Consider the following 55,393-nt stretch of genomic DNA (forward strand, 5'->3'; position numbering starts at 1 on the left):
ACCGTGAACGACCGCGTCTTCGCCCAGGCGGTGGGCGCGAGCCCGGCGAACTGAGGCGGCGCGCCGTGAACGCCCCTTCCGATTTCGACCTCTTCGCCCGGCGCTACCTCAAGGGTGAAGCGCAGGTGGTTTCCACCACCCTGGTGGCCGACCTGGAAACGCCGGTCTCGGCCTTCCTGAAGCTCGCGGGCGACACGCCCAACGCCTTCCTCCTCGAATCGGTGGAGGGAGGCCAGGCCCGCGGGCGCTATTCCATGATCGGGCTTGCGCCCGACCTCATCTTCCGCGCCTCCGGCGACGTGGCGGAGATCAACCGCACCCCCGCCGCCGATCGGTCCGCCTTCGTCCGCTGCCCCGAGCCGCCGCTTCAGGCGCTGCGGGCGCTGCTGGCCGAATCGGCCATCGACCTGCCGGAGGGCGCCCCGCCCATGGCGGCGGGCGTGTTCGGCTATCTGGGCTACGACATGGTGCGACAGATGGAAGAGCTGGCCCCGGCCAAGCCCGACCCCATCGGCGTGCCCGAGGCGCTGCTCATCCGCCCCACGGTGATGGTGGTGTTCGATGCGGTGAAGGACGAGCTGACCGCCGTCACCCCGGTGCGCCCGAAGGAGGGCCTCGCCCCGGCCGCAGCCTGGGAGGCCGCGCTGGAACGGCTCGACCAGGTGGTGGCGGGACTGGAGCGCTCCATCGCCCATCCCGCGCCGGACCCGTTCCACGGCGAGGTGGCCGCCGTCTCCAACACCAGCGCCGCGGAATTCTGCGCCATGGTGGAGAAGGCGAAGGACTATATCCGCGCCGGCGACATCTTCCAGGTGGTGCTGTCCCAGCGCTTCGAGAGCCCCTTCACCCTGCCGCCCTTCGCCCTCTACCGGGCGCTGCGGCGGGTGAACCCCGCGCCGTTCCTGGTCTATCTGAATTTCGAGGGCTTCTCGGTGGTGTGCTCCTCGCCGGAAATCCTGGTACGGCTGCGCGACGGCAAGGTCACGGTGCGGCCCATCGCCGGCACCCGCCGCCGCGGCGCCACCCATGCCGAGGACGAGGCGCTGGCCGCCGAGCTGCTCGCCGATCCCAAGGAGCGCGCCGAGCATTTGATGCTCCTGGACCTCGGCCGCAACGATGCCGGCCGGGTGTCGCAGATGGGCACGGTGAAGGTGACGGATTCCTTCTTCATCGAGCGTTACAGCCAGGTGATGCACATTGTGTCCAATGTGGAAGGCGCGATGGACACCCGCTTCGACGCCATCGACGCGCTGGCCGCCGGCTTCCCCGCCGGCACCGTCTCCGGCGCGCCGAAGGTGCGGGCCATGCAGATCATCGACGAGCTGGAGAAGGACAAGCGCGGCATCTATGCCGGCGCCATCGGCTATTTCGGCGCCAATGGCGAGATGGACACCTGCATCGTGCTGCGCACCGCCATCGTCAAGGACGGGCGCATGTATGTGCAGGCCGGCGCCGGCATCGTCTACGACAGCGTGCCCGAGAGCGAGCAGCAGGAATGCGTGAACAAGGCCAAGGCCCTGTTCCGCGCCGGCGAAGAAGCCGTGCGCTTCGCCGCCCGCGCCGGCAAGGGGCAGTGAGGGGATGAGCGTGGCGGTGCCGCTCCCGCCCGCTTTGCGGGAGTTGACGCGGGACGGCACGCTCGCCGCCGGCCTCCTGGCCTACGCCTTGCCCTCACTCGCGTTCTACTGGCTTGCGGAGCGGCTGGACCGGCCGCCAAGGGAGACGGCCGGGATCGCGTTCGGCGCGATCATGACGGTGCTCGTCGTCCCTCTTTGGCGCTGGCTTGCCGTACGTCACGGGCGCTTTTCTGCTGGCGGCGGCTGCCGCGCTGCCGTAGCGGCCTGGATCGGAACCTTCGGCATCGCCTGGCTGCTTTCGATCGCGGCCGCGGCGCTCTATCTTAACCGTTTGATGCCCTCGGCAACACTCGGCGAGCGCGTGCTGCATGGCATGGTTGATGGGCTGATTATTGCTGGCTTTACCAGCGTCGCAACCTTTCCGGCAGCGCTTGCGCTCATTCTGCTCGCGGTGTGGTGTCGATGGCGAAGGGGCGCGGAATTTGAAACGCGGACGTCGGAGGGGTAAGCCTTCCGCAAACCGCCCGCTCCCACGCTTCTCACGCCCGCTTGGACACGCCATGACCACCGTCACGCTGATCGACAATTACGACAGCTTCACCTACAACCTCGTGCACTATCTGGGCGAACTGGGCGCCACCGTCACCGTCCACCGCAACGACAAGGTGTCGGTGGAGGAGGTGCTGGCCGAGAAGCCCGACGCCATCGTGCTCTCCCCCGGCCCCTGCACCCCCAACGAGGCGGGCATCTGCTGCGATTTGATCGCCGGGGCCGGCGACAAGGTGCCCATCTTCGGCGTCTGCCTCGGCCACCAGGCCATCGGCCAGGTGTTCGGCGGCGACGTGGTGCGCGCGCCCTCCCCCATGCACGGCAAGATGAGCGAGATCCTGCACGAGGGCAAAAGCGTGTTCCGGGGCATCAACCACCCGTTCCAGGCGACGCGCTACCATTCCCTCATCGTCAAGCGCGAGACCCTGCCGGACGCGCTGGAGGTGACGGCGCATACGGCGGACGGGCTCATCATGGGCCTTGCCCACAAGACGCTGCCCATCCACGGCGTGCAGTTCCACCCCGAGAGCATCGCCTCGGAGAACGGCCACGCCCTGCTGAAGAACTTCCTGGACATCGCCGAAGCCTTCAAGGCGCAGCAGGCGAAGGGCTGAGGACACCACATGGACCAGTTCAAACCCCTCCTCGGCAAGGTGGCGACGGGCGCGAGCCTGAGCCGCGACGAGGCCGCCTATGTGTTCGACGCCATGATGTCGGGCGCGGCCACCCCCTCCCAGATGGGCGCGCTGCTGATGGGGCTGCGCGTGCGCGGGGAGACGGTGGACGAGATCGCCGGGGCGGTGTCGGTCATGCGTGCCAAGATGCTGCCGGTGGAAGCCCCGCCCGAGGCGGTGGACGTGGTGGGCACGGGGGGCGACGCCTCCGGCTCCTACAACATCTCCACCTGCGCCTCCTTCATCGTGGCCGGCGCCGGCGTGCCGGTGGCCAAGCACGGCAACCGGGCCCTCTCCTCGAAGAGCGGCGCGGCGGACGTGCTCGTGGCGCTGGGCGTGCGCATCGACCTCGACCCGGCCGGCATCTCCCGCTGCATCGCCGAGGCCGGCATCGGCTTCATGTTCGCCCCCTCCCACCACCCGGCCATGAAGCATGTGGGGCCGACCCGGGTGGAACTGGGCACCCGCACCATCTTCAACCTCATCGGCCCGCTTTCGAACCCGGCCGGCGTGACGCGGCAGATGGTGGGCGTGTTCGCCAAATCCTGGATCGTGCCGCTGGCCGAGGTGCTGAAGACGCTGGGGTCGGAAAAGGCGTTCGTGGTGCACGGCTCGGACGGGCTGGACGAGATCACCATTTCCGGTGGAACCGACATCGCCATGCTGGACGAGGGCCGCATCCACACCTTCACCATCACCCCGGAGGACGTGGGCCTCACCCGCGCCCCGCCGGAGGCGCTGAAGGGGGGCGACGCGCAGCACAATGCGAAGGCCCTGCGCGCGGTGCTCGACGGCGCCCCGGGCGCCTATCGCGACGTCTCCATCGTCAACGCCGCCGCGGCCCTGGTGGTGGCTGGCCGGGCGCACGACCTGAAGGACGGGGTGGAGCAGGCGCGGGTGAGCCTCGACACTGGCTCCGCCCGTGCCCGGCTGGAGCATTTGGTGGCCATATCCGAGAAAGTGGCGCCGGAGGCGGCCCAATGAGCGACATCCTGACCCGCATCGAAGCCTACAAGCGCGAGGAGATCGCGGCGGCCAAGCGCGCCCATCCCCTGGCCGAGATCGAGGCTGCCGCCCGCTGCGCCCCGCGGGTGCGCCCGTTTGCCGGCGCCATCGCGCAGAGCCTGGCGGAGGGGCGCACCGCGCTCATCGCCGAAATCAAGAAGGCGAGCCCCTCCAAAGGCCTGATCCGCGAGGATTTCGACCCCCCGGCCCTGGCGCGCGCCTATGAACGCGGCGGCGCCACCTGCCTCTCCGTGCTCACCGACACGCCCTCCTTCCAGGGCGCGCCGGACTATCTGAAATCGGCCCGCGCGGTGGTGGGCCTGCCGGTGCTGCGCAAGGACTTCATGTACGACACCTATCAGGTGGCGGAAGCGCGGGCCTGGGGGGCGGACTGCATCCTCATCATCATGGCCGGGGTGGACGACGCCCTCGCCCGCGACCTGGCGGACGCCGCCGCCGCCTTCGGCATGGATGCCATCGTGGAGGTGCACGACGGCGCCGAGCTGGACCGCGCGCTGGCCTTGCCGTGCCGCCTCATCGGCATCAACAACCGCAATCTGCGCACCTTCGAGACCGCGCTGGAAACCTGCGAACAGCTCGCCGGCCGGGTGCCGGCGGACCGCATCGCCATCGGCGAGAGCGGCATCTTCACCCCGGCCGACGTGGCGCGGCTTGCCCGCGTGGGCATCGGCACCATCCTGGTGGGCGAGAGCCTGATGCGCCAGAAGGATGTCGCATCCGCTACCTCGCAGCTCATTGCGGGTTAGGCTTGCCGTATACGTGAAGTTCCGCCTTAATGGAGAGGATGGCCCGCCACGAGGCCATGCCGCGCGCCGGTGGAAACTGCCCGGTTCGCTCTCCAGGGAGGAGTTTCATGCACATGCGTCTTCTTGTTGCCTTCGTTGCGCTCGGATTGGCCGGGGTGGGGCCGGCATGTGCCGCCGATCCCACCGGCCTGTGGCTGACTCCCAGCCGCAACGGGCAGGTGGAGATCTCCAAGTGCGGCGCCAGCCTCTGCGGCCGCCTCGTCTCCTCGGACGGGCTCAAGGCCGATCCGGGCCTGAAGGACGTGAACAACGCCAATGCCAAGCTGCGCGACCGCCCGCTGAAGAATGTCACCATCCTCACCGGTTTCTCCGGCGGGCCGAAGGAGTGGACCGGCGGCAGCATCTACAATGCCGAGGACGGCAAGACCTACTCCGGCTCGATCACCCTTGATGGCGACAATGCGCTGAAGCTGCGCGGATGCGTGGTGGCCCCGCTCTGCAAGACGCAGACCTGGACCCGCCTGCGCTGACGCGCGCTCCCCTCTGACGCGGCGGGGGCGGGCCTCCGGCCCCGCCGCCGGAAAAAGCGGCGCCCCAAGGTGGACAGGGCCGGCGGCTGGCGCCATCTTCCCGACATCTGAATGCGATTCCGGGGCGCACCGCACGGCCATGGCCAGCCTGACCCATCTGGACGACACGGGCGCCGCCCGCATGGTGGACGTGTCGGACAAGGCCGCCACCACCCGCGAGGCCCTCGCCGAGGGGCGCGTCGTCATGGCGCCGGCCACGCTGGAGCTCATTGTTTCCGGCAATGCCAAGAAGGGCGACGTGCTCGGCGTCGCGCGCATCGCCGGCATCATGGCCGCCAAGCGCACCCATGAGCTCATTCCCCTGTGCCACCCCCTGATGCTGGCCAAGGTGGAGGTGGAGATCGCCGCCGCCCCCGCCCTGCCCGGCCTCACGGTGACCGCGCGGGTGAAGACCACCGGCCAGACCGGCGTGGAGATGGAGGCGCTCACCGCCGTCTCCGTCGCCTGCCTCACCATCTACGACATGGCCAAGGCCGCCGATCGTGGCATGCGGCTTGAAGGCATCCGGCTGGTGGAGAAATCCGGCGGGCGCAGCGGCCATTTCCGCGCCGATCCGCCGGCCGCGTGAGGCGGCGCGCCAGCCATGGAAGGATGCACGAGCGTGAACACCCCGAAGATGGACGCAGCGCCATGGCGCTGATGACGGTGGAGGAGGCCACCGGCCTCGTCATCGCCGGCGCCGCCGCCCTGGGGGTGGAGGAGGTGCCGGTTTCGGCCGCCACCGGGCGGGTGCTGGCGCGCGACCTCATCGCGCGGCGCACCCAGCCCCCCGCCGACATGTCGGCCATGGACGGCTATGCGGTGCGCGGCGCCGACATCGCCCAGATCCCGGCGCGGCTTTCCGTGATCGGCGAATCGGCCGCGGGCCGGCCGTTTGCCGGGCGCGTGGGGCCGGGCGAGGCGGTGCGCATCTTCACCGGCGCCGTGGTGCCGGAGGGGGCCGACACGGTGGTGATCCAGGAGAACACCAGCCGCGACGGCGACGTGGTGACCACGCTCCAGCCCACCGCCGCTTTGCGCAATGTGCGCCTGAAGGGCTGCGACTTCGCCGCCGGCACCGCCGGCCTGCGCGCCGGCCGCCGCCTCACCGGGCGCGACATCATGCTCGCCGCCGCCATGGACCATGCCCGGCTTCCCGTGGCCCGCCGCCCGCGGGTGGCGCTGATCCAGACCGGTGACGAACTGGTGCTGCCGGGTGAGGGCACCGGGGCGGACAGCGAGATCGTGGTGTCCAACGCCTTCGGCCTTGCGGCCCTGGCCCGGCGTGCCGGCGCGGAGGTGACCGACCTTGGCCTGGTGAAGGACGACCTGGCCGCCATCCGCGCCGTCGTGGCGCGGGCGTTGTCCGGCGAATTCGATCTCATGGTGTCCTCCGGCGGCGCCTCGGTGGGCGACCACGACCTCATGGCCCCCGCCTTGCGCGCGGAAGGCGTGGATCTCTCGGTGCACAAGATCGCGCTGCGGCCCGGCAAGCCGCTGATGTTCGGCGACCGCGCCGGCGTGCGGGTGCTGGGGCTGCCGGGCAATCCGGTGTCCTCGCACGTGTGCGCCCTCACCTTCCTGGCGCCCCTGCTGCGGGCCATGCAGGGAGACCTTTCGCCCGGGCCGCAGACCGCGCCGGCGCGGCTGGCGGTGGATGTGCCGGCCAATGACGTGCGCCGCGACTTCATGCGCGCCCGCATGGCCCGCGCCGCCGACGGCGCGGTGCATGTGACGCCCTTCCCCTCCCAGGACAGCGCCATGCTGAGCGTGCTGGCGGCGGCCGACTGCCTGCTGATCCGCCCGCCCTTCGCCCCGGCCGGCCGCGCCGGCGACCCCTGCGAGATCATCCCGCTGGACGACTGAAGTGTGCCGGCGGCGGCCTTTACGCCATCTTCACCCCTTGCGGAACACAAAAGGAACGGATATTACGTGTTCATGATTTGTTTCGGTTTTCCGCAGGTGGGTTGCGGGGCCGGGACAGGCGCTGAGACGGGGGCGGACAATGTTGACGCGCAAGCAATACGACCTTCTGCGCTTCATTCACGAGCGGCTGAAGGAAACCGGCGTTCCCCCTTCCTTCGACGAGATGAAGGAGGCGCTGGACCTGCGCTCCAAGTCCGGCATCCACCGCCTCATCACCGCACTGGAAGAGCGCGGCTTCATCCGCCGCCTGCCCAACCGCGCACGGGCGCTTGAGGTGGTGCGCCTGCCGGACAGCGTGGCGCCCGGCCTCGCCTCCGCCCGCGCCGCCGGCCGCGGCTTCTCCCCCTCCGTCATCGAGGGCAGCCTTGGGCGGGTCCGCCCCGCAACCGAGGACGAGGAGGGCAGCCAGACGGTCACGGTGCCGGTGATGGGCCGCATCGCCGCCGGTACCCCCATCTCCGCCATCCAGAGCCGCAGCCACAATTTGAACATCCCGCCGGAAATGCTGGGGTCGGGCGAGCATTTCGCCCTTGAGGTGCGCGGCGACAGCATGATCGAGGCCGGCATCCTGGACGGCGACACGGTGCTCATCCGCAAATGCGATTCCGCCGACACCGGGGACATCGTGGTGGCCCTCGTGGACGACGAGGAGGCCACCCTGAAGCGCCTGCGCAAGAAGGGCGCCTCCATCGCGCTGGAGGCGGCGAACCCCTCCTATGAAACCCGCATCTTCGGCCCCGACCGCGTGCGCATCCAGGGCCGCCTCGTGGGGCTGATGCGCCGCTACTGAGGCGCCCGCCGCTCCCGGCTCATTCCATCCACGCGTCCGCCTGCATCGCGTTTTCCGCGGGTCTCCCGTCCGGTGGCCCGAGTTCCGCCGGTTCGTCTGGCGCTGCCGTGGCCTCCGGCTCCGGCGGCAGGGGCGGCATCCAGGGGCGCTGCACCCGGCGCGTGCGCGTGGGCTCCATGTGCCAGCCATTGTCGCGGAAGTAGAAGGCCTGGGTGCCGGTGCGGGCCAGCAGCGCCGGCGTCAGCACCTGCGCCGGGCAGTCGCCCGGCGGCGTCTCGCGGGTGACCACCAGGCGCGCGTTCAGGCAGTCCGCCTCCAGCCCTTCCGCCCGCTGCGACACGGCCAGCGTGCCGCCCCCCGGCAGCGGCGCGGTGCAGCCCTCCCCATCGCAGGTGAATCCCGCGGCAAGCTCCCCCGCCCGGGCGGTGCGGCGGTCGCCCTCCCGGGTCAGCCACTGCTCGGCCACCAGGCGGTTGGTGCGGGCCCCGAGGATGGAGAGCCGCCCGTCCGCGCCGCGCACCGCCACCGTCTGCGCATCGCTGGCCACCAACAGGTCCGGCCGCGGGGCGGGACCGGCGGTGGCGAGGGCGAAGCCGAGGGGCAGGAGCGCCACCAGCGCCGCCGCCCCGCGCAGGAGGCACAGGCCGAGCAGCGCCAGGCTGAGGCCGGCGAGGGTCGCGCCCCCCACCCATGCCGCCCGCATGTCCGCCCCCGGCAAACCGGCGATATGATCGGAAACCGCCACCATGATCTCGATTCCCAGCCCCATCACCGGCCAGGCGAGATGGTCGAACCCGAACGGCATCAAGAGCACGCCGACGAGGCCGAACGGCATCACCAGGAACGACACGGCCGGCATGGCGGCAAGGTTGGCCAGGAGGCCGTAGGGCGCCACGCGCTGGAAATGGAACATGCCGTAGGGCGCCGTCGCCAGCCCCGCCACCACGGCGGTGAGCGCCGTGCCGCCCACCAGCACCGCCACCCACACCGCCGCCTGCCCCGCCAATCCATCCGGCCGCGGCAGCGCCCGCAGCGGCCGCAGCCGCTCATAGGCCGCCACCAGGGCGAGGGTGGCGGCGAACGACATCTGCGTGCCCGGCTCCAGCACCGCCTCAGGGGTGAGGGCCAGCACCACCACCGCCGCCACGCCCACCGTGCGCAGGGTGAGGGCCGGCCGCCCCGCCATCACCCCCGCCAGAACCAGGGCGGTCATCACGAACGAGCGCTGGGCCGGCACGTCATTGCCCGAGAGCACCAGATAGGCCGCGCTTCCGGCCAGCGCGGCCGCCGCCGCAAGGGACTTGATGGGAAAGCCCAGGGCGAGCCCCGGCCCCAGTGCCAGGGCGCCGCGCACCAGCGCGAACAGGGTTCCCGCCACCAGCGCCATGTGCAGCCCGGAAATGGACAGGATGTGCGTGAGCCCCGACACGCGCATGCTCTCTTCCACCTCCGGTGCGATGGCCGATCGGTCCCCCGCCACCAGGGCCACGGCGATTTCCGCCGGCGTGCCCGTCAGGGAGGCGCGAATGCGGCGGGCGAGGCCGTCGCGGGCGGCATCCACCAGCATGGCCAGCTTGACGGACACGGGCGCTGCGCCGCCCGGGTCCGGCCTCGGCCGGCCCAGGCCGTATCCCACGGCGTCGATGCCGCGAAACCAGGGGCCGCGGCCGAAATCGTGGGCGCCGGGCATGGCTGGACCGAGGGGCGGCAGCAGGCGGGCGAGCTGGCTCACCCGCGCGCCCACCGGCGGCGCCCAGCCCCGGCGCAAAGTGAGGCGGACCAGAGCGGGGGCGGGATGAAGCCCGCGCACGGCGCCGCCGTCGAGCCGCAGCAGAATGCGGTCGCCGGTGGTGCGATGCTCCACCTTCTCCACGAAGCCCACGAGCCGCACCGGACCCGCCGGCGCCGCGATGGCCTCCCGCGCCACCAAGGCGGTGCGCACGCCCCCGGTGGCGAATCCGCCGGCCACCGATGCCAGCGCCACCAGCGCGCCGAACGCCACCGGCCGCGCCCGCGCCGCCACCGCAAGGGCGCTAAGGGCCAAAGTGAGGAGCAGCACCGCCGGCAGGAAAGGCTCCCGCGCCGCGGCGAAATAGAAAAGGATTCCCAACGCATAGGCTGCCGGCAGCCAGAGGATGAGCCGGCCCGACGTCGCCTCGGCCGAGAAATCGGCGCCGATCCGCCGGGCGAGGCCGGCCAGGGCCGGCCGCAGGCTCGGGAGGCCGGGCCGCCAGCCCGCACCGAACCCCGCCACGCCCGCCACGTCCAGGATGGTGCCCGAAGCCGGTGCGCCCACAGAGACGGCGGCAGAGCCGGCGGCGCGCGCGCCGTCCGGCCTCCTGCCGCCCTGCCCTTCGCCGCCCTGCTGCCCCGCGCCCATGGCCGCCCGGGTCTCCCGTGCCCATGTTCCTTGTGCCCGGCGCCTATGCTACACGGGCGCCTCCCGCGTGCCACGCCGCGTTCCGGTTCCGGCGCCTTCGGGCGGCAGCCGGTCCGCGTGCCACGGAGCCTGCGGGCGCGTGCCGTCGGGCACGCCCGCCCGTCGTGTCCGCCGCGATCGTCCTTCCCGCGTGCCCCCGCGCACCGAGCCCCGCCGAGTGCCCCATGTCGCAGATCGTCACCCGCTTCGCCCCTTCGCCCACCGGATTCCTGCACATCGGCGGCGCGCGCACGGCCCTGTTCAACTGGCTCTATGCCCGCCACACCGGCGGCAAGATGCTGCTGCGCATCGAGGATACGGACCGCCAGCGCTCCACCAAGGAGGCCATCGACGCCATCATCGAGGGGCTGGAGTGGCTCGGCATCACCTGGGATGGCGATCCCATCTACCAGTTCGCCCGCGCCGACCGGCACCGCGCCGCGGTGGAGGAGATGCTGGCGCAGGGCAATGCCTATCCCTGCTACGCCACCCCCCAGGAGCTGGACGAGATGCGCGAGCTGGCCCGCAAGGAGGGCCGCCCGCCGCGCTATGACGGACGCTGGCGCGACCGCGACCCTTCCGAGGCCCCCGCCGACCGCGCCCCCGTCATCCGCCTGAAGGCCCCGCAGCAGGGCGAGACCGTCATCGACGACATGGTGCAGGGCACCGTCACCTTCCCCAACAAGGATCTCGACGACCTGGTGCTGCTGCGCTCCGACGGCACGCCCACCTACATGCTGGCGGTGGTGGTGGACGACCACGACATGGGCGTCACCCACATCATCCGCGGCGACGACCACCTCACCAATGCGGCGCGCCAGACCCAGATCTACCGGGCGCTGGGCTGGGAGGTGCCGCGCATGGCCCACATCCCGCTCATCCACGGGCCGGACGGCGCCAAGCTGTCCAAGCGGCACGGGGCATTGGGGGTGGATGCCTATCGCGACATGGGCTACCTGCCCGCGGCGTTGCGCAACTATCTGGTGCGCCTCGGCTGGAGCCATGGCGACCAGGAGGTGTTCACCACGCAGGAGATGATCTCCTTCTTCGATCTCGACCGGGTGGGCCGCTCCGCCGCCCGCTTCGATTTCCAGAAGCTGGAGAATCTCAACGGCCAGTACATGCGCGCCGCCTCCGACGCCGATCTCATGGCCGCCGTGGATGCGCTGGTGCCCCACCTGCCGGATGCGGAAAACCGCCTCGCCCGCATGACGCCCGAGCGCCGCGCCCAGCTCATCGCCGCCATGCCCGGCCTGAAGGAGCGGGCGAAGACGGTGGTGGAGCTGCTGGACAATGCCGAGTTCATCTTCATGGAGCGCCCGCTCCAGCCGGACGACAAGGCCGCGGCGCTGCTCACCACCGACGCCCGCGCCCACCTCGCCCGCCTCCTGCCGCTGCTGGAGGCGGCGGAATGGAGCGCTGAGGCCACCGAAGGCGCCGTGCGCAAATATGCCGAGGCCGCCGGGGTCAAGCTCGGCGCCGTGGCCCAGCCGCTGCGCGCCGCGCTGACCGGAAAGGCCACCTCCCCGCCCATCTTCGACGTGCTGATGGTGCTGGGCCGCGCGGAAAGCCTCGCCCGCCTGCGGGACCAGGCCGCATGACGGCGCAGGCTCCGGGCCACGGCGGCCCGGATGCCGTGGGGCTGGAATTGGACCTGCGCGGGCTCAAGTGCCCGCTTCCCGCCCTGCGCACCCGCAAGGCGCTGGCTGCCGCCCCGCCCGGGACGCGGCTGGTGGTGCGCTGCACCGATCCGCTGGCGGTGATCGACATTCCCCACGCGGCTTATGGCGCGGGCGCCACGGTGGAGGCGCAGGAGACGCGGCAGGGCGTGCTCACCTTCGTGCTGCGCACGGGCGGCTGAAGCCGCCGCAGGCCTTAGAGCGCGATCCAATCAAATTGGCTCAATTTGATCGGTGAATCGCCCTCTCACTTAAGGATTGAGAACGCGTTATCCGATCCGCTTGCGATGCAAGCTGATCGGTGCGTGCCCTAAAGCGGCAGCGCGCGCTCCACCAGGCGCACCCAATAGGAGGCGCCGTAGGCGATGGCCCCGTCGGCGAAATCGTATTGCGGATGGTGCAGCCCGGCGGACGGGCCATTGCCGATGAAGATGTAGGCGCCGGGCTTGGCCTCCAGCATGAAGGCGAAATCCTCCGCCGCCATCAGCGGCGGCGCCACCGGGTCCACGGCCGCCCCGCCGGCGATCTCTCTGGCCACCTCGGCGGCAAAGGCCGTCTGGTCCGCATGGTTGCTGGTGACCGGATAGCCTTCGGAGAATTCCACGGTGGCAGTGGCGCCATAGGCGGCGGCGACGCCCTGGGCCACCTCGCGCACGCGCTCGCGCAGGTGCAGGCGCACCTGCGGATCGAGGGAACGGGCGGTGCCGCCGAGCTTCGCGACGGGCGGCAGCACGTTGTCAGCCTCCCCCGCATGGAACATGCAGATGGAGACGACGGCGGAGTGCAGCGGGTCCACGTTGCGCGACACCACCTGCTGGAGGGCGGTGACGATGGCCGCGCCGGCCAGCACCACGTCCACCCCCTGGTTGGGCCGGGCCGCATGGGCGCCGCGGCCCTCCACCGTGATGTCGATATGGTCGGCGGAAGCCATGATGGCGCCCGGCCGCATGGCGAAGCGGCCCACCTCCAGCCCCGGCAGATTGTGCATGCCGTAGACCTCGTCCACCGGAAAGCGGGAGAACAGGCCGTCGTCCATCATCGCCTTGGCGCCCGCCCCGCCCTCCTCCGCCGGCTGGAAGATGAGCACGGCGGTGCCGGCAAAGGCGCGGGTCTCCGCCAGGTGCCGGGCGGCGCCGAGCAGCATGGCGGTGTGCCCGTCATGGCCGCAGGCATGCATCCGGCCGGGGGTCTGGGAGGCATAGGCGGCGCCGGTGCGCTCCAGAATGGGCAGGGCGTCCATGTCTGCGCGAAGGCCGATCATCCGCCCCGGCTCCCGTCCGTGCACCACCGCCACCACGCCGGTGCCGCCGAGCCCGGTGGCCACCTCGTCGCAGCCGAAGGCGCGCAGCAGCTCGGCCACGGTGCCGCTGGTGCGCGGCAGGTCGTACATCAGCTCGGGATGGCGATGGAAATCCTGGCGCCACGCCGCAATCTCGTCTGCGCGGGCGGCGATGTGGTTGTTGACGGGCATGGCGGCTCGATCGCGGTTCCGGCTGCGGTGACGGCTGCATGGTGCGTAAGCACGGCTGACGGGTCAATGGCGCAGCCGGCAGAATGGGTGGGGTCACGATATGCACAGGGGCCGCGCCGGGGCCAGCATGAACCGCACCGGCCTTGACCCTGCCGCCTTCGCAGCCTAACCACAGCGGCGAGTGAGCCCGTAGCTCAGCCGGTAGAGCACGTGACTTTTAATCATGGGGTCTCGGGTTCGAATCCCGACGGGCTCACCAGTAATATCAATATCCTGCATCCGGGCTCGCGCGATCTGGAAATGCGCGGACGCATGGTCTCCGCCCGTCCACCGTCCGCGATGCCCGCTGATTCCGTCCATGCACCGCTCCTCCTGCCGGTGTGGAGGGGGCGGGCTCAGGCGCTGCCGGGGCGTGCGCCGGGCGCGACGGCCTGGGCGGCAAGGGGCGGCGCGGGCTTGTGTGGCGCGTCCGCCTCGCTGCCGGCAACGCGATTGCGACCCTGCCCCTTGGCCCGGTAGAGCGCCTCGTCCGCGTGGCGGACCAGGCTGGCCGCGACCTCCCCGTGACGGGCCGTCGCCACGCCGATGCTGGCGGTGACGCGCGCCACCTCGCCCCCGGTGGTCGGAAAGGCGGCCGCCGCGATGGTGCTGCGGATGCTCTCGGCGATGCGCAGCGCCCCGCCTGCATCCGTGGCCGGCAGCAGGACGACGAATTCCTCGCCGCCGTAGCGCGCCGCGAAATCCCCCGGCCGCCGGATCGACCGCTGGATGATCTGCGCCAACTGCCGCAGCACCGTATCGCCGGTTTCATGGCCGAAGGTGTCGTTGACACGCTTGAAATGGTCCACGTCGATCATGAGCAGGGAGAGCTGTTGCCGCTCGCGCGCCGCGCGGCGCAGCTCGGCATCCACCATGGCGTCGAAGGCGCGGCGGTTGGGCAGCGCCGTGAGCGGATCGGTGACGGCCAGGCCCTCCAGCTGGCGCCGCAGCTCATGGCTCTGACGCAGGGTGGAGCCGAGCACCCACACCGTGTAGCCAAGCAGCAGGCACACCGCGATGGTGAGGGTGCCGGTGATGATCGCGCGCGGCAGCCACGTCTCGAACAGGGCCGGCACGGAGATGCCGACGGCGAGCGCCACCGGAAAATCCCGGAACTTGTGGTAGACGAAGATCCGCGTGATCCCGTCCAGCTGCGAGCGGCCGACGAACGGCTGCGGCGCGCCGGCGGCGATCTTGCGGAAGATGGCGAAGGACGCGTAGTTCGCGATCCCCTCCCGGGGCGCCGGCGGATCGCGCACCAGCAATGTCCCGTCGGGGCGCAGCAGGATGAGCAGGCTGTCGCGCCCCAGCTGGACGTCCTTGAACAGGGACATGAAATACTGGAGCCGGATGGTCCCAACGACGATGCCGTCGAATGCTCCGTCGGGGCCCGAGAGGCGTCGGCTCAGGGCTATGCGCTCGTCCCCGGCACTCAGCCGGCTCTTGAACGGCTCGCTCACGAACGGCCCCCGGTCCGCGGCCTTCTGGGCCTGGAAATAGTCGCGGTCCGCAAGGTTGAGCTGGCGCGCCTCGATGAAGCTGGAATCGAAGGAGATGTCGCCATGGGCGTCCACCACCAGCACCGCCCCCAGGAAGCTGGCGCTCATGGCGCGATCGAACAGAATCCGGTGGCGCACCACGGGGCTGACCTGCTGCAGTTCCGGCATGTTCAGTCCCTCGGCCGCGCTGAGGAGAAACAGGTCCAGGATGCTCAGGTTGCGCTCGATATCGTGGGAGATGACATTCAGCGCGTTCTGGGCCGCGTGAATCCCGTCGGTGCGGGTCTCGCTCCAGGACCACAGCAGCATGAAGCCCTGCACCAGCAGGATCACGACGATCATGAAGGTGGTGACGATCCTTAGGGAAGGCTCGCGGACCAGGCGGGTGGCAATGTTGCTCATCTGCACGCGGGACGACCTGAGGGCGGAATGTGGCGTTTGAGCGGAATGCCGCCGGGAAAGGTCAGCAGACCTAACGTTAGTCTCCCACGGAAAGTGCCGCGGATAGTGGTAATCTGATCCGATTATTGCGTTGCGCTGAGGCTTTGCGGCAGCCTCCGCCTGCGCAGCATCGCCGCCATGGCAGGGCGATTGCATTGGCGCTGGTGGGCCGGCCCGGAGGCATTCCGCACCGACGGCCCGCGAACCAGAATAGTGCAGGCGAGGATCGCAGCATGTCGGACCACAAGGTCACGGTCGAGAAACTGCCGAACGGAAAATGGGCGTGCTTTCTGCACGTTACCGGGCACGAGGAGCCCATCAATCTGGGGCGCGAGTTCAAGAACGACGAACAGGCGGAGAACTGGCTGAACGTGTCGGAATCCGTCACCGCGATCGAGATGATGCTGCGCAAGTACAAGAAGTGACGCGCCCCTGTCGCGGTTCGAACAGGGCGTGCGAAGGCCGACATGGGCGTAGCCGTCCGTGGATGGGGCGTTGCGGGTGCAAGCGCGACGCCAAGGGCGGGCTCCCCGCGCGGTAGCCCGCCCGGCACCCGGCGGGCCGTTACCGCCGGGTGCCGGGCTCAGGGCGTGCAGCCCGCCGCCACGCCGCTTCCTTCCGGCTTGTGCCAGTCGTTCTGCGGGAGGCTGGCGAACGGGGGGCCGAATTCCTCCTTGATCATGGAAAAGCGGCTCGGCTTTCCGCTGGTCTGGTCGAAGTCGATGATCCAGAAATAATCATAGGTATTGCGCGGCCAGTTGCGGGGCACCTCTTGCAGGCGATCGAGGCCGAGCAGATCGTAGAGCGTCACCGCCTCCGGCCCCCTGGCTCCGGTTCCGCCCTTTTCCGCGGTGGCGGGCGTATCATACCGCGTCTTGGCGATGTGGTCGTGCTCCCAGTTCACCACCAGGGTCTGGCCCACCCATTCGGGCTTTTCCAGAATGTCCCGGGCCGCCTCCCGGGTGCGCTGGGCGAGCGTCGCGTCGCTCAGCACCAGCTTGCCGTCGCGCCGCACCGGAATGGCGCTGTAGAAGATGACCGGCATTCCCCAGGATTGCGCCACCGGAGAAATGGTCTCCAGCGTGTGCAGGGAGATGGCGAGGATGGCCCGCGGCGTTTCCCCGGGCCGGAACAGGCTGTTCTGCGCATTCTTGCCGAGATAGTAGGAAACCAGGGCCCGGGCGCGCTCGCGCCCCACCTCGCACAGCTCCCAGGGGCCGTTCTTTTCCCCGTGGCGCAGAAGGATGATGCGGGCGGGCGCCGCCGCCGCCGGCACCGCCGCCAGCAGTAGGCCCAGAGCCAGCAGCGCGGCCGTGGCCCGGCCCAAAGTGCCCCCCGATCGAATCATCCCTGCCCTCCCCCATCTGGCGAGGGTCAGGAAAACACGCGCCATTCGCGCCCGCCAGAGGCTGACGCAGGCCCTTCACACCCCGCCGCGAACATGCTTCAAGGCGCGAGCCGGAGCGCGTGCCTCCGGCGCTCCAATGCGGGACGGTGCCATGGCGATGGTGATGCGGGGCGTGGGCGGCTATGCGGGGACGCTGCTCATCGCCTTTATCGGGGCAGCGGGCCTGGCGGCGATGGCGCAGACCTCCGTCACCCTGTCCAAGCGGGTGATCAGCCTGCCGGTCATCCCCCAGGGCAATTATCTTGACCCCGGACCGGGCGCGCCCATTCGCCCCGACGTGAAGATCGGCAACGACCGCAACAACGACTACGTGTTCCCGCCGGACCTTTCGGGCGGCTACGGCTCCGGCCCGCCCGGCGACCCCACCAACAATGGCCAGTGGAGCCCGCTGGACGGCGATACGCCGAGCTTCTGACGGCGGCGCGCCAGACCTGCTGCAATCCGATGGCCGGGCCTGTCCCGGCCATTTTCGTTGGTCCGGCCCGGGTGCGTGCGCCCTTCCACCGGCGCACGAAAAAGGCGGCGGGAAGATCCCGCCGCCTTCTGATGGCTTCGCAGTGGTCCTGCGCGATCAGCGCTTGGAGAACTGGAACGAACGACGCGCCTTGGCCCGGCCGTACTTCTTGCGCTCGACCACGCGGCTGTCGCGGGTCAGGAAGCCGCCCTTCTTGAGGGGGGTGCGCAGCTCCGGCTCGTAATAGGTGAGCGCCTTGGAGATGCCGTGGCGCAGCGCGCCGGCCTGGCCGGAAAGGCCGCCGCCGGAAACGGTGCACACCACGTCATACTGGCCTTCACGGGTGGCGGCCTGGAACGGCTGGTTGATCATGAGGCGCAGCACCGGGCGGGCGAAATACACCTCGATGTCCCGGTCGTTGACCAGGACCTTGCCGGTGCCCGGGCGAATCCACACGCGGGCCACCGCGTTCTTGCGCTTGCCGGTGGCATAGGCGCGGCCGTACTTGTCCAGCTTCTGGACATGCACGGGGGCTTCGGGCTGGGCGGAGACGATAGCGGCGCCGCCGAGAGCGTCGAGGGACTGGAGAACCTCGGCCATGTCAGTTCCTCACGTTCTTGCGGTTGAGCGCCGCCACGTCGAGGGCGACCGGCTGCTGGGCCTCGTGCGGGTGGGTGGGGCCCTTGTAGACACGCAGGTTGCCCATGATCTTGCGGCCGAGCGGGCCGCGGGCGAGCATGCGCTCCACCGCCTTCTCGATGACGCGCTCCGGGAAGCGGCCTTCGAGCACGAACTTCGCGGTGCGTTCCTTGATGCCGCCCGGGAAGCCGGTGTGATGGTAATAGACCTTCTGGTCCTTCTTGCGGCCAGTGAACACCGCCTTCTCCGCGTTCACCACGACGATGTTGTCGCCGCAGTCCACGTGGGGGGTGTAGATGGGCAGGTGCTTGCCCTTGAGGCGCATGGCAATGATGGTGGCGAGGCGGCCGACGACCAGCCCGCTGGCATCAATCACCACCCACTTCTTTTCGATTTCGGCAGGCTTGGCCGAATACGTCTTCATGGGATTGGTTCCGAATGAGAAAGCCGGACCGCGCGCAGGCCGTGAGGCGTGGCGCAATCCGGCGATGGGCGGCTTCTAGAGGAGCCGCGCGCACACGTCAATGCGCACACCTCCCATAAACATATTTGAAAACAATAACTTATAAAAATGGTGCGATAACACCGTCAAAAACCGGCCTATTTTGCCGTGACTTCCGCCCCAAATGGCCCGCAGGCCGCCCGCCCGGCGGCTTGGGGGAGGGATGAGCCGGGACGGCCGGGCCTCAGCACGCCGAGCGGCCGAGGGCTTCCATCTGCGCCAGCCAGCGGAGCCGGCGCGCCGCCCCCACGGCCTCGACACCGCCGAGCACCGTCGCCCGCACCGGGGCAAGGCCGACGAAGCCGAGGATGTTGCGGGTGAGCGCGGCAAGGCCCGCGGACAGGAACCACAGCCGGAAGACGAGGCCCGGCATGCCCATGGTGACCACCACGCGGGCCGAGCGCCCCTCAAGCAGCGTGCGCGTGCCGCCCCCCGGCAGATATTCGAAGGCGAAGCCCGGACGCAGCAGTTGTTCCAGGAACCCCTTAAGCACCGCCGGCATGCCGCCGAGCCAGAGGGGAAAGAAGATCACCACATGCTCCGCTTCCACCAGCGCGGCCCGGGCGGCAGCGAGGGCGGGCGGTGGCGGGGCCGCCAGGAAATCGCGCTGGGTGCGCAGCAGGGGCAGGTCCAGCGCGCCCACCTCCACCCGCATCACCCGGTGCCCGGCGGCGCCGGCGCCGGCCGCATAGGAATCGGCCAGCGCATGGCACAGATGCCCGCCGCCGGCGTCGGGATGCCCCTGGAGAATGAGGATGGTGGCCATGGCCGCAGTTCCCGTGAGACGGCATCCTGCCCCGGGCGGCGCGGCGCGTCCTTGAGGCGGATCAGGAAGCGGGCCGGTCGGGGATGGAATAGGTGGCCACGCAATGGGCCACCAGATCCTCGCTGCCCGCCCCCCGCAGCCCCACGTCGCCCACCGCCAGCCGCTTGCCGAGCTTGATGATGCGCGCGTCGGCGAACAGCGGTCCCGGCGCCGGCTTGCGCAGGAAATTGATGGAAAGGTTTGTGGTCACCGCCAGCGCCACCGGCCCGATCTGGCCGAGGAGGGCCACATAGACCGCCACGTCCGCCAGCGCCATCATGGCCGGGCCGGAAATGGTGCCGCCGGGGCGCAGGTGGCTGTCGTCGGCATCGAGGCGGACGCAGGCGACACGGTGTCCCACGCGCATCACATGGTGGGGCTTGCCGGGGCCGAAGGCTTGCGGGAACTCCCGCGCCAGGAACGCTTCCAGCTCCGCCACCGACATCGCCACCTCGCGCACCGCGTCCATCCTTGCTTCCCTCCCCTGGCGCCTGTACCGGCTCGCGCCGCTTGCCGTGTGTGAATAGGATAGCGGCGGAAACGTCAAACCCGTGAGGGTGGAGAACCCATGTCGCACGCCGCCTCCGCCAGTTCCGTTGCATCGCCCCCCGCCGCGCCGGCCGATGCCCCCTTTGTTGCGGTGAGCCGGGACGGCGGGGTGGCCACCCTCACCCTTGCCCGCCCGGCGCAGCGCAACAGCCTGTCCGAGGGGATGATGGCGGCGCTCACGGCGGCCCTGGCCGGCCTGGCCGACGATCCCGCCGTGCGCGCCGTGGTGCTGGCGGCGGAAGGGCCGGTCTTCTCCGCCGGCCACGACCTCAAGGAGATCCAGGCCCATCGCGGCGATGCCGACCGCGGGCGCGCCTATTTCGAGGCGGTGCTCACCCGCTGCGCGGCGCTGATGACCGCCATCGTGCGCCTTCCGCAGCCGGTCATCGCCGCCGTGGAGGGCATGGCCACCGCCGCCGGCTGCCAGCTGGTGGCCAGCTGCGACCTCGCCGTGGCGGGCGAGAAGGCGCGCTTCTGCACCCCCGGGGTGAACATCGGCCTGTTCTGCCACACCCCCATGGTGGCCCTGTCGCGCAACGTGGCACGCAAGCACGCCATGGAAATGCTGCTGCTGGGCGAATGGACCGAGGCGCCGGACGCGCTGCGCATGGGCCTCGTGAACCGCATGGTGCCGCAGGGCGAGGCCCTCGCCGCCGCCCGCGCCATGGCGCAGCGCATCGCCGAGAAGTCGCAGGTGCCGGTGAAGCTGGGCAAGGCCGCCTTCTACGCCCAGGCGGAGATGGGCCTCGACGACGCCTACGCCTTCGCCTCGCAGGTGATGACCCGGAACATGCTGGCACGCGATGCCGACGAGGGCATTTCCGCGGTGCTCGCCAAGCGCCCGGCCCAGTGGGAGGACCGGTAGGGTCCTGCGCCTTTCCGGCCTTCCGCCAGCCCGCCCCGCGGGACAGGGACCAGCCGATTCGGCCGTTCCGTCCCGCGGCGGATGGCCTTGGCTCGGAAATGCTGCGCTGCAATATCCGGTGTTCGGCAAAAAGAACGGCGCTGAAGACGCCGCCTTGGCCGGGAGACCGGAATCCTCATCTCACCTGAGGATACAGTCTTAACATATTGAAATAATGTACATAATAGCCGGACCTCATGCTTCGGACGAGAGGCGCCGCCTTCATCCATCGGATGCGGCGGCGCTGCCCGGACGCAGGGCGTTTACCAAGTCTCAACCATAATCGCGCTTTCCTGCGGTGATGCTGGCGCGTCCTGCGCCGGACCGGCAGGAGGGCGGCTCATGGCGCATCTCGACGTATTGCAGGCGGACGCCGCCGGCTGCCGGTTCGTGCCTGCGCGGCCGGACGTGCCGCAGGCGACGGCCCGGCCCCTGGCCTGGTGGCGGGCGGCGTGGATCGTCCTTGCCCTGGCGCTCATGGCCAGCTTCTTCCCCTTGCGCTTTTCCGCCACCGCCAGCCTGCGCTTCGAAGTGGGCGCGCAGCCGGCCGCCTCGGCGGTGCGCGGCGTGGCGCAGGTGCTGGCCTCCCGCGAGATGGCCCACGACGCCGCCCGCACCCTCGCCCCGCAGGATGCCGCCCGCATCGCCGCCGGCACCTTTGCCGCCCTGGGCCTCGGCCCCGGCGGACGGGCGGAGGCGGACGGGCGCTCGCTCGCCATGCGCGCCGCCTGGCGCCTGATGGAAGACCTTGAAGTGGAGACGGAAGACGGCGGGCGCCAGCTGCGCCTGTCGCTCTCGGCCCCCACGCCGGCCCTGGCCGCCCGTGCCGCCGATGCTTATGTGGCCGCCCTCCTCGCCCTGGATGCGCAGACCCGCGCTGCGCCGCGGAGCGGCGAGGAGGCTGGGGATGCCCTGCGCCTTCCGCCCCTGCGCCGGGGCGCGCCGGCCGAGGCCTCCGTCCTGCCGGACCCGCCCCGCCCCCTCGCCCTCGGCCTGCTCGCCATGGCGGCGCTGGTGCTGGCCCTTGCCGGGCGCCGCCGGCATGGGGCACCGGCCGCCAATGGTCCGGTGGATGGCACCATGCTGCCGGTTCAGCTGGCCGGCGCCCATCGCATCGCCTGGCTCGGGGGCGGCCCCGACGGCGGCCTGGACCTTGATGCGGCGGTGGCGCGGCTCGGGGCGGAGATCGGCCCGGCGGATGGCTCCTGCCATCTGGTGCTGGTTACCACCGAGGACCTGCCGGAAGCCTCCGCCGCCTGTGCCATCGCCCTCGCCCGCCAGCTTTCCGAGGATGCGGGGGTTGCCCTGGTGGCCCTCGACGGCGCGGCGGAGAGCCTTTGCGCCCTCGTCTCCGACCCCTGGGCGCCGGGCATGAGCGAGCTTTTGTTCGGCGTCGCCGGCTTTGGCGAGACGATCCATCGCGACGCCCGCTCCCGCGCCCATGTCATTCCGCCGGGGCGCGATGCCCGCAGCGGATCGTCCGTGGTGGGGGCGGAGCGGCTGGCGCTGGTGCTGGAAGCCCTGCGGCGCACCTACGATTATGTGGTGGTGGCGGCGCCCAATCTCGGCGCCGCCCGGGGCGCGCAGCGCCTCGCCGGCCTCGACCCGCTGGTGGTGTGCCTGCATGCGGACACCGCCCCCTCCACCGCGGCGGTGGAGAGTTTCGATGCGCTGGCGGCGCAGCGCTTCGCCCGCGTGGTCATGCTGTGCGTGGCCACCGGCGCGGCGCAGGAGGCTGCGGACGCGGCGGAAGACGGCGCGCTGTTTCCGCCGCCCTCCCTTGCCGGCGATGCGCAGGGCGCCCGTCCGCCCCATGCGCCGGCGTGGCTGGCCGGGGCCGCGTGACGGACCGCCGGCACCGCGCGGCTCCTGAATGATCACTGCAAAGAATAGCTGCAAGCTGCTTTAAGAAAACGATTTTTGCATTCATGCACGCTTGTCGGGCCGCTCCATCCAGCGGATGAGGAACCCGGCGGGGATGACCCAGAGGATGCCGAGCAGCACGTAGCAGACGGTCTGCAGCGCCCAGCCCAGTTCCGTCACCCGGCCCTGGGCCAGGGCCATGGCCGCCAGCGCCCAGAACGCCACGAGGGCCAGCAGCAGCACGGCGCCGATGAGCTTGCGGATACGTTGGGGCATGACGGGGCCGGGCCTCCTGCTGTTCGAATGCGCGCGCCGGCTCCATCGGCCGTGCGGCACAAGCTCCCTTGCGCGCGGTTCCCGCCGTCTATAACGGATCGCCCGGGAGGGCCACGGAAGAATGCCGCGCAGGCGGGAGCAGCAAGCCATGTCGCACGCCGGATCACCTGCCGAGGCCGCGCCCCGCGCCCGCGCCGCCGCCCCTGCCCCGACGGCCGCGGTGCGCCTGTGGCTGCACCTGGTGGCGGCCCTCATCGTGGTGATGGTGATGGTGGGCGGCGCCACGCGCCTCACCGAATCCGGCCTCTCCATCACCGAATGGAAGCCGGTCACCGGCGCCCTGCCCCCGCTCACCCAGGCCCAGTGGCAGGCCGAGTTCGACAAGTACAAGGCCATCCCGCAATACGAGATCCTCAACAAGGGCATGGGGCTGGAGGCGTTCAAGCGGATCTACTGGTGGGAATGGGGCCACCGGCTGCTGGGGCGGCTCATCGGCTTCGCCTTCCTCCTGCCTTTCCTTTATTTCGTGTGGCGCGGCGCGGTGCGCGGTCGCCTGCTGGTCCGGTGCCTGGGCCTGTTCGTGCTCGGCGGGCTTCAGGGGGTCATCGGCTGGTGGATGGTGGCGTCCGGCCTTACCGAGCGGGTCTCGGTGAGCCAGTACCGGCTTGCCGTGCATCTCACCCTTGCCTGCATCATCCTTGCGGCCATCGTGGCGGTGGCCCGCTCCCTTGCGCCCGAGCCGCGGCTGGCGGCGGCGCCGCGGCTGCGGGGCACGGCATCGGCGGTGCTGGTGCTGGTGCTGGTGCAGATCTTCGCCGGCGGGCTGGTGGCGGGGCTGGACGCGGGCATGGCCTACAACAGCTGGCCGCTCATGGACGGCAGCTTCATTCCCGCCGCCGACCGCCTCGCCGCGGCGGAGCCCTTCTGGCGCAACCTGTTTGAAAATGCCCTCACCGTGCAGTTCGACCACCGCATGATCGCTTATGTCCTGTGGGGCCTCGTCCTCATCCATGTCGTGGATGCGGGCCGGGCCGGGGGGGTGGTGGCGCGGCGGGCGTGGGTGCTGTTCGCGCTGGTGAGCGCGCAGGCGCTGCTGGGCATCCTCACCCTGGTGCTGCAGGTGCCCATGGATCTCGCCCTCGCCCACCAGTTCGGCGCCACCGTGGTGCTGATCGCCGCAACCCTCCACCGGGCCGCAATGGCCGGGGCGGACACGGGACGCCTCGCACCTCAGCCCACCAGATAGGCCACCACCGGCGCCATCAGCACATTGAACAGGCCGGCCAGCACCATGACGAGGCCGGCGATGGAACCTTCCTCGCCGCCGATCTGGTGCGCCTTCGCCACCCCCGCCCCGTGCGCGCCCATGCCGAACAGGGCGCCGCGGGCCAGCGAGGAGCGCAGCGGCATCAGCTTCAGCAGCACCTCCCCCAGCATGGCGCCGCAGATGCCGGTGAGAATCACGAACACGGCCGTCAGGTCGGGCACGCCGCCGATGTCGCCGGAAACGGTCATGGCGAACGGTGTGGAGGTGGAACGCGGCATGAGGCTGAGCTGCAGCGTCTGCGACAGGCCCATGAGCCGCGCCAAAGCGAAGGCCGTGCCCATGGCCAAAGTGGAGCCCACCAGCACCCCCACCAGCAGCACCGGCCAGTGGCGGCGGATGAGCGCGCGCTGCTCATAGATGGGAAGCGCGAAGGCCACCGTGGCCGGGCCCAGCATGAGCATGAGCCAGTGGGTGCCGCGGATATAGTCCCCATAGCCCGCATGCAGGCTGAGGGCGACGGCACCCACCAGCACCGGCGTGAGCAGCAGCGGCATGGCCCACCAGAAGCGCCAGCGGCGGTAGATGGCCCGCGCCAGCGCATAGCCGCCGATGGTGACGGCGGACCAGAACAGGGTGGCCAGAAGCGGATCGAGAGTGGGGTCAAGCGTCGGCATGGTGCGCCCCCGCCTCATGCCGCAGGCGCCAGCGATAGCACAGGTCCACGGCCAGTGCCGTGCCGCCCATGACCATCACCGTGCCCACCAGGATCACCGCCGCGATCTTCAGCCCCAGCAGCCCCACGAATTCGCGATGGTCCAGCACCGCCATCACCGCCGGCACGAAGAACAGCAGCATTTCCGCCAGCAGCCACGCCGCGCCCCGGCGCATGGTGCGCGGGCGCAGCCAGCCGCCGGCCAGCAGCGCCAGCACCACGCCCATGCCCACGATGCCGCCGGGCAGCGGCAGGCCGGTGAGCCGCACCAAGCCTTCCCCCAGAATCCAGAACAGCGCGATCACCAGGATCTGCACCGGAATGCTGCGATGCAGCATGAATTGCAGGCGCATTTTTGTGCGCAACATATTGCGCAGCATTTCTGCGGGCAGGGGCATTTTCGATGGGGGCAAGGACAGCATGGCGGGCACCTCCAGTGCCGACCCGGGAAAGATAATACGCGGCGCAGCATGATGAAAATGAATTGACTGCATCATAACTATTCCATATCCGAATGAAGATGGAATTGCGCACGCTGCGGGCCTTTGTGGAGGTGGTGCGCCAGGGGGGCTTCTCCCCGGCGGCAAAGGTGCTGTTCTCCACCCAGCCCACCATTTCCAAGGCCGTGAAGCAGCTGGAGGACGAGCTGGGCGTCCCGCTTTTGGACCGCATCGGCCATCGCAGCCAGCTCACCGCGGCGGGGGACATCGTGTATCGCCGCGCGCTGGTCATGCTGGCCGAGCGCGAGGGCCTGGTGGCGGAGCTGGACGACCTGCGCGGCCTGCGCCGCGGCAGCCTGCGCCTCGGCCTGCCGCCTTTGGGGGCGAGCACCCTTTTCGCCCCGCTGTTCGCGGTCTATCGCGCCCGCTACCCGGGGGTGGAGATCCGCCTCACCGAGCACGGCTCGAAGCGGCTGGAGGAGATGCTGCTGGAAGGCGAGGTGGAGCTTGCCGCCTCCCTGCTGCCGGCCAAGGACGGCTTCGAGGCCCAGCCGGTGAAGCTGGAGCCGCTGATGGCGGTCCTGCCGCGCGACCATGCGCTGGCGGGGCGCGAGCGCCTTAGCCTTTCCGCCCTCGCCGCCTCCCCCTTCATCCTGTTCGAGGGCGGCTTCGCCCTCAATCAGGTGCTGGAGGATGCCTGCGCCCGCAATGGCTATGCGCCGCAGGTGGCGGCGCGCAGCGGGCAGATCGACTTCATCGTGGAACTGGTGGCGGCGGGGCTGGGCATCGCCTTCCTGCCGCGCACCATCGCCGAGCAGCGCGCGACGCCGGCCGTCGCCTTGGCGCTTCTGGACGAGCCGGGGACGCAATGGCACATGGCCCTGGTCTGGCGGCAGGGAAGCTATCTCTCCCACGCCGCCCGCGCCTGGCTGTCCCTGGCGCGGGAGGTCTATGGCGGCGGCGCCCCGCAGGCCTGAGCCCTGGGGCGCAGGCCGTTTTCTTGCGGGTCAGATCGTGCTCGTCAGATCTTGGCCAGCGCCTGGTCGAGATCGGCGATGATATCCGCCGCATCCTCGATGCCCACCGAGAGGCGCACCACTTCCGGCCCGGCGCCCGCCGCCACCTTGGCCTCGTCGGCAAGCTGGCGGTGGGTGGTGGAGGCGGGATGGATGATGAGCGAGCGGGTATCGCCGATATTGGCGAGGTGGGAGAACAGCTCCACCCCGGACACCAGCGCCACCCCCGCGTCGTAGCCGCCCTTCAGCCCGAAGGTGAAGACCGCCCCGGCGCCCTTGGGCAGGTATTTCTGCGCCAGCCCATGGTAGCGGTCGGCAGGAAGGCCGGGATAGCTCACCCAGGCCACCTTGGGATGGTCGGCCAGATACTTTGCCACCGCCAGCGCATTGTCGCTGTGGCGCTGCATGCGCAGCGGCAGCGTCTCGATTCCGGTGAGGAGGAGGAAGGCATTGAACGGCGAGAGCGCCGGGCCGAGATCGCGCAGCCCCAGCACCCGGGCGGCGATGGCGAAGGCGAAGTTGCCGAAGGTCTCGTGCAGCACCATGCCGGAATATTCCGGCCGGGGGCGGGAGAGGAAGGGGTAGCGGTCGGTGGCCGACCAGTTGAACGTGCCCGCGTCCACGATCACGCCGCCGATGGAGTTTCCATGCCCGCCCAGGAACTTGGTGGCGGAGTGCACGACGATGTCGGCACCGTCCTTGATGGGCTGCCACAGGTAGGGCGTGGCCAGCGTGTTGTCCACGATCAGCGGCACCCCGGCCTTGCGGGCAATGGCGGAGATGGCCGCCACATCGGTGACCACCCCGCCCGGATTGGCGATGGACTCGACGAAGATGGCCTTGGTGCGGGGCGACAGTGCGCGCTCGAACGAGCCGATGTCATCGGGGTCCGCCCACACCACATTCCAGCCGAAGCTCTTGAAGGCGTGCGAGAACTGGTTGATGGACCCGCCATAGAGCTTGCGCGAGGCGATAAATTCGTCCCCCGGCGTCAGCAGGGTGTGAAACACCAGGTGCTGCGCCGCATGGCCGGAGGCCACCGCCAGCGCCGCCGTGCCGCCCTCCAGCGCCGCCACCCGCTCCTCCAGCACCGCATTGGTGGGGTTGGTGATGCGGGTGTAGATGTTGCCGAAGCTCTGGAGGCCGAACAGGGACGCCGCATGGTCCACGTCGTCGAACACGAACGAGGTGGTCTGGTAGATGGGGGTCGCCCGCGCGCCGGTGGTGGGGTCCGGCTGCGCGCCCGCATGGATGGCGAGGGTGGAAAAGCCCGGCTCGCGCGCGGTGCTCTCGTCGGTCATGGCGCTGTCTCCCGTTGATTTCCGCCACCGGCAGTCATAACCCGGCGTGGAATTCCGTTAAATACATTTATTCTATGATTTTTGTGATGTATCGGGTCCCCGCGGGGCGATGGACAGGCGCTGCACCCCCTTGCCCAGGAGCTTCGGGCGGCGCGACGACAGGGTGCGCGAGTTCACGCCGGTCCAGCCGATCTCCCCGGAAAGGCGGCCATATTCGATCTTGGGGCAGCGATCCATCACCACCCGCAGGCCCGCCGCCTCCGCCCGCGCCGCGGCCGCGTCGTGGCGCACGCCGAGCTGAGTCCAGAGCACGCGCGGGCGCGGGTCCAGGGCCAGCACCTCGTCCACCACCGCCGGCACGTGCTCCGGGGCGCGGAACACGTCCACCATGTCGATGGGCTCGGGCACGTCCGCCAGCGTTGCCACGAAGGTGAGGCCAGCAACCGTCTTGCCCGCCTGCCCGGGATTGACCGGGAACACCCGGTAGCCGCGCTCGGACAGGTATTTCATGACGAAATAGGACGGGCGCGCCGCATTGGCGCTCGCCCCCACGATGGCGATGGTGCGCACATCGGAGAGGATGGAGCGGATATAAGCGTCGTCGTAGCGGTCGTGGTCCAAGGGCGTCTCCTCAGCGCCGCGGCCGGCTTTAGGCCCGGGCCTTCGAGAACAGGGTGAAGAAGTTGCGGGTGGTGGCGGCGGCGAAATCCTCGAACGCCTCCCCCCGCGCCTGAGCCAGAACCCGGGCGGTCTCGCGCACGAACGAGGGCTCGTTGCGCTTGCCGCGGTGGGGGGTGGGGGCGAGGAAGGGCGAATCGGTCTCCACCAGGATGCGTTCGGCAGGCACCGTGGCGGCGATGGCCCGCAGGTCCTCGCTCTTCTTGAAGGTGACCACGCCGGAAAAGGAGATGTAGCCCCCCAGCGCCAGCGCCCGCCGCGCCAGCTCGGGGCCGGCGGTGAAGCAGTGCAGCAGGAAGGGGAAGGCCCCCTTCGCGCTCTCCTCCTCCAGGATGGCGGCCACGTCCGCGTCCGCCTCGCGGGCGTGGATCACCAGCGGCAGGCCGGTTTCGCGCGCCGCCGCGATATGGATGCGGAAGCCCTGCTCCTGCGCTGCCCGGGGGCTGGTGTCGTAATGATAGTCCAGCCCCGCCTCGCCGATGGCCACCACCTTGGGATGGCGCGAGAGGGCGACCAGCTCGCTCACCGTCACGTCCGGCTCTTCCGCCGCCTGGTGGGGATGGGTGCCCACCGAGCAGCTCACCTGATCGAACCGCTCGGCGATGGCGGAAATCTCGCCGAAGCGCCGCACCCGGGTGGAGATGGTGACGAGGTGCGACACGCCGGCCGCCGCCGCCCGGGCCACCACTTCGGGCAGCTCGGCGGAGAAGTCGGGGAAATCGAGGTGGCAATGGCTATCGACGAGCATGGGCTTTCACGACAATGGCGGCCCTCACATAAGCGCATCCCTCCGCCGCGTCGAGCCAGCGCGCGCCATACGGGTCGGCCATGCGTTGACGAATGGTGTGCGCATGCGTTTCCTGCGCTCCCCTTTTCCTGCCGGGACCCTGCCCGGAGCGTCCTGCCCCTATGGAACCCCTCATGCGGTCGTCCCAGCCTCCCTTCCGCCCGGCCCTGGCGCGCCTTGCCGATGTCTCGCCGCTGTGGGCCGGTGCCGTCCTCGTGGTGGGCGTCGCCCTCCTGGCCTGGAGCGCGCAGCTCTCCATTCCCGTCGAGCCCGTGCCCATCACGCTGCAGAGCTATGTGCTCATCAGCCTGGCCGCGCTCCTGGGCTGGCAATTGGGGGGACTTGCCGTGGTGGCCTATGTCGCCATCGGCCTCATGGGCCTGCCGGTCTTCTCCGGCGGGCGCAGCGGGGTCGCAATGCTCACCGGCACGTCCGGTGGCTTCATCGCCGGCTTCATCGTGACGGCGCTGCTGGTGGGATGGCTGGAGGAAAACCGGGCGCGGGCGCGCACCTTGCCCCTGCTCGGCACGCTGGCCCTGGGCCATCTGGTGCTGCTGATGATGGGCGCGGGGTGGCTCGCAACCCTGCGCGGCGCCTCGTTCGCGCTGGAGCAGGGCTTCCTGCCGTTCCTGCCCGGCGCGGTGCTGAAGACCATTTTCGCCCTCGCCACCATCATTGCGGTGGAGCGTCTCGCCGGCACGCCGCGGGGGCGCTGACGCACCGCCGGCAGTGCCCGGGCGGCGTCAGCCGGACGCGGAAATCTCTTCCTTCAGGGCGTCGGCATCGCCCGACGGCATGGTGATGGCCCGCACCTGCTCGCCCGGCCGCCCGGGATTGGTGACGATGGAGGCCTCCAGCGACACCGTGACGGCGCCACCCGAAGTGTTGAAGATGTAGTCGAGCCGGAAGGCGGCATCCTGGCTCTGGCCGTTGGTGCGCTTCAGCGCCTCGTCCGGGGAGAGCATCTTCTCCGCCACCAGGCGGGCGGGCTGGTCCACCGTGATGTTGTACTGGCGGGCGCGGCGGGCGGTGGCGATGCGCGCGCGCACCAGCGTGGCGTCGGCCGCCGGCAGCTTCACCTCGATGCGCGGCACGGCGGGGCCTTCCGGCACCGGCGGCGGCTCCAGCGGCATGGCCGGGGGCAAGGGGTCCATCATGGGCGAGGCGCGCTCGCTGCGCTCCATGCCGGTACAACCGGAAAGAACCAGTGCGACGGCGACCGCCGAAACCACCCTTGCGCCCGTCATCACCACCGCTCCCGCTGCCTCCGTTCCGGCGCCTGCCGAAGCGGAAGGCGTATGGTCAATGCAAAGAACCAAAACAAGGTTAAGGCAATTTTGCCGCGAGCGGCACCCTCAGCCCGCCGCCTCCGGCTCCACATAGCGCGGGAAAACGCCGAAGGGCGCCGGCAAGGACCGGCCGCCCGGCAGCCGGTGGGCGGTGCCCAGCCGGTCGAAGCCGCGCTCGTCCATGGCCACGCCCACGAGATCCAGCAGCCTGCCGGCGCTTTCCGGCATCACCGGCTGCACCAGGATTCCCACCTGGCGGATCAGCTCCGCCGTGGTCCACAGCACGGTGCCCATGCGGGCGGGGTCGGTCTTGCGCAGGGCCCAGGGGGCGGCGGCGGCGAAATAGCGGTTGGCTTCCGCCACCACGGCCCAGACCGTGTTGAGATAGATGTGGATGGCCTGGTTGGCCATGGCCTCGCGGCACCGCTCCAGCATGGCATCGGCCTGCGCCAGCATGGCGGCATCCTCCGGCGCGAGGGGGCCGGGCTCCGGCACCACGCCGTCGAGATTCTTGGCGATCATGGAAAGCGAGCGCTGGGCGAGGTTGCCGAGGTCGTTGGCCAGGTCCGCATTCATCCGCGCCACGATGGCCTCGTGGCTGTAGGAGCCGTCCTGCCCGAACGACACCTCGCGCAGGAAGAAATAGCGGATGGCATCCACCCCATAGGTGGCGGCCAGATCGAACGGGTCCACCACATTGCCCACCGACTTGGACATCTTCTCCCCGCGGTTGAACAGGAAGCCGTGGCCGAACACGCGCTTGGGCGCCTCAAGCCCGGCCGACCACAGGAAGGCCGGCCAGTAGACCGCATGGAAGCGGATGATGTCCTTGCCGATCACATGCAGGTCGGCCGGCCAGAACCGCTGGAACAGCTCCGCGTCGGTGTCGGGATAGCCCAGCGCGGTGATGTAGTTGGTCAGCGCGTCCACCCACACATACATGATGTGCTTGTCGTCGCCGGGCACGGGAATGCCCCAGTCGAAGGTGGTGCGGGAGATGGAGAGGTCCGTGAGGCCGCCGGAAACGAAGCTCGTCACCTCGTTGCGCCGCGCCTCCGGCATGATGAAGCCGGGATTTTCCGCATAATAGGCCAGCAGCCGGTCCTGATAGGCGGAGAGGCGGAAGAAGTAGCTTTCCTCCTCCACCCAGTCCACCGGCGTGCCCTGCGGGCCGAGGCGCACGCCGGCATCGTTCAGCGTGGTCTCGTCCTCGGCGTAATAGGCCTCGTCGCGCACCGAATACCAGCCGGCATAAGTGGATTTGTAGATGTCGCCATTGGCGGCCATCTTCTCCCAGATCGCCTGGCTCGAACGGTGATGCCGCTCCTCGGTGGTGCGGATGAAATCGTCGATGGAGAGGTTGAACGCCTCCACCATGGCCTGGAAGCGGGGCACGTTCTTCGCCACCAGCTCGCGCGGCGTCAGGCCGGCCTTCTGCGCGGTCTGCAGCATCTTGATGCCGTGCTCGTCGGTGCCGGTGAGGAAGCGCACCTCATGGCCATCCAGCCGCATGAACCGCGCGATGCAATCGGTGGCGATCGCCTCATAGGCGTGGCCCATGTGCGGCACGCCGTTGGGATAGGCGATGGCGGTGGTGATGTAGAACGGCGGCTTCACGGACATCGGCGGCTCGAAGGATTCCGCCGGCCCCGCGGCAGCGCGCCCGATCAGCGCACCGCGTCCGCGAGATCGGCAAAGATGCGGAACACCAGCGCCTTGCGATCGAGATTGAAGACATCGGCCTCGACCGCGCTGCGCCGCACCTTCTCCCACACCTCGCCGAGGCGGACAAGGCGATGGCGCGGCTCATCCGCCGCGGTGGCCCGGGCGGCGACATAATCGCTCACCGCCTCGATGAACAGGTCCAGCCCGTCGGCCCGGTCGCCCTGGAGCCGGGCGCCCAGCTTGTGAAGGTCCTCCGCCCGCGGCCGGGGCAGTTGCTCCAGCAGGCGCAGGGTGTCGGTGCGCACCTCCATCCCCTCCCCCTGCGCCAGCACCAAAGCGCGGCGCACGCTACCGCCGCTGGCTTGCGCCGCCGCCGGCAGGCGGGCGGGATCGAGGGCCTCCACCTCGTCCTTCAGGTGGTCCAGGGCGGCGAGCACGTCCGGCGGCGCCAGCGGGCGCAGGCGCAGCAGGCGCGTGCGCGAGCGGATGGTGGGCAGCACCCGGCCCGGCGCATGGGACACGAGCAGAAACAAAGCGCGGGGCGGCGGCTCCTCCAGCGTCTTCAGCAGGGCGTTGGCGCCGAAGGCGTTCAGCTCGTCCACCGCATCCACGATGCACACCCGCCAGCCCCCCGCCGCGGCGGTGGCGCCGAAGAAGCTGCGCACACGCCGCACCATCTCGGCCGGGATGACGGTGGGGATCTTCTCCTCGCCCGCCTCCGGCACCCGCCGCAGCACCAGCATGTCGGGATGGCTCATGGAGGCCACCTGCCGGAACACCGGATGGCTCGGCGACAGGGACAGGTCGTGCCGGCCCGGGTCCGGGCCGCCGGCCAGCACCATGCGGGCGAGGCGATAGGCCAAGGTCGCCTTGCCGATGCCCTCCGGTCCGCCGATGAGCAGGGCATGGGGCAGCCGGCCGGCGCGGAAATCGCCGAGCAGGTCGGCCTCCACCGCCGCATGGCCGAACAGGCGATCCTGCTGGCGCGGATGGGGCGCGCCGGGCAGCACGTCGCCGGAAAGGGTCTCGCCGGAGGCCTGCGCGCTCATGGGGCGCCGGCCGCGATGCCGAGGCGCTCGGCGACGATCCGGGCGATGTGCTGCGCCACCTCGTCCGCCGGCGGGACGGCATCCACCACCGCGCAGCGCGCCGGTTCCGCCCCGGCCCGGGCCAGGAAGGCCGCGCGCACTGCGCCGTGATAGGTCGCCCCCTCCTTCTCGAAGCGGTCCGCCAGCGCGCCCTTGCCGCGCTCGGCGGCACGGGCGAGGCCGATTTCCGGCGGCACGTCCAGGACCAGGGTCAGGTCGGGCCGGGCGTCCGCCGCCGCGGTGGCCTCCAGGGCATCCAGCAGCGCCGAGGGCACCCGGCCGACGGCGCCCTGGTAGACCCGGGTGGAATCCAGGAAGCGATCGCACACCACGATGTGCCCCGCCTCCAGCGCCGGGCGGATCACCGCATCCACATGGTCGGCGCGGGCGGCGGCGAACAGAAGCGCCTCGGCCTGCGGGCCGAACGGCTCCGCCGCGCCGGACAGGAGCACATGGCGCACCGCCTCCGCCCCCGGCGAGCCGCCGGGCTCGCGCGTCTCCACCACCGTGTGGCCGAGGGCGCGCAGGTGCGCGGCAAGGCGGCGGACCTGGGTGGACTTGCCCGTCCCCTCCCCGCCTTCCAGCGTGATGAATAGCCCGCGCATCATTTCTGCAACTTGGCCATGACGCGGCGGGCGAGGTCGCGCACGCCGTCGCCCATCAGCGTCAGCCCGCCGTCGATGGCGCGATCCACCAGCGAGCCCACCGGCACGTCGGCCACGGTGAAGAGCGGCACCTCCAGCACCTTCACCTGGCCGCGGCTGATTTCCAGGCGCCCGACCTCGGTGCCCTTGGTGACCGGGGCCCGCAGCGGCCCCACATAGACCACCTTCGCGGAAATGCGCTCGCTGCCGGAGCGCGGGGCCAGCACCGAAACCGCGCCCCGCGCGGCCAGCCCCACCGAGCCCTCGGCGCCGCCGAACACCTGCGCGCGGCCCACCTCCCGGTCGGCGGGGAACACCTGCCTTTGACGGAACGACTGGAAGCCCCATTCCAGCAGCTTGCGCGTCTCCTCCAGCCGCTCCTTCTCGCTGCGGGCGCCCAGCACCACCACCACGAGGCGCTGGCCGTTCTGCACCGCCGAGCCCAGAGCGTGGTAGCCGGCATCCTTCAGCCAGCCCACCTGCAGGCCGTCGGCGCCGACGCCCGCATCCAGCAGCACGTTTCGGTTGCGCTGCTTGATGCGGCTCCATTCGATGCCGGGACGGGCGAAGACCGGGTAGTAATCGGGATAGGTGCGGATGATGTGGCTGGCGAGCGTGGCCAGATCGCGCGCCGTGGACACCTGCCCCGCCTCGGCAAAGCCGGTGGCGTTGCGGAAATCCGAGCCGGTCATGCCGATGGAGCGGGCCTGCCCATTCATCATCTGCGCAAACTCGCTCTCGGTGCCGGCGACGCCTTCGGCCAGCGCGATGGCGGCATCGTTGCCCGACACCACCAGGGCGCCGGCGAGCAGTTCGCCCACCGGGGCCGGCTTGTTCACCTCCGCGAACATGGCCGCGCCGCCCGAAGGTCCACCGCCCCGCCGCCATGCGTTCACGCTGACCACGAAGGGCGTGTCGAGCGCGATCTTGCCGGCGCGCAGCTGGGCGAACACCACCTCCGCCGTCATCACCTTCGCCAGCGTGCCGGGGGCGATGCGCTTGTCCGCATCCTTCTCGTAAAGGATGGTGCCGGTTTCATGATCCACCAGGACCGCGGAGGGAACCGAGGTCTGGAAGCCGTCGCTCGCCCGCGCGGGCACCGCCCCGAAAGCCAGGAGGTTCATCAGCGCCGCGCCGAGCAGCAGCGCAAGCGCCCCCCGTGGCACGTCATTCCCTCGCGCGTGGCCGGACTGGGGAAAGCGGACCTTCGGCGACATGGCATTTCACCTGGTGGTTGAACGCTTGGACGGCAGGCGTGGTGCGCCTGCCGTCCCATTCTAAAGGTGGACGGGCGATGCGCCACAGGCCAGTGGCGAGGCGCCAGGTGCCGAAAGAAATCCGGCTCACCCGAGGACCACGACCTGAAACGCCACGCGCCTGCATGTGGAATTTTGCCCGCAAGCTCCGGCCGCGGGACGCCCGACCCGGCTTGCAGGACTAGCGGGCACCCGCACCCGGCACGCCGGCGAAGCCGAGGCCGCTCACCGGCGCCGGGCCGGACGACCAGCCGGCGCTGGCGACGCTGACCGAGCCCCCGGTGTCGGCGGCGGGCTGGCCCAGATCGAACGGGCGGCCGGGCGGGAGCGGGGCTTCGTCGCTCGGCGGGGTGGAGGCGGCCACGGTGCGCACGGCCGGCACATCCGGCACGAAGGGACGGGCGGACGCCACCCGCACCGGCGAATCCTCGAACAGGTCCGCGGGCTTGCCGTCCTGCCGCAGGGTCATGGCGAGCTTGCGGTCGTCGGAACCGTCCAGCGGGGCGCGGCCGAGATACTCCACCCGCACCTTTGCCACGCCGTTGCCGGCGAAGCCGAGCAGTTCCGCCGTGCGGTAGGACAGGTCGATGAGCCGGTCGCCCACATAGGGGCCGCGATTGTTCACGCGCACCACGATGGAGCGGGAATTGGAAAGGTTGGTGACGCGCACATAAGACGGCATGGGCAGCGTCTTGTGGGCGGCGGTCACCGAAGTCATGTCGAAGATTTCGCCGTTGGCGGTCTTGCGCCCATGGAAATCCTTGCCGTACCAGGAGGCGGTGCCTTCCGCCACATAGTTGGGATTTTCCGCCGGCACATAGGTGCGCCCGGCCACCGTATAGGGCTTGCCCACCTTGTAGGAGCCGCCGCCCCGCGGCACCGGCTCGCCCTCCGCCACCACCCGCGGGCTGGCGGAGACGCCATAGATGGGGTCGATCTTGCTGCCCAGGGTTTCCACGGAGCTGCACCCGCCGAGCGCGACGCATGCCGCCACGGCCCCCGCTCCTGCAGCGCGCCGCCAGCCCGGAACCGCGGAGGCGCCGACCGGCGTGTGGAGGAAAGCGTTCACGGCAGGCTCCACCTTCATCCGCGCCAGATCTCCCCGGCTGTCATTGCCCTGCCGGCCCGGCAGGTGCCGGCCAGCCACCGCCCCGGGAAGGCTCCCATGGGCATTGTGCGCCAACAGGACGTCCAATGACGGCAGAAATGGGGCGATGTTGCGACGATGGTAAACGCATGCGACCCGGCGCCATGATCTCGACGCGTCTTTGCCGCTGGGCTAGATGAAGGGCAATGCCCCCGCTTCCGGCACGGGCAGGCACACCGCACCCCGCGGAAGGGTGGCCGAGTGGTTTAAGGCAGCGGTCTTGAAAACCGCCGTGGGTGCAAGCCCACCGTGGGTTCGAATCCCACCCCTTCCGCCACTTCGGAACAAAGGTGGGCACTGCGCCCGCCAGCGTTCCCGCGCTCCCTGCGGCTAGCGTTCGCAGCAAGTTGCTCTTCGATCCCATGATGCGGACTTCGCCTTCGTTGACCTCGACGCGCTGTGCGAGCGCTCGGAGATGGTCGCGGCGGTAGCCGCCGCCGTCGAGACGGATACGCTGGCGTGCGGTTAGCGCAAACTTTCGCAGCATCGGCGCGGTGATCGCCTTCTGGCCCGCGCTTTCGAGCATGGCCGATGCGCGGTCGGCATCGACGCGGGACTGGTCGCGCGTGGCCTTGAGGCTGGCGATCCGGTCCTTGAGGTCGGGGTCGTTCAGGTCGGCGACGCCACTCTCGATGGCATCGTAAAGCCGCTTGAGGCGAAGGTCGGTCTCGGTCGCCCGCTTGTTCAACTCGGCGATGTGATCGCGACGGCGCTCTGTCCGTTCCTGTCGCCGGTCGAGAACCGTCGCCAGCACCTCCTCCAGTCGCGCCGGATCAAGCAGCCGGTCCTCAAGATGCGCCGCGACCAGCGCGTCCAGCTTCTCCATGGGAACAGTCATGCCGGTGCAGGCGGTCGGCCCCTGCCGGGCCTTGGTCGAGCAGGTGTAGTAGCGATAGCGCCCGCCCTTGCCGGTGCGGATGGTCATGGCTCCACCGCACTTGGCGCAATGGATCAGGCCGGTAAGGAGCGTGGGACCACCCACCACCTGCGGCGGCGTGACTTTCGGGTTGCGCGCCTTCATGCGGGCCTGAACCGTATCGAACGTCACCTGATCGATGATCGGTGGCACTGCGACCGGGATCACCTCGTCGGCGGGCTTCAACGCCTTTGTCTTGCCGCGCTTGTTGAACTCGTGACGCCCGATATAGGTCGGCCGGGTCAACAGCCGGTGGACGGTGCCGATCCCCCAGCGCCCGCCGTCGCGGGTGAAGATGCGGTGTTCGTTCAGGTGCTTGGTGATGGACTTGACGCCCATCGGGCCAGATGTGCCGTCGCCCTCCAGCGCGAGCCGGAACGCCAGACGCACGGTGTCGGCGTGGAGCGGGTCGATCTCCAGCTTCTTCTTGATCTTTGCCCCGCGCTGTTCGGCGGCGACGACGCGGTAGCCGATCGGCGGCAGCGAGCCGTTCCAGAACCCTTGCCGCGCATTCTCCTTCAAGGCTCGCAGGACGTGCTTGGCGTTCTCCTTGGACTGATACTCGTCGAACAGCGCCATGATCTGGCGCATCATGACGTGCATCGGATCGTCGCCCATCTCCTGGGTGATCGACAAAAGGCGGATGCCGTTCTTGGCCAGCTTGCGGACGTAGAACTCCAGCTCGAAGTGATCGCGGAAGAAGCGCGAGAAGCTGTGGACGACCACGACCTCGAATGGCGCGGGCTTCGCCGTCCCCGCCTCGATCATCTGCTGGAATTCGGGGCGTCGGTCATTGGTGGCGGACGCGCCTGCATCCACAAACGTCTCGACAAGCTGGTAGCCGCGCGCTGTGCAATAGGCTTCGCCCTGCTTGCGCTGATCAGGGATCGACACGTCATGTTCGGCCTGCCGCGCCGTCGAGACGCGCAGATAGAGAGCGGCGCGCAAAGGAACGGTGGCGGTCACGCTGCCTTCTCCACCACACGGAGCCGCCCGCGCTGGCGGCTTCGGCGCGGCGCTTTGACCACGATGTCCACGTCCTGCCCGAGCGCGGTCAGGCAGCGCAGCAGCCGATCGCTGGAAAAGCCGGTCAGCCGGCCGTTGATCAGCGCCGACACCTTGGGCTGGTCGAGCCCGACCAGCTCGGCCGCCGCCGCCTGGGTCAGCCTCCGGCGCTTGATGGCCTCGCGGATGTGGCTGGCGAGCTGTGCCTTCGCCAGTTCCTCCTCGGGCTCGGCGACCCCCAGGTCGGCGAACACATTGCCGGAGCCTTCCGTCACCTTCATGTCGTCGTGCTTGCTCGCCATTGTTCGTGGTCCTCTCGGGCTCGCTTCAATCTCTGCTCGATCAGCGCGATCTCGTGTTTCGGCGTCGCGATCCCGTGCTTCGACTTCTTCTGGAAGGCGTGGAGCACGTAGACGACGCCCGCGAACCGCACGGTGTAGACTGCACGATAGGTGTCGCCGTCATGGTCATCGACCACCTCCAGAACGCCCGCCCCGCCGAACCCTTTGAGCGGCTTGGCCCATCCCGCCTTGCCGCCGGTCTGCGCCTCCCACAGCGCCCCGCCGACGCGCAGCCGCACCGGCTCGGGGAAGGTCCGTAGGTCATCACGGCTGCTCCCGATCCACCTGACAGGCTTGACGCTCGCCTCATCCGCCACGCGCCTCCTCCTCATGCTAAATATGGCATGTTCGCAGCGTCTGTCAACCGAGCTGCGCCACCGTCGGCCGCTCATTCCGGCCCGAATAGCTCGTCGAACAGGTCACCGAACCATGCCTCGAAGACGGCGATCTCGGCGTCGGTGACCGGCACCTTTTCGGGCCAATCATCGCTGACGCGCCAGCTCGCAACGTCATGCCTGGGCGGACGGCCAGGGAACGGCCACGGCTCGCCGAGCAGCGCTTCAAGCTGCTCGGACGCTGTGGGTTCATGCTGGCGCTGCGGACGGGGCATCCCGCCAGAGTCGGCGATACCGCAGCGATGCGGAACAACACATCTCTACGCCGCGCTACGCTGCGTGCCGCAGCGCGCAAATACAGGTGAACGGCGGCCTCCGGCATTTCCCGGCGGTGCTGGCGCAGCGTGATCGGCGTTCCCCATTCTGTTCTTCGGTTCGGCTCGGGTGCGTTCTTCCGTCCCGGCACACCCCTCCTACGCGGCGGACAAGCGGCGGCGGTCAAGGCCGACGCGAACAGCGCCGCCCGAAGGGCTTGGCCTTGAGGGCCGCCGCCTGTCCGCCGATGCTTGCGGGTTCGGGCAATCGAGCGCCGCTCAAAGCCCCAGTCCCCGGCTCCGCCCAAGCATCCACTCGATCCCACCGCCGGTTCTGGCGATGCCGGAGATATGCTGGCCAAGCCGCTTTTCCAGCGGGTCGCTCCACGGCACCAGCTGGAAGCCCAGGCCATTGTCGATCATCGCGAACCGCCCGCTGGCAAGCTGGGTCGATCCAACCAGCTTACCCGAGACATACTCGCCGGTCGCTGCCGGTTGCCATTCGCGCCCGCGCTCGGCGGCGAGGCCTATGCCGACGCGGGTGATCTCGGCGCGCTCCAGTCGTTGGAGGATGTCCTTGGGCGCGTGAACGCGCCCGTCCTCCAGCGGGGTGGCATATCCCATCGCGACGAGCGCTTGGCGCCGCCGCTGCATCGCCGTCGCCACGTCCGCGCCGAACCCGTGCGCAGCGAGCGGCGTGCGGTCGCGCGAGGCCAGCTCGCGGTCAAGCCATGTCGCCCCTTCATGGCCGATCTGCCGGTCGAGGGGCAGATGCGATAGCTCGGTTACGTGCGGTCCCGGTCCGGCGCGCTGGATGTCGTACGCGAGTCCACGTTCGGGCAGGTCGGCGGGAATGGTCCAATGCTCGGCATGAACTCGCTCGACGATCCCGGCGCGGCGCAAGGCTTCGAGCCTGCGCACATGCGACCGAACGTGAAGCTCGTGATCGATCCGGGGCATGGTCTCCCGCACGGCTTCCAAATGCGTTGAAGGCCGGTAGATGCCTTGGGCATCGGTGTGTTGCAGGATGTTGTCGTCGGCGACGCGCGGAGTGCTCGGCGGCGGCTCCACTGCGACGATGCAGCCGCGCCGGATGTCTTCGGCCTTGGCCGCTGGAACCTCAAGGTGATGGACCCGACCATCCACGCCGTCGATGGTGAGGCCGATCCGCTCGCCAAGCTCGTCGCCGCCCAGCCCCTTGCCGATGACGCGCCCAACGATCCGTTCGGTCGGTTTGGTTCCGTGAAGGGCGTAGCCCGAGACACCTCGGCGCTCGGCGATCCCTTCGCGCTCCAGCGCCTGGTGCATCGTCTTGATGATGTCGCCGCGCGTCCCCAGCTCGCGGAGCATCGGTTCGGCACGGGGGGAGATCGTCCATATCCCCGGCGTGTGTTCGGTCGCCAGCCCCATCCGCTCCAGCTTGCAGGCGCGTTCGATCAGCAGCGCCCGGTTCTGCCGGGAGGTTTCGAGCATCTCCTTGTCGGGCCGCAGATCAGAGAACTCGTCGCGCTCCTGCGCCGCGATCAGCATCCGGTCGAGTCGGGTGAAGCGTTCGGCGTCCACCTCGCGCTCAAGCTGGCGCGACACCTCCTGCTCGGTCTGGCGGCCCAGCTCCAGCGTGACGATCTCGCCCGCCCGCTCGCGGATGCCATGGGCGATATAGTCCCCCGCGATGTTGAGCATCTTGCCGTCGTCGGTGACGCCCCGCATCAGGATGTGGGTGTGGGGATGGCCGGTGTTGTGGTGATCGACCGCGATCCAGTCGAGCTTCGTTCCCAGGTCGGATTCCATCTGGGTCATCAGGTTGCGGGTCGTCTGGCGAAGGTCAGACAACTCCACCCCCTCCTCGGCGGAGACGATGAAGCGGAACTGGTGGCGATCTTCGCGGCCCCGGTCGAGGAAAGCGGGGCCATCGGCGATGTCCTTGTCGGCGGAATAGACCTGGCCCTTCTCGCCGTCGCGGGTCACGCCGTCGCGCTCCAGATAGCGCAGATGGGCGTCCACCGCCTTGCCGCTGACGAACTGCCGTCCCCGCGCCGCGCCGCGTTGGGGATTGAGCTTCACCACGCGGGCCTTCACCGCCACCCGCCGCGAGCGGGTGCGGACGCCGCGCCCGTCCCGGCTCCATGCGTTCCGGCCTTTCAGACCCGCCGCGATCTGAGCGCCCCGGCCGCGCGCGTTGAACCGCCCGCTTCCCTTCCCCGTTCCGGCCAAGCGATTGGGGTTTCCGCCCGCCCGGCGGATGGCCTGATGCACTTCGCCAAGGAAGGTCTTGGGACGCTGCCGCACCACCCTCGGCGAACGCGCCGCACCCCGGTCGCGAACCTTGCCGGGACGGATGCGGAAGCTGTCGTCGTCGCGAGTCATGACGAGACGATTGAGAGATGAAATCAGAGATGCAAGAGAGTAAAATGGGTCATCGTGCTGTAGCGTAGAAATACTTGCGCACGGCGGCAATCGGCGGGCCGCCATTGATCGCACATCGCGGGCGGCACCCTTTCTTGCATTGATAACAAACGAGAAAATGGCACAGGTGGCACCCGCGCACCTCCCGGCAGCGGTCACGAGCCGACAAAAAACAATGTGCAGACAGATACTTAGGAACGACGTTCCGGCAGCGAGGCAACTCGCTTTATCTTGCCGTCATCTTCCTTCCCCTCATGACGATCCTCCAAGCGACCAACTCGCCGAATATACTACTACGCTATACTACGAATCGCCGCGATCCAAACGCTGCTGATTCGCAAGCTCGCTGCAAAGCGACCGCAGGTCCGCCGCGAAACCTGTGCACGCCGTATGCGCCAATCACACTTCGCTTTGCCAGAATGGGTGGGGCTGGCTAATGCTCGGAACATACAGGGGGCGCTATTTGTCTGATTCTGCGTTGTTCATTTCCGGTGCGCTATTCACCACCGACTATCTCGTCGAAGCGATCAAGGCCACCGCCGCCTATCGCGCCGTCGATGTGGTCGGATTGCGCACGCGACTTGACCAAATCGCCACCGCCTTTCCGCAGAATCATCGCACGAACGAAAGCCAGACGGAGGATGATTTCATCTGGCCGATGCTTGCCGCGCTCGGCTGGACGGAGTCGCTCCGCCAACAGAATCTGACGGTCACTGGACGCGACGACGTGCCCGATGGTCTGCTGTTCGAGGACGCGGCGGCGAAGGCGTCCGCCAATGCTCAGGGAGACCAATGGCGGCGTTATGCCCACGGTCTCGCTGTTGTCGAAAGCAAGCGATGGGCGCGTCCGCTGGACCGCGCTTCGGGCCGCGACGAAACCACCGCGCCGTCTACCCAAATGTTGCGTTACCTGCGCCGTATCGACGATACGACGGGCGGCGCACTGCGCTGGGGAATTCTCACCAACGGCACGCGCTGGCGGCTCTATTGGGCGGGCGCGCGGTCGATCTCCGAAGAGTTTCTGGAAATCGACCTGGGCCGGGTTCTGGCGCTGGAAGGCGGCGGTGATCTGTTCGCCGACGACGCGACACGCGACCACTGGCTGCGCGTCTTTGCGGTCATGTTCGGGCGCGAAGCTTTCCTGCGCGACGGCGCGGATCAACGCTCATTCCACGATCGCGCGCGTGCCGAAGCCGCGTTCTATGAGGAACGGGTTGCCGCTAGCCTGTCGAAGCTGGTGTTCGAATCCGTGTTCCCGAACCTCGCCACCGCTATCGCCAACAGCGCGCCGGACGCGCCGTTGTCCGACGTTCGCGACGCCGCCCTGGTGCTGCTCTACCGCCTGTTGTTCCTGCTCTATGCCGAAGATCGCGACCTGCTGCCGGTCAGTGATCCCCGCTACGACGACTATGCGCTGCGCCCGCTGCGGCTCGATGTCGGCAGGCGCGTGACGAGCGGCGATGCGTTTTCCACGTCCGCCGCGCGCATCTGGTCGCACGTTTCCGATCTGTCGCGGATGATCGACAAGGGCGACAGCTCGGTTGGTATTCCGCCCTACAACGGCGGTCTGTTCGCGACCGGCGGAACGCCCCTGCTCACCACGGCCCGTGTTCCCGACAGCGTGCTGGCTCCGGCGCTCGATGCCCTATCCTATGAGCGATCGTCGGGGGAGCGGCGCTACATCAACTACCGCGATCTCTCCGTCCAGCAGCTCGGGTCGATCTACGAACGCCTGCTTGAGTTCGAGATTGTGCGTGACGAATCCGGCGTGCTCACGGTTCGGCCAAACCTCTTCGCCCGCAAGAATACCGGCAGCTATTACACACCCGACGAACTGGTCGGGTTGATCCTGGACGAGACGCTCGAACCGCTCATCACCGAACGTCTCGACGCCTTTCGGACGACGCTCGCCAAGCTGAACCCCAAGGATGCCGAAGACTATCGGCGGCGCGAACTGCGCGATGCCGATCCGGCGAACGCGATCCTGTCGCTGCGCGTCTGCGACCCGGCGATGGGGTCGGGGCATTTCCTCGTCAGCCTGGTCGATACCCTCGCCGATCACGTGCTCGATGCGATGGCGGAAGCCGCCGCGCTGGGCGTCGATCTGCACTACACCTCGCCCCTCGCCGACAAGATCGAGGACATCCGCGCCACCATCCTGAAGAACGCCAAGGCCGCGAACTGGACGATCAACGAGGAACAACTCGACGACCGCCACATCATCCGTCGCATGGTGCTCAAACGCTGCGTCTATGGCGTGGACAAGAACCCGATGGCGGTGGAACTGGCCAAGGTGGCGTTGTGGCTGCACACCTTCACCGTGGGCGCGCCGCTCTCCTTCATCGACCATCACCTGCACGCCGGCGACAGCCTGTTCGGCCTGTGGGTGCGCGACGCCATCGACAAGGCCACCGCGATGGGCGGCGAGCTTTTCTACAATGAGGCGCTCCGCAACGCCCAGCGGTCGGCGGAAGCGATGAAGACCATTGAGGCGCTGACCGATGTCGAGATCGCCGAAGCGCATCGGTCGGCGGCGATGTATGAAGACGTGGAGCTGATGACCGGCGAACTCGACGGGTTCGTCAGCTTCATCCATGCGCTCGACTGGCTCGATCTGAAGGCCAAGAACAAGGCCCTTGTCCGCCTTTGGCTGGATGGAAGGTTCGGTGATCCCATTCCCATCGCCCGCGGCAGGAAAGCCCCGAAAGGCAGCATGGCGAAGCCGGAAGAGGTCGAAGCGTTCACCGGCATCTGGGAACGCGCTCGCGCGCTGATCGTCGAAGAGCGGTTCCTGAACTGGCAGATCAGCTTTCCCGGCGTGTGGGATAATTGGGCGAGCAAGGGCCGCGAAGGCGGGTTTGACGCCGTGGTCGGCAATCCGCCATGGGACCGGATCAAGCTGCAACAGGTCGAATGGTTCGCCGCCCGGCGACCGGAGATTGCGCTGGCGCAGCGAGCGTCAGATAGAGCCCGCATGATCGCCAAGCTCAAAACGGACAGCGATCCGCTCTGGGACGATTTCGAAAAGGCGGATGTCCGTGCCGCTGATGCCGCTCGCATGGCGCGTGGCTCGGGCAACTATCCAATGCTCAGCCGGGGCGATATCAATCTTTACAGTCTGTTCGTCGAGCGCGCCCATACACTCGTCAAGCCAAATGGCATGGTTGGTTTGCTGGTCCCAAGCGGCATCGCGTCCGACCTGTCGGCGTCCGCTTTCTTCCGGCAGGTGGCGACGGGCGGGCATCTCAAGGCGCTCTACGATTTTGAAAACCGCCGAACGCGATATGGGGTGGAGCCGTTCTTCCCCGACGTCGATAGCCGTTTCAAATTCGCGTCGATCATTGCCAGTCCCGCTCGGACGTTCAAAGCCGCCAACTGCGGCTTCTTCCTTCAGTCGACAGCTGAGCTCTCAGATGCTGACAGAGCCTTCCCGATCACAGCGGCGGACTTTGCAAGGGTAAATCCCAATACCGGCACCGCGCCAATTTTCCGTAGCAAACGCGATATGGCGCTGACCACCGCCATTTATGGCCGCCTGCCGGTGCTGGTGGATAAGTCTGGCCCCGCGCCCGTTGCGGCTTGGCCCGTCAAATATGCGACCATGTTTCACATGACGAATGACAGCCACCTGTTCCGCACCCGCGCCGAACTGGAGGAACGTGAGGGCGCTTGGTCAATTGGCGGCAACCGTTTCCAGTCGGCGGCTGGCGAGTGGGCTCCGCTCTACACTGGACGTATGATTCATCAATTCGATCACCGTGCCGCTTCGGTTGTCGTCAATGAGGCCAATCTTCATAACGCTGCGCTAAGCGGCGAAGTAACAGCAGCCATGAAAGCTGATCCGGCGTTCTTGCCGACTCCGCACTATTGGTTGCTTGAAACGGCGGATGCGAACCAAACACCCACCATAGCGTTCCGGGACATCGCGCGCTCTACCGATGCGCGGACAATGATCGCCAGCATCGTTCCCAGCCGGGCGGCGGGCAATACCGCGCCCCTTATTTTGTCAGACGTTCTAACTGCCGATCAGGTACTCCTGCTCGCCAACCTGAACACCCTCGTGTTCGACTATGTGGCGCGTCAAAAGGCGCAAAGCACGCATTTGAACTGGTATATCGTCGAACAACTCCCCATCGTCCCGCCCGCCATCTACGCCCGCATGTTCGGCCCCAAATCCGCCGCCGGCATCGTCCGCGAGGCGGTGTTGGAACTGAGCTACACCGCAAACGACCTCGCCCCCTTCGCGCGCGACCTCGGCCATGTCGATGCGGTTGGCGATGTTCTCCCGCCTTTCGTCTGGGACGAGGACCGCCGCCTTTTGCTGCGCGCCAAGCTCGATGCACTCTACTTCATCCTCTATGGCGTTTTCGATCCCGCCGACCCGGCGCAAAGCCGCGACGACATCCGCTACATCTATTCGACCTTCCCGATCGTCGAGCGCGAAGAGACGGCGAAGTGGGGCAGCTATCGCAGCCGCGACCTGTGCCTCGCCTGGATAAGCGCCCTAATGGCTGGGCAACCCAATGCGGAGATCGCAGGATGATCCGCCTCATTGCCCCAGCCTTCCATGCCTGTCCGACGATGACGATGTCAGGCCTTGGTCAGGTCCTCAGCAAGGGGAGCGGCAATGCCGGTTCGCAGGCGGGGCAATAAGCTCGAACGCTGGGAAATTGCCCTTATCAAGTCGATGGTTACCGATGGGCGGTGGCCGAACGATCAGGACATTCTTGCCTACTTCACCCGTCCCACACGCTCGATTAACCACCGTGCCATCGCTGAAATTCGCACAGCTGCTAAACATGCCGCCGTAAAGGCTGCACCGGCGGAAGAGTTGGATGCCTTCGTTGCATCCTGGCCGGAGGTGGATGCGGAGACCGGCCTGTCGCTGCGCGGCGACGAACTGCTGATCAAGGCGCGCGAGGCCATGATCGCAGCTGTCCATACGTTCAACAGCGCCGGGCTGACCTTCCGCGCCGAACTGTTCATTGTCACCGCCGTCATCGCCTGGACCTATCTGCTGCACGCCTGGTTCAAGCGTGAAGGCATAGACTATCGCCACACGAAAAATCAGAACGGCGAGAGGGTGGTGGTGAAGACGCCAAGCGGTGCCGAAAAATACTGGGAACTGTCACAGTGCCTGAAGCACGCGAAATGCCCAGTCGAACCCGGCGCGCGGGACAACCTGACCTTCTTGCTGGAACTGCGGCATGAAATCGAGCACCGCTCAACCAGCCGGATCGATGATGCCGTCAGCGCCAAGCTGCAAGCCTGCTGCATCAATTTCAACGACGCAATTAAGAGCCTGTTCGGCGCGCAATACGCCCTCGAACGCCGCCTGCCGATCGCCCTTCAGTTCGTGACCTTCAGCCCCGATCAACGCGCCCTGTTGAAGAAGGCCGCGACACTGCCACGCAATGTCGAGACCATGATGGATGCCCTCGAGCAACAATTGACGCCCGAGCAACAGGCGGACCCTCGCTTCGCCTTCCGCGTCTTCATGGTTCACAAAACCGCCAACCGCGCGCCGGGAGCGGACCTGGCTGTGGAACTGGTGCCACCCGGATCGGACATCGCCGAGAAGTTCAATCTGGCGCTAAAGGAGGTCGAGAAACGGAAATATCTCCCCGGCGAGATCGTCGCGACCATCAAAGGCGAGGGTTGGGACCGCTTTACAATGGATAGCCACACGAAACTCTGGAAGCGCCTCGATGCGCGAAACCCCGCGAAGGGTTACGGCGCGGTGGCCGTGGGCAAGGTCTGGTCTTGGTACGAAACGTGGCTCACACGCGTCCGTGAGGAATGTCAGCAACATCCTCATTTATACAGGTCAAATCACACGGAATAGTGACGGGGATTGGTCGTGGTCTGACAAGGAGAAAATATCTATTTTACATGCTCATCAGGTCTTTGATTTAGTGGGAAACGGGACAACATCACCGCTCTGAGAGCGAGGCAAGGCGTCTCTTGGCTTTAACTTCAAAACACTAGCTGGCTCATGAGAAAACCAACCAGGTGGCAAGCCGGTGAGATTTTCGACGTCACCTGCAGACACGGCGAACTCTAACGCCAGCAGGTCCGCTTTTGACCGAACACCTTCATCGACAATCAAGTGCAGCGCATCGCGCAGAACGCGCGGGTCTGTCGGTGCCCAATGTCTGTCGAATGGCTCCTCCCGCGACCAGCCCTTTGCCGAATAGAGCTTGTATAGATGGGTAGCGAACTCCGGCGGAATAGCGTCCAAGTCAGCGAGCCTTTTGATCTGTGCTTTAATGGACACCCGCCAGCGTTCCTTCGCAGTTACCAAACTGGCAAGCGACGGCACCCGCGTTTCGATGGGATAGGTGGTCGATGGGAGAAGGAAGGCGCTGGCAAGGCGGAATGCCTGGGTTTCAATTACCTTCAGATCCCGTTTCAATTCCTCCGCCGTTACGTTCTTGTGCAGAATGGCGTGGGCCATCTCGTGTGCAGCATCCATCTGACGACGAGCAAACGACATCTTATCGCTCGCGAGTAAGACATGTGGTCGCCCATCCACCGGCGACCAACTGCAAAGGCCGTCGAGTTTGATCGTGCCCATTTCGATCACGCCGACCACGAAGCCAACGCGTTCCATCAACGGAATCATATCAGCGCACGGCCCTTCGCCAACGCGCCAATGTCGCCGAAGATCGATCGCAATTTTCTCCAAATCTTCTTCGCGAAGCTGCTGATAGCTGGCTCCAGCCATGACATCCGGGATGTCGACGACCGGCAAATCCACATAGTGCTCTACGGCGTGGCTGATCTCCTGAAACCAACGCATCTGCGCGCTCTGATATTGCAGGTCACGAACCAACGTGCTGGACAACGACCGCAAAAATACCGGTCGGTCTGAAGCGTGAAGCGGCCTCAAGAAAAACTCAGGCCTAACATCGAGGAAATCGGCCAACTCCGACAACGCATCTGCTTCCGGCGCAGACGTGCCGTCTTCCCAGCGCGAAACCGTGCTGGGGTTCAAACTCATGCTCCGCGCCAGCGCGGACATGCTTGGAATCCTTCGTGCGGCCCTGGCCTCCGTCAGGCGGCCGGGCACAAAGCCTGGTATGCTGGTACGCATTGGCCTGCCATTCACTCGCCAGCTTCAGCGGCGTCATCGGCCTCCGGCGTTTCCGGCGGCTTGAACGCCTTGCGCACTTTCTTCAACGTCACCAGCGTGGATGGCTGTTCAGTTCCCAACGCAGATTCCGTGGCATAGTCGGCCAAGAAGTTTTCGACGGATTCGTAGACGAGATAACCGGCATATTCAGCGTCGATAACGCCGATGGCCACTTCGTCAACATGACCGGCACGGCCAGCATCGCGAGCGAAAAGCAACAACACGAAAACGTCGCCGGGCTGGGGCGACGCGCTCGTGCCATCCAAGTCCAAGCGCGGAGTAAGCCTATAATTCAGCGTCACGCCAGCAAGGCGAGAACGGTTTTTGGTCGGCAGTTCTGACCTGGCGGGCATTGATGCCAACCCGAGCAAAACGCCGGGCTTGTCACCGCCGAACCGCATGAAGGGTTGATAGTACCGAAGATCAGTGCCCGGGATGACATCGCCATCAAGCCTGACTCCGCCGTGCTGCTCGCACGTGTCCTGAAAACCCTTTTCCATAAGCCGGAAGCGGGCCTGGCCCTCCAAGGCCCGCGCGCTGCGACCGCTCAGGTCAGTGTTGTCCCGGATCAGCTCGAATGCCTCGCGGGTCCGCGCTACTGCGACATCGAAAAGGTCGATAATGAGCTCTCGCGGGAGCGTGACTGTTATTTTATGCTTGATCTCGTCGCTCATCGAATCGCCCCTTCGGTATCGCTGATTTATGCTCCATAATTTTGCGTAAAGCAAGAGGTTCGCGGCGAATCTGTGCGACGCTGGCTGTCAAGGCCGCGTTTGACCCTAGCTTCATAGTGCTATGGCGTACTGGTAGTTATCATCTTCATCGGGCGTGGCCCGCCAACACCACAATTTATTATACTGATATTTATGCATTTTTTAAGCGGCACTCGCCGATCTTCGCCGGTTCGGTGCGGTCCAGCCGCACCTGGTACCGACGCACGAACATGCCTGCGCGGTTGATGATCCGAACGGCCGGTGATGAGCTGGAATTGCTGCTGCAACGCTCAAAAGCCAACGGCCCGCCGGAGGGGCGGGCCGTTGGCAAGTCGTTTTGGTTGCGGGGGCAGGATTTGAACCTGCGACCTTCAGGTTATGAGCCTGACGAGCTACCGGGCTGCTCCACCCCGCGTCGGGACCGATCTGTTAAGCCGGCGAAGCGGCTGTCGGTGAGGCGTATGTAGCAATCCCCGCCGGGGAATGAAAGGGCTTGAGGGAAAAAAAGCCCTTCCCCCGTCCACCCTGTGGATGACGGCGTCCCGGCCGGCGATGGGAATGTGCCAGCAAGCCTTGTCCTCTCTGAAAAACGGGCCAAGATCAACCCCTCAGTTGCCCGGAGAAGGCCGATGGAAACGTCCGAGATGATTGCGCTGCGCGAATTGCTCGCGGCGAACCCCCGCCCCCGGACCCTCGAGGAGCAGCGGGAGCGGATGGAGGCGGTGACCGCGGTCGATTCCGTGGATCACGACATCTCCCTCATTGCCGTCAATGCGGGGGGCGTGCCCGGCGAGTGGTCGCTGGCGCCCGGTGCCGACGTGGCCCGCGTGCTGCTGTTCCTGCACGGGGGCGGCTATTGCGTCGGCTCCATCCGCAGCCACCGCACCATGGTGACGGGCGCCGGGCGCGCGGCCGGCATCCGCACGCTGGCCATCGCCTACCGCCTCGCCCCCGAGCACCCCTTCCCGGCCGCGCTGGAGGATGCGGAAGCCGCCTACCGCTTCCTGCTCGCGCATGACTACACCGGCTCGCAGATCGTCGTGGGGGGCGACAGCGCCGGCGGCGGGCTCACCCTCGCCTTGCTGCAGACCCTGAGGGCCAAGGGCCTGCCCCCGCCCGCCTGCGCCTGGCTGGTCTCCCCCTGGGTCGATCTGGAGATGACGGGCGCCAGCATGGACTCAAAGGACGCCGTGGACCCCCTGATCCACCGGCCCTACCTGCAGCAGCTGGCGGAAGCCTATCTCGCCGGCGGCACCAGCCCGCGCTCGCCCCTCGTCAGCCCGCTTCATGCGGACCTCACCGGCCTGCCGCCCATCCTGATCCAGGTGGGCTCGTGCGAGACGCTGCTGGATGATTCCGTGCGTCTCACCGGCCGGCTGGCCGCCGGCGACGTGAAGGTTCGGCTGTCGGTCTACCCGCAGATGATCCACGCCTGGCCCATCTGGTACCATCGGCTCACCGAGGGCCGCAGGGCCCTGACCGAGGCGGGGGCCTTCATCAGCCGCTGGATAAGAACCTGAGCCGGCCGGATCAATCGTCGGCGGCGGGGGGGCGGCCGGCGGCCTTCTGCGCCTTTCGGGCGGCAGCTTCCGCATTGTGAAGATGCTTGCGCGCCTCCCGGCCCTCCCGCCCCTCCTCCAGGGCCGTGACGGCACCGTGCAGGGTGGCAAGGTCCTGCCGGGTCAGGCCGAGGCGGTGGAAGATGTTGCGCAGGTTGCGCGTGGTGGAGGGCTGCTTCTCCGGCGAACGGAAGAAGCCGGAGGCCTCCAGCGCCCCTTCCAGATGGTCGAAGAAGGCGATGAGGTCGCCCTTGTCGGCCAGCGGCGAGCGATCCGGCGGAGCGAACGGCAGGGCGCCGGCGCTCTCCGCCTTGAACCACTCATAGGCCACCACGGCGACGCAGGTGGCAAGGTTGAGCGAGGCGAAGGCCGGGTTGACCGGCAGGGTCACGATGGCATCGCACAGGGAGACCTCTTCGGTATAAAGGCCGGTGCGCTCGCGGCCGAACACGAGGGCCACATCCTCCCCGCCGGCGAGCCTCTGGCGGGCCTCGCCGGCCGCCGCATCGGCCCCCACCACCGGCTTCGCCATGCCCCGCTCCCGCGCCGTGGCGGCAAAGGCGAAATTGATTCCGGCAAGGGCCGAGCGCAGATCGGGAAAGACCTGCGCCTGCTCCAGGATGCGGTCGGCACCGGCGCAGAAGACGCGCGCCTTCTCGTTCGGCCAGCCTTCCCGCGGGTTGACGATGCGCAGGCGCGCCAAGCCGAAATTACCCATGGCCCGCGCGGCCGAGCCGACATTCTCGCCCAGCTGCGGCTCCACGAGGATGACGACCGGTCCGCCGGCCGCCCAGGGCTTCGTGCTGTCAGTACCGGAACCTGGCATCTTGTCTCCCGTTTCGCGCTCTCTGGCACGATCGCCGCCGCAAAGTCGAGAGGCGGAGGTAAAACGCACCGCGTGCGATGGAAAATCATCTCACGCTACAGACGAAGGTCGCGGCTTTTGTTCCCTGCCACGCCAGTGCTATAGCGGCGACGCCGGAAGATTGCCGGCGCGGGACCCTCGCGCCGATGGTCCTCCCCCTTTTTCTCCAAGGCTCCTAGAGCACTCCCGAAAGGCCGTCCCATGGCGAAGATCAAGGTGGCAAATCCGGTCGTCGAGCTCGACGGCGACGAGATGACCCGGATCATCTGGCAGTACATCAAGGACAAGCTGATCCATCCTTATCTCGACATCGACCTCGAATATTACGACCTTTCCGTCGAGAACCGCGACGCGACCAACGACCAGGTGACCGTCGCCGCCGCAGAAGCCATCAAGAAGCATGGCGTGGGCGTCAAGTGCGCCACCATCACGCCGGACGAGGCCCGCGTCGAGGAGTTCAAGCTCAAGGAGATGTGGAAGTCGCCCAACGGCACCATCCGCAACATCCTGGGCGGCGTGATCTTCCGCGAGCCCATCATCTGCAAGAACGTGCCGCGTCTGGTGCCGGGCTGGACCCAGCCCATCATCGTCGGCCGCCACGCCTTCGGCGACCAGTATCGCGCCACTGATTTCAAGGTGCCGGGCAAGGGCACGCTGACCATCTCCTTCGTGGGCGAGGACGGCACCAAGATCGAGAAGGAAGTCTACAAGTTTCCCGGCGCCGGCGTGGCCATGGCCATGTACAACCTCGACGAGTCGATCCGCGAGTTCGCCCGCGCCTCGCTGAACTACGGCCTCCTGCGCAACTATCCCGTCTACCTCTCCACCAAGAACACCATCCTGAAGGCCTATGACGGCCGCTTCAAGGACATCTTCCAGGAAGTGTACGAGAGCGAGTTCAAGGCTGAGTTCGACAAGCGCGGCCTCACCTACGAACACCGCCTCATCGACGACATGGTGGCCTCGGCCCTCAAGTGGTCCGGCGGCTATGTGTGGGCCTGCAAGAATTATGACGGCGACGTGCAGTCCGACATCGTGGCCCAGGGCTTCGGCTCGCTCGGCCTGATGACCTCGGTGCTGATGACGCCGGACGGCAAGACGGTGGAGGCGGAAGCCGCCCACGGCACCGTCACCCGCCACTATCGCGAGCACCAGAAGGGCAAGGAGACCTCCACCAACTCCATCGCCTCCATCTTCGCCTGGACCCGTGGCCTCGCCCACCGCGCCAAGCTGGACGACAATGTGGAGCTCGCCAAGTTCGCGGACACGCTGGAGAAGGTGTGCGTGGACACGGTGGAAGACGGCTACATGACCAAGGACCTCGCCCTCTTGGTGGGGGCGGACCAGAAGTGGCTTTCCACCACCGGCTTCCTGGACAAGATCTCCGAGAACCTCACCAAGGCCATGGCCGCCTGATGATGGCTGCCTGATGATGGCGGCGTGACAGGGGTCGCATCCGGCTGCCGCCATGGGCAGTGGGATGCGGCCGGCGCGGGGCGCAACCCCTCGACGGCCCGCGAGCCACCCTCGCGGGCCTTTGTCGTTGCCGCATGGCAATGGCGCTCCCTGGAGCGATCCCGGCCCGTAGCGGGTGAAGACCATGGCCGACGGCATTCCGCCCCCGGCCGACCTTCCTCCACGCCCGCCGCCCCACCTCGCAAGCCGGCCGGAAAATACGTTCACCGCCTGAAGGTCAGACCACCACGGCCACGGCATCGGCGCCACGGGCCAGCGCCGCCAGCCGCTCGATCACGTCCGGGTGGCGAAGGGCCAGCATGTAGAGCTCGTTGGCCTCGATGGCGAGCAGCTTGGTCCTCGCCACGGCCCGCACCGGGATGGTGGGGGAGATGTCGGCGCCCGGAATGAGGCCGAACACGTCGCCGGGCCCCAGCCGCTCCAGGCCCTCGGGGGTTTCGCGCTCCACGCAGCCTTCCAGCACCACGAACAGGTTGCTTGCCGCCTCTCCCCGCCGCACCACGTGGTGGCCGCGGTCGAAGCTGCGGGAATTGAGCAGCGGCAAAAGATCGCCCAGAACCGGCGCATCCAGCTCGGCGAAGGGGGCAAGCCGGGAGATCATGGAGAAGGTGACGACGAAATTGTGCTTGGAGATCACCTCCGAGAACGAGCCGGCGAGGATGGCGATGGGCAGGGCCAGCATCATGAGGCCCGAAACCATGGTCAGCGCCCCGATGATCCGCCCCACCACCGTCACCGGAACCACATCGCCATAGCCCACCGTGGTCAGGGTGGTGATGGCCCACCACATGGCCGCCGGAATGGAGCCGAACTTGTCAGGCTGGACGGTACGCTCCACAAGATAAAGGGCGGTGGCCGCCATCAGCACCCCGGCGCACAGGATGAGGAGGCAGGACAGCAGCGCATAGCGCTCGCGCTGCACCGCGAGATAAAGCGCGTTGAAGCCGGAGGAATACCGCGCGAGCTTGAGGAAGCGCAGCAGCCTGAGCACCAGGAGCGAGTGGATGTTGAGCTCTTCCGTCAGGCCGGCGAACAGCGGCAGGATCGCGATCAGGTCGATGAGGGCCGGCGCCGTGAGCGCATAGCGCAGCCGCGCCTTGAGCGGCGGCAGGCGCCGGCGCAGCGGATGTTCCGGCGCCACCCAGAGGCGCAGCAGATATTCCGCGGTGAAGATGGCAAGGGCCGCGCGCTCGCCCGCCCAAAACCACCATGTGCCGTGAATTCCGAGGGAAGGCACCGTGGCCAGCACCGCCCCGCCCACCGACAGCAGGATGGCCGCGATGAGGAAGTAATGGGCCACATCCGCCAGGAGATCGCCGGGAATGTCCCGCTCCAGGATGTCGAAGGCGCGCTGTCGCACCGTCCTGAACGCCATGCCGCTACAATCCCTCGTCCGTCTTCGGCCGCTCGATGTCGAGGCGCACCTTCTCCCGCGCCTGCGCGATGCGCTCGGCGACCGCATCATCGGGCAGGCCGAGGGCGCCGAGCAGCCGCGCGGACAGCTGAAGGCTCGCCTCCATGGCTTCCGGGATCACGCCGGCAACGCCCAGGTTGCAGAGCCGGCGGGCATGCTCGGCATCCTTGGCCCGCGCCACCACGACGGCACCGCCCCAATGCTGGCGCACAACCCCCACCATGCGCTCCGCCGCGCTCGGCGCATCGAGGGTGACCACGAAGGCGCGGGCGCCCTCCGCGCCGAGGCGCTCCAGCATCTCCACCCGTCCCGCATCGCCGAAGAAGACCGGCCAGCCGGCCGCCCGGTCCTGCGCTACCCGCCGCGGGTCGTTGTCCACGGCCACGAAGGGCACCCCCTCTTCCTCCAGCACCTGAGCGATGGTGTGGCCCACGCGCCCGAATCCGCCGATGATCACATGGCCCTTCGCCACCGCCTCGCGGGTGGCGGCCAGATCGGACGGGGACTGGCTGTCGAGCGCGCGCGCCAGCCGCCCGCCGAGACGGGCCAGCAGCGGCGTCGCCACGAGGCTCAGGCCGACGACGGAGACCAGGGCGCCGGCATCCACCGCAGCCAGCGCCCCGCGCGCCGAAAGAAGCCCGATCACCACCAGCGTGAATTCACCCGTCTGCGCCAGCAGGATCGCCGATTCTGCCGCCGCCGGCCGGGCAATGCCCATGATGCGCGCCGCTGCATAGGTGAAGGCGCTCTTCACCGCGAGCACGCCCAGCGTTGCCGCAAGGATGGCGCCGAGCCGCGGCAGCACCTCCGCAAAGTCGA

The 55,393-nt window shown here is 68.3% G+C and carries 52 protein-coding genes, 3 tRNA genes and 1 pseudogene (2 of these 56 only partly in view); 25 read left to right on the forward strand and 31 right to left on the reverse strand.

Annotated elements, in window-relative coordinates:
- The 10 genes from ACI7BZ_RS15180 to lexA all read left to right on the forward strand — a co-directional run.
- Positions 1–54, forward strand: partial view of a peptidylprolyl isomerase gene (locus ACI7BZ_RS15180; protein WP_414118008.1) — the final stretch only. Its footprint begins 1,842 nt before the window's first position; 54 of the gene's 1,896 nt are visible here — the last part of the coding sequence; the start codon falls outside the window, past its left edge; it ends in the stop codon at positions 52–54.
- Between the two features lie 11 nt (positions 55–65).
- The gene (gene trpE, locus ACI7BZ_RS15185) at positions 66–1,577 is read left to right on the forward strand and encodes an anthranilate synthase component I (protein ID WP_414118009.1); all 1,512 of its coding nucleotides are present in this window, start codon (positions 66–68) and stop codon (positions 1,575–1,577) included.
- A 4-nt stretch (positions 1,578–1,581) separates the two neighbouring features.
- Positions 1,582–2,085, forward strand: a complete 504-nt coding sequence (locus ACI7BZ_RS15190) for a hypothetical protein (RefSeq protein WP_414118010.1) — start codon at positions 1,582–1,584, stop codon at positions 2,083–2,085.
- A 52-nt stretch (positions 2,086–2,137) separates the two neighbouring features.
- Complete coding sequence (locus ACI7BZ_RS15195; protein ID WP_414118011.1) at positions 2,138–2,740, forward strand: anthranilate synthase component II; 603 nt, start codon at positions 2,138–2,140, stop codon at positions 2,738–2,740.
- Positions 2,741–2,749: 9 nt separating this feature from the next.
- On the forward strand, positions 2,750–3,784 hold the full coding sequence (trpD, locus tag ACI7BZ_RS15200) for an anthranilate phosphoribosyltransferase (RefSeq protein ID WP_414118012.1): 1,035 nt from the start codon (positions 2,750–2,752) through the stop codon (positions 3,782–3,784).
- Positions 3,781–4,572 carry an indole-3-glycerol phosphate synthase TrpC gene (gene trpC, locus ACI7BZ_RS15205; protein WP_414118013.1) on the forward strand — a complete coding sequence of 264 codons (792 nt, stop codon included), beginning with the start codon at positions 3,781–3,783 and terminating at the stop codon, positions 4,570–4,572. Before trpD ends, trpC begins: the two co-directional genes overlap by 4 nt.
- A 107-nt stretch (positions 4,573–4,679) precedes the next feature.
- The gene (locus tag ACI7BZ_RS15210) at positions 4,680–5,102 is read left to right on the forward strand and encodes a DUF2147 domain-containing protein (RefSeq protein ID WP_414118014.1); all 423 of its coding nucleotides are present in this window, start codon (positions 4,680–4,682) and stop codon (positions 5,100–5,102) included.
- Positions 5,103–5,241: 139 nt separating this feature from the next.
- Complete coding sequence (gene moaC, locus ACI7BZ_RS15215) at positions 5,242–5,730, forward strand: cyclic pyranopterin monophosphate synthase MoaC (protein ID WP_414118015.1); 489 nt, start codon at positions 5,242–5,244, stop codon at positions 5,728–5,730.
- 62 nt (positions 5,731–5,792) lie between these two features.
- Entirely contained in the window at positions 5,793–7,007 is a 1,215-nt protein-coding gene (locus ACI7BZ_RS15220; RefSeq protein WP_414119177.1) for a molybdopterin molybdotransferase MoeA, read from the forward strand.
- A gap of 139 nt (positions 7,008–7,146) precedes the next feature.
- The gene (gene lexA / locus ACI7BZ_RS15225) at positions 7,147–7,857 is read left to right on the forward strand and encodes a transcriptional repressor LexA (protein ID WP_414118016.1); all 711 of its coding nucleotides are present in this window, start codon (positions 7,147–7,149) and stop codon (positions 7,855–7,857) included.
- A gap of 19 nt (positions 7,858–7,876) precedes the next feature.
- On the opposite strand, the gene ACI7BZ_RS15230 is transcribed toward lexA, so the two are convergent.
- Entirely contained in the window at positions 7,877–10,237 is a 2,361-nt protein-coding gene (locus tag ACI7BZ_RS15230) for a ComEC/Rec2 family competence protein (RefSeq protein ID WP_414118017.1), read from the reverse strand.
- A 224-nt stretch (positions 10,238–10,461) separates the two neighbouring features.
- Between ACI7BZ_RS15230 and gltX the strand changes: the two genes are divergently transcribed.
- On the forward strand, positions 10,462–11,877 hold the full coding sequence (gltX, locus tag ACI7BZ_RS15235) for a glutamate--tRNA ligase (RefSeq protein ID WP_414118018.1): 1,416 nt from the start codon (positions 10,462–10,464) through the stop codon (positions 11,875–11,877).
- Entirely contained in the window at positions 11,874–12,137 is a 264-nt protein-coding gene (locus tag ACI7BZ_RS15240; protein ID WP_414118019.1) for a sulfurtransferase TusA family protein, read from the forward strand. The genes gltX and ACI7BZ_RS15240 overlap by 4 nt, the downstream gene beginning before the upstream one ends.
- Positions 12,138–12,265: 128 nt before the next feature.
- On the opposite strand, the gene ACI7BZ_RS15245 is transcribed toward ACI7BZ_RS15240, so the two are convergent.
- Entirely contained in the window at positions 12,266–13,426 is a 1,161-nt protein-coding gene (locus tag ACI7BZ_RS15245) for a M20 aminoacylase family protein (RefSeq protein WP_414118020.1), read from the reverse strand.
- A gap of 183 nt (positions 13,427–13,609) precedes the next feature.
- On the opposite strand from ACI7BZ_RS15245, the gene ACI7BZ_RS15250 reads away from it, so the two are divergent.
- Positions 13,610–13,685, forward strand: a tRNA-Lys gene (locus ACI7BZ_RS15250).
- Between the two features lie 136 nt (positions 13,686–13,821).
- Here the strand turns inward: ACI7BZ_RS15250 and ACI7BZ_RS15255 are convergent.
- Complete coding sequence (locus ACI7BZ_RS15255; protein ID WP_414118021.1) at positions 13,822–15,366, reverse strand: sensor domain-containing diguanylate cyclase; 1,545 nt, start codon at positions 15,364–15,366, stop codon at positions 13,822–13,824.
- 272 nt (positions 15,367–15,638) lie between these two features.
- On the opposite strand from ACI7BZ_RS15255, the gene ACI7BZ_RS15260 reads away from it, so the two are divergent.
- Positions 15,639–15,830, forward strand: a complete 192-nt coding sequence (locus tag ACI7BZ_RS15260; protein ID WP_414118022.1) for a hypothetical protein — start codon at positions 15,639–15,641, stop codon at positions 15,828–15,830.
- Positions 15,831–15,988: 158 nt separating this feature from the next.
- Here ACI7BZ_RS15260 and ACI7BZ_RS15265 read toward each other — a convergent pair whose 3' ends face one another.
- Positions 15,989–16,753 (reverse strand): histidine phosphatase family protein, encoded by a 765-nt coding sequence (locus ACI7BZ_RS15265; RefSeq protein ID WP_414118023.1) that lies wholly within the window; start codon positions 16,751–16,753, stop codon positions 15,989–15,991.
- A gap of 151 nt (positions 16,754–16,904) precedes the next feature.
- Here ACI7BZ_RS15265 and ACI7BZ_RS15270 point away from each other — a divergent pair, with 151 nt between their 5' ends.
- Positions 16,905–17,228, forward strand: coding sequence for a hypothetical protein (locus ACI7BZ_RS15270; protein ID WP_414118024.1), 324 nt, complete (start codon positions 16,905–16,907; stop codon positions 17,226–17,228).
- Between the two features lie 156 nt (positions 17,229–17,384).
- Here ACI7BZ_RS15270 and rpsI read toward each other — a convergent pair whose 3' ends face one another.
- From rpsI to ACI7BZ_RS15290, 4 genes are all read right to left on the reverse strand, one after another.
- Positions 17,385–17,867, reverse strand: coding sequence for a 30S ribosomal protein S9 (rpsI, locus tag ACI7BZ_RS15275; RefSeq protein WP_414118025.1), 483 nt, complete (start codon positions 17,865–17,867; stop codon positions 17,385–17,387).
- A 1-nt stretch (position 17,868) separates the two neighbouring features.
- Complete coding sequence (gene rplM, locus ACI7BZ_RS15280) at positions 17,869–18,330, reverse strand: 50S ribosomal protein L13 (RefSeq protein ID WP_393977355.1); 462 nt, start codon at positions 18,328–18,330, stop codon at positions 17,869–17,871.
- Between the two features lie 262 nt (positions 18,331–18,592).
- Complete coding sequence (locus ACI7BZ_RS15285) at positions 18,593–19,174, reverse strand: NAD(P)H-dependent oxidoreductase (RefSeq protein ID WP_414118026.1); 582 nt, start codon at positions 19,172–19,174, stop codon at positions 18,593–18,595.
- Between the two features lie 61 nt (positions 19,175–19,235).
- Positions 19,236–19,682, reverse strand: coding sequence for a PaaI family thioesterase (locus ACI7BZ_RS15290; RefSeq protein ID WP_414118027.1), 447 nt, complete (start codon positions 19,680–19,682; stop codon positions 19,236–19,238).
- Positions 19,683–19,781: 99 nt separating this feature from the next.
- Here ACI7BZ_RS15290 and ACI7BZ_RS15295 point away from each other — a divergent pair, with 99 nt between their 5' ends.
- Both ACI7BZ_RS15295 and ACI7BZ_RS15300 read left to right on the forward strand, forming a co-directional pair.
- Positions 19,782–20,627 carry an enoyl-CoA hydratase gene (locus ACI7BZ_RS15295; RefSeq protein ID WP_414118028.1) on the forward strand — a complete coding sequence of 282 codons (846 nt, stop codon included), beginning with the start codon at positions 19,782–19,784 and terminating at the stop codon, positions 20,625–20,627.
- 381 nt (positions 20,628–21,008) lie between these two features.
- Entirely contained in the window at positions 21,009–22,511 is a 1,503-nt protein-coding gene (locus ACI7BZ_RS15300) for a P-loop NTPase family protein (protein WP_414118029.1), read from the forward strand.
- Positions 22,512–22,592: 81 nt separating this feature from the next.
- Here the strand turns inward: ACI7BZ_RS15300 and ACI7BZ_RS15305 are convergent, their stop codons facing one another.
- Positions 22,593–22,805 (reverse strand): DUF2842 domain-containing protein, encoded by a 213-nt coding sequence (locus ACI7BZ_RS15305; RefSeq protein ID WP_414118030.1) that lies wholly within the window; start codon positions 22,803–22,805, stop codon positions 22,593–22,595.
- A 148-nt stretch (positions 22,806–22,953) separates the two neighbouring features.
- Between ACI7BZ_RS15305 and ACI7BZ_RS15310 the strand changes: the two genes are divergently transcribed.
- Complete coding sequence (locus ACI7BZ_RS15310; protein ID WP_414118031.1) at positions 22,954–24,051, forward strand: COX15/CtaA family protein; 1,098 nt, start codon at positions 22,954–22,956, stop codon at positions 24,049–24,051.
- Here the strand turns inward: ACI7BZ_RS15310 and ACI7BZ_RS15315 are convergent.
- Both ACI7BZ_RS15315 and ACI7BZ_RS15320 read right to left on the reverse strand, forming a co-directional pair.
- Positions 24,036–24,746 carry an LrgB family protein gene (locus ACI7BZ_RS15315; protein ID WP_414118032.1) on the reverse strand — a complete coding sequence of 237 codons (711 nt, stop codon included), beginning with the start codon at positions 24,744–24,746 and terminating at the stop codon, positions 24,036–24,038. The two genes, ACI7BZ_RS15310 and ACI7BZ_RS15315, sit on opposite strands and share 16 nt — an antisense overlap.
- Positions 24,733–25,164, reverse strand: a complete 432-nt coding sequence (locus ACI7BZ_RS15320; RefSeq protein WP_414119178.1) for a CidA/LrgA family protein — start codon at positions 25,162–25,164, stop codon at positions 24,733–24,735. Before ACI7BZ_RS15320 ends, ACI7BZ_RS15315 begins: the two co-directional genes overlap by 14 nt.
- A 140-nt stretch (positions 25,165–25,304) precedes the next feature.
- On the opposite strand from ACI7BZ_RS15320, the gene ACI7BZ_RS15325 reads away from it, so the two are divergent.
- Entirely contained in the window at positions 25,305–26,201 is an 897-nt protein-coding gene (locus ACI7BZ_RS15325) for a LysR family transcriptional regulator (RefSeq protein WP_414118033.1), read from the forward strand.
- A gap of 44 nt (positions 26,202–26,245) precedes the next feature.
- Here ACI7BZ_RS15325 and ACI7BZ_RS15330 read toward each other — a convergent pair whose 3' ends face one another.
- The 3 genes from ACI7BZ_RS15330 to ACI7BZ_RS15340 form a co-directional block, all read right to left on the reverse strand.
- Positions 26,246–27,541, reverse strand: a complete 1,296-nt coding sequence (locus ACI7BZ_RS15330; protein WP_414118034.1) for an O-acetylhomoserine aminocarboxypropyltransferase — start codon at positions 27,539–27,541, stop codon at positions 26,246–26,248.
- 72 nt (positions 27,542–27,613) lie between these two features.
- Positions 27,614–28,162 (reverse strand): CoA-binding protein, encoded by a 549-nt coding sequence (locus ACI7BZ_RS15335; RefSeq protein ID WP_414118035.1) that lies wholly within the window; start codon positions 28,160–28,162, stop codon positions 27,614–27,616.
- A gap of 28 nt (positions 28,163–28,190) precedes the next feature.
- The gene (locus ACI7BZ_RS15340; protein ID WP_414118036.1) at positions 28,191–28,967 is read right to left on the reverse strand and encodes a TatD family hydrolase; all 777 of its coding nucleotides are present in this window, start codon (positions 28,965–28,967) and stop codon (positions 28,191–28,193) included.
- A gap of 173 nt (positions 28,968–29,140) precedes the next feature.
- On the opposite strand from ACI7BZ_RS15340, the gene ACI7BZ_RS15345 reads away from it, so the two are divergent.
- Complete coding sequence (locus ACI7BZ_RS15345; protein ID WP_414118037.1) at positions 29,141–29,722, forward strand: biotin transporter BioY; 582 nt, start codon at positions 29,141–29,143, stop codon at positions 29,720–29,722.
- Between the two features lie 27 nt (positions 29,723–29,749).
- Here ACI7BZ_RS15345 and ACI7BZ_RS15350 read toward each other — a convergent pair whose 3' ends face one another.
- The 6 genes from ACI7BZ_RS15350 to ACI7BZ_RS15375 form a co-directional block, all read right to left on the reverse strand.
- The gene (locus tag ACI7BZ_RS15350) at positions 29,750–30,253 is read right to left on the reverse strand and encodes a hypothetical protein (RefSeq protein ID WP_414118038.1); all 504 of its coding nucleotides are present in this window, start codon (positions 30,251–30,253) and stop codon (positions 29,750–29,752) included.
- A gap of 108 nt (positions 30,254–30,361) precedes the next feature.
- A complete protein-coding gene (gene metG / locus ACI7BZ_RS15355) occupies positions 30,362–31,918 on the reverse strand; it encodes a methionine--tRNA ligase (RefSeq protein ID WP_414118039.1) in 1,557 nt (518 codons plus the stop codon).
- Positions 31,919–31,962: 44 nt separating this feature from the next.
- Positions 31,963–33,009: a DNA polymerase III subunit delta' gene (locus tag ACI7BZ_RS15360; protein WP_414118040.1), complete on the reverse strand. Its 1,047-nt coding sequence runs from the start codon at positions 33,007–33,009 to the stop codon at positions 31,963–31,965.
- Positions 33,006–33,656 carry a dTMP kinase gene (gene tmk, locus ACI7BZ_RS15365; RefSeq protein ID WP_414118041.1) on the reverse strand — a complete coding sequence of 217 codons (651 nt, stop codon included), beginning with the start codon at positions 33,654–33,656 and terminating at the stop codon, positions 33,006–33,008. Before tmk ends, ACI7BZ_RS15360 begins: the two co-directional genes overlap by 4 nt.
- Positions 33,653–34,909: a D-alanyl-D-alanine carboxypeptidase family protein gene (locus ACI7BZ_RS15370; protein WP_414118042.1), complete on the reverse strand. Its 1,257-nt coding sequence runs from the start codon at positions 34,907–34,909 to the stop codon at positions 33,653–33,655. Before ACI7BZ_RS15370 ends, tmk begins: the two co-directional genes overlap by 4 nt.
- 220 nt (positions 34,910–35,129) lie before the next feature.
- Positions 35,130–35,942 (reverse strand): septal ring lytic transglycosylase RlpA family protein, encoded by an 813-nt coding sequence (locus tag ACI7BZ_RS15375; protein ID WP_414118043.1) that lies wholly within the window; start codon positions 35,940–35,942, stop codon positions 35,130–35,132.
- A 340-nt stretch (positions 35,943–36,282) separates the two neighbouring features.
- Between ACI7BZ_RS15375 and ACI7BZ_RS15380 the strand changes: the two genes are divergently transcribed.
- A tRNA-Ser gene (locus ACI7BZ_RS15380) sits at positions 36,283–36,372 on the forward strand.
- Here ACI7BZ_RS15380 and ACI7BZ_RS15385 read toward each other — a convergent pair.
- The 5 genes and pseudogenes from ACI7BZ_RS15385 to ACI7BZ_RS15405 form a co-directional block, all read right to left on the reverse strand.
- A pseudogene (locus tag ACI7BZ_RS15385) lies at positions 36,343–37,977 on the reverse strand (recombinase family protein); the annotation flags it as partial. The gene ACI7BZ_RS15380 and the pseudogene ACI7BZ_RS15385 sit on opposite strands and share 30 nt — an antisense overlap.
- A complete protein-coding gene (locus ACI7BZ_RS15390; RefSeq protein WP_414118044.1) occupies positions 37,974–38,318 on the reverse strand; it encodes a helix-turn-helix domain-containing protein in 345 nt (114 codons plus the stop codon). The pseudogene ACI7BZ_RS15385 and the gene ACI7BZ_RS15390, both read right to left, overlap by 4 nt.
- Entirely contained in the window at positions 38,294–38,674 is a 381-nt protein-coding gene (locus ACI7BZ_RS15395) for a type II toxin-antitoxin system RelE/ParE family toxin (RefSeq protein ID WP_510803561.1), read from the reverse strand. Before ACI7BZ_RS15395 ends, ACI7BZ_RS15390 begins: the two co-directional genes overlap by 25 nt.
- 71 nt (positions 38,675–38,745) lie before the next feature.
- Entirely contained in the window at positions 38,746–38,967 is a 222-nt protein-coding gene (locus ACI7BZ_RS15400; RefSeq protein WP_414118046.1) for a hypothetical protein, read from the reverse strand.
- Between the two features lie 318 nt (positions 38,968–39,285).
- Positions 39,286–41,373, reverse strand: a complete 2,088-nt coding sequence (locus ACI7BZ_RS15405) for a DUF3363 domain-containing protein (protein ID WP_414118047.1) — start codon at positions 41,371–41,373, stop codon at positions 39,286–39,288.
- A 502-nt stretch (positions 41,374–41,875) separates the two neighbouring features.
- Between ACI7BZ_RS15405 and ACI7BZ_RS15410 the strand changes: the two genes are divergently transcribed.
- Both ACI7BZ_RS15410 and ACI7BZ_RS15415 read left to right on the forward strand, forming a co-directional pair.
- Positions 41,876–45,955, forward strand: coding sequence for an Eco57I restriction-modification methylase domain-containing protein (locus ACI7BZ_RS15410; protein ID WP_414118048.1), 4,080 nt, complete (start codon positions 41,876–41,878; stop codon positions 45,953–45,955).
- 84 nt (positions 45,956–46,039) lie between these two features.
- Positions 46,040–47,257, forward strand: a complete 1,218-nt coding sequence (locus ACI7BZ_RS15415; RefSeq protein ID WP_414118049.1) for a DUF3644 domain-containing protein — start codon at positions 46,040–46,042, stop codon at positions 47,255–47,257.
- 54 nt (positions 47,258–47,311) lie between these two features.
- On the opposite strand, the gene ACI7BZ_RS15420 is transcribed toward ACI7BZ_RS15415, so the two are convergent.
- The 3 genes from ACI7BZ_RS15420 to ACI7BZ_RS15430 form a co-directional block, all read right to left on the reverse strand.
- Positions 47,312–48,508, reverse strand: coding sequence for an XRE family transcriptional regulator (locus ACI7BZ_RS15420; RefSeq protein ID WP_414118050.1), 1,197 nt, complete (start codon positions 48,506–48,508; stop codon positions 47,312–47,314).
- A gap of 11 nt (positions 48,509–48,519) precedes the next feature.
- The gene (locus ACI7BZ_RS15425) at positions 48,520–49,221 is read right to left on the reverse strand and encodes a hypothetical protein (protein WP_414118051.1); all 702 of its coding nucleotides are present in this window, start codon (positions 49,219–49,221) and stop codon (positions 48,520–48,522) included.
- 377 nt (positions 49,222–49,598) lie between these two features.
- Positions 49,599–49,675, reverse strand: a tRNA-Met gene (locus ACI7BZ_RS15430).
- A 214-nt stretch (positions 49,676–49,889) separates the two neighbouring features.
- Here ACI7BZ_RS15430 and ACI7BZ_RS15435 point away from each other — a divergent pair.
- Entirely contained in the window at positions 49,890–50,780 is an 891-nt protein-coding gene (locus ACI7BZ_RS15435; protein WP_414118052.1) for an alpha/beta hydrolase, read from the forward strand.
- 10 nt (positions 50,781–50,790) lie between these two features.
- Here the strand turns inward: ACI7BZ_RS15435 and ACI7BZ_RS15440 are convergent, their stop codons facing one another.
- On the reverse strand, positions 50,791–51,645 hold the full coding sequence (locus ACI7BZ_RS15440) for an RNA methyltransferase (RefSeq protein ID WP_414118053.1): 855 nt from the start codon (positions 51,643–51,645) through the stop codon (positions 50,791–50,793).
- 240 nt (positions 51,646–51,885) lie between these two features.
- On the opposite strand from ACI7BZ_RS15440, the gene ACI7BZ_RS15445 reads away from it, so the two are divergent.
- Entirely contained in the window at positions 51,886–53,100 is a 1,215-nt protein-coding gene (locus ACI7BZ_RS15445) for an NADP-dependent isocitrate dehydrogenase (protein ID WP_414118054.1), read from the forward strand.
- Positions 53,101–53,377: 277 nt separating this feature from the next.
- Here ACI7BZ_RS15445 and ACI7BZ_RS15450 read toward each other — a convergent pair whose 3' ends face one another.
- On the reverse strand, positions 53,378–54,535 hold the full coding sequence (locus tag ACI7BZ_RS15450; protein WP_414118055.1) for a cyclic nucleotide-gated ion channel: 1,158 nt from the start codon (positions 54,533–54,535) through the stop codon (positions 53,378–53,380).
- Between the two features lie 4 nt (positions 54,536–54,539).
- On the reverse strand, positions 54,540–55,393 hold the 3' portion of the coding sequence (locus ACI7BZ_RS15455) for a cation:proton antiporter domain-containing protein (protein WP_414118056.1). It continues 886 nt past the right edge of the window; only the last 854 of its 1,740 coding nucleotides appear in the window; its start codon lies beyond the right edge, outside the window; the stop codon is at positions 54,540–54,542.

The sequence above is a fragment of the Xanthobacter sp. AM11 genome, from assembly GCF_047444035.1.
In the GTDB taxonomy this organism is placed as follows: Bacteria; Pseudomonadota; Alphaproteobacteria; order Rhizobiales; family Xanthobacteraceae; genus Xanthobacter.

Coding starts and splice junctions, on each gene's coding strand:
- ACI7BZ_RS15190 (WP_414118010.1), top strand. CDS start 1,582: ATGAGCGTGGCGGTGCCGCTCCCGCCCGCTTTGCGGGAGTTGACGCGG.
- ACI7BZ_RS15195 (WP_414118011.1), top strand. CDS start 2,138: ATGACCACCGTCACGCTGATCGACAATTACGACAGCTTCACCTACAAC.
- trpD (WP_414118012.1), top strand. CDS start 2,750: ATGGACCAGTTCAAACCCCTCCTCGGCAAGGTGGCGACGGGCGCGAGC.
- trpC (WP_414118013.1), top strand. CDS start 3,781: ATGAGCGACATCCTGACCCGCATCGAAGCCTACAAGCGCGAGGAGATC.
- ACI7BZ_RS15210 (WP_414118014.1), top strand. CDS start 4,680: ATGCACATGCGTCTTCTTGTTGCCTTCGTTGCGCTCGGATTGGCCGGG.
- moaC (WP_414118015.1), top strand. CDS start 5,242: ATGGCCAGCCTGACCCATCTGGACGACACGGGCGCCGCCCGCATGGTG.
- ACI7BZ_RS15220 (WP_414119177.1), top strand. CDS start 5,793: ATGGCGCTGATGACGGTGGAGGAGGCCACCGGCCTCGTCATCGCCGGC.
- lexA (WP_414118016.1), top strand. CDS start 7,147: ATGTTGACGCGCAAGCAATACGACCTTCTGCGCTTCATTCACGAGCGG.
- ACI7BZ_RS15230 (WP_414118017.1), bottom strand. CDS start 10,237: ATGGGCGCGGGGCAGCAGGGCGGCGAAGGGCAGGGCGGCAGGAGGCCG.
- gltX (WP_414118018.1), top strand. CDS start 10,462: ATGTCGCAGATCGTCACCCGCTTCGCCCCTTCGCCCACCGGATTCCTG.
- ACI7BZ_RS15240 (WP_414118019.1), top strand. CDS start 11,874: ATGACGGCGCAGGCTCCGGGCCACGGCGGCCCGGATGCCGTGGGGCTG.
- ACI7BZ_RS15245 (WP_414118020.1), bottom strand. CDS start 13,426: ATGCCCGTCAACAACCACATCGCCGCCCGCGCAGACGAGATTGCGGCG.
- ACI7BZ_RS15255 (WP_414118021.1), bottom strand. CDS start 15,366: ATGAGCAACATTGCCACCCGCCTGGTCCGCGAGCCTTCCCTAAGGATC.
- ACI7BZ_RS15260 (WP_414118022.1), top strand. CDS start 15,639: ATGTCGGACCACAAGGTCACGGTCGAGAAACTGCCGAACGGAAAATGG.
- ACI7BZ_RS15265 (WP_414118023.1), bottom strand. CDS start 16,753: ATGATTCGATCGGGGGGCACTTTGGGCCGGGCCACGGCCGCGCTGCTG.
- ACI7BZ_RS15270 (WP_414118024.1), top strand. CDS start 16,905: ATGGCGATGGTGATGCGGGGCGTGGGCGGCTATGCGGGGACGCTGCTC.
- rpsI (WP_414118025.1), bottom strand. CDS start 17,867: ATGGCCGAGGTTCTCCAGTCCCTCGACGCTCTCGGCGGCGCCGCTATC.
- rplM (WP_393977355.1), bottom strand. CDS start 18,330: ATGAAGACGTATTCGGCCAAGCCTGCCGAAATCGAAAAGAAGTGGGTG.
- ACI7BZ_RS15285 (WP_414118026.1), bottom strand. CDS start 19,174: ATGGCCACCATCCTCATTCTCCAGGGGCATCCCGACGCCGGCGGCGGG.
- ACI7BZ_RS15290 (WP_414118027.1), bottom strand. CDS start 19,682: ATGGACGCGGTGCGCGAGGTGGCGATGTCGGTGGCGGAGCTGGAAGCG.
- ACI7BZ_RS15295 (WP_414118028.1), top strand. CDS start 19,782: ATGTCGCACGCCGCCTCCGCCAGTTCCGTTGCATCGCCCCCCGCCGCG.
- ACI7BZ_RS15300 (WP_414118029.1), top strand. CDS start 21,009: ATGGCGCATCTCGACGTATTGCAGGCGGACGCCGCCGGCTGCCGGTTC.
- ACI7BZ_RS15305 (WP_414118030.1), bottom strand. CDS start 22,805: ATGCCCCAACGTATCCGCAAGCTCATCGGCGCCGTGCTGCTGCTGGCC.
- ACI7BZ_RS15310 (WP_414118031.1), top strand. CDS start 22,954: ATGTCGCACGCCGGATCACCTGCCGAGGCCGCGCCCCGCGCCCGCGCC.
- ACI7BZ_RS15315 (WP_414118032.1), bottom strand. CDS start 24,746: ATGCCGACGCTTGACCCCACTCTCGATCCGCTTCTGGCCACCCTGTTC.
- ACI7BZ_RS15320 (WP_414119178.1), bottom strand. CDS start 25,164: ATGCTGCGCAATATGTTGCGCACAAAAATGCGCCTGCAATTCATGCTG.
- ACI7BZ_RS15325 (WP_414118033.1), top strand. CDS start 25,305: ATGGAATTGCGCACGCTGCGGGCCTTTGTGGAGGTGGTGCGCCAGGGG.
- ACI7BZ_RS15330 (WP_414118034.1), bottom strand. CDS start 27,541: ATGACCGACGAGAGCACCGCGCGCGAGCCGGGCTTTTCCACCCTCGCC.
- ACI7BZ_RS15340 (WP_414118036.1), bottom strand. CDS start 28,967: ATGCTCGTCGATAGCCATTGCCACCTCGATTTCCCCGACTTCTCCGCC.
- ACI7BZ_RS15345 (WP_414118037.1), top strand. CDS start 29,141: ATGCGGTCGTCCCAGCCTCCCTTCCGCCCGGCCCTGGCGCGCCTTGCC.
- ACI7BZ_RS15350 (WP_414118038.1), bottom strand. CDS start 30,253: ATGACGGGCGCAAGGGTGGTTTCGGCGGTCGCCGTCGCACTGGTTCTT.
- metG (WP_414118039.1), bottom strand. CDS start 31,918: ATGTCCGTGAAGCCGCCGTTCTACATCACCACCGCCATCGCCTATCCC.
- ACI7BZ_RS15360 (WP_414118040.1), bottom strand. CDS start 33,009: ATGAGCGCGCAGGCCTCCGGCGAGACCCTTTCCGGCGACGTGCTGCCC.
- tmk (WP_414118041.1), bottom strand. CDS start 33,656: ATGATGCGCGGGCTATTCATCACGCTGGAAGGCGGGGAGGGGACGGGC.
- ACI7BZ_RS15370 (WP_414118042.1), bottom strand. CDS start 34,909: ATGTCGCCGAAGGTCCGCTTTCCCCAGTCCGGCCACGCGCGAGGGAAT.
- ACI7BZ_RS15390 (WP_414118044.1), bottom strand. CDS start 38,318: ATGGCGAGCAAGCACGACGACATGAAGGTGACGGAAGGCTCCGGCAAT.
- ACI7BZ_RS15400 (WP_414118046.1), bottom strand. CDS start 38,967: ATGCCCCGTCCGCAGCGCCAGCATGAACCCACAGCGTCCGAGCAGCTT.
- ACI7BZ_RS15405 (WP_414118047.1), bottom strand. CDS start 41,373: ATGACTCGCGACGACGACAGCTTCCGCATCCGTCCCGGCAAGGTTCGC.
- ACI7BZ_RS15415 (WP_414118049.1), top strand. CDS start 46,040: ATGCCGGTTCGCAGGCGGGGCAATAAGCTCGAACGCTGGGAAATTGCC.
- ACI7BZ_RS15420 (WP_414118050.1), bottom strand. CDS start 48,508: ATGCGTACCAGCATACCAGGCTTTGTGCCCGGCCGCCTGACGGAGGCC.
- ACI7BZ_RS15425 (WP_414118051.1), bottom strand. CDS start 49,221: ATGAGCGACGAGATCAAGCATAAAATAACAGTCACGCTCCCGCGAGAG.
- ACI7BZ_RS15435 (WP_414118052.1), top strand. CDS start 49,890: ATGGAAACGTCCGAGATGATTGCGCTGCGCGAATTGCTCGCGGCGAAC.
- ACI7BZ_RS15440 (WP_414118053.1), bottom strand. CDS start 51,645: ATGCCAGGTTCCGGTACTGACAGCACGAAGCCCTGGGCGGCCGGCGGA.
- ACI7BZ_RS15445 (WP_414118054.1), top strand. CDS start 51,886: ATGGCGAAGATCAAGGTGGCAAATCCGGTCGTCGAGCTCGACGGCGAC.
- ACI7BZ_RS15450 (WP_414118055.1), bottom strand. CDS start 54,535: ATGGCGTTCAGGACGGTGCGACAGCGCGCCTTCGACATCCTGGAGCGG.